The sequence below is a fragment of the Dyadobacter sp. HNCC25DJ185 genome, assembly GCF_056895195.1.
This window is the reverse complement of record NZ_JBXHAR010000010.1, coordinates 115,343-173,013: the sequence shown is the minus strand read 5'-3', so window position 1 is coordinate 173,013 and position 57,671 is coordinate 115,343. Positions and strand designations below refer to the sequence as shown.

The following is a 57,671-nucleotide window of genomic DNA, read 5'->3' as shown; positions in this document are numbered from 1 at the left end:
GTTATTGTTTCTTCTTTTACTGATCGCTTCATTTCAGGTGCGGGGCCAATCGATCAAAGGATCCGTGAAGGATGAGAAGGGTGCGGGCTTGCCGGGCGTGAGCGTGGTTGTTAAAGGAACGACTTCGGGGACTGTGACCGACATGAATGGGGCTTACACCCTCAATGCCTCCCCCAACAGCACGGTGGTCTTTTCGTTTATCGGATACCTCACCCAGGAAATAAAAGCGGGCGGCAGATCAGTTTTGGACGTGACATTGCTCGTGGACATTAAGGCGCTGGACGAGGTGGTGGTGGTCGGCTACGGTACGGCCAAAAAAGCCACACTGACCGGCTCGGTAACGGCTGTAAAAGGAACCGAGCTTGAGAAGGCACCTGCTGCCAACCTGTCCAACACCCTCGGAGGCCGCTTGCCGGGTGTCTCCGCTGTCCAGTCGAGCGGGGAGCCAGGGTACGACGGTTCGGCCATCCGGATCAGGGGAACCAATTCACTTGGCAACAGCAATGCGCTGATCGTGGTAGACGGGGTACCAAACCGGAGCGGGGGCCTGGACCGTATTAACCCGGCAGACATTGAAAGTATCTCTGTCCTGAAAGATGCGGCAGCCGCGATTTACGGCTCACGTGCCGGGAATGGTGTTATTCTGATCACCACAAAGCGCGGCAAATCCGGGAAGCCCAAACTTTCCTACGATTTCAATATGGGCGTCTCCCAACCCACATTTACACCCAAAATGTCGAGTTCCTCCGAATATGCGACCATCAGAAACGAGTTGCAGATCTACGACAATCTTCCGGTGGGCCAATGGGCAGGGGCATTTCAGGCGTTCAGTACAACAGGTTCTTACACGAGAACCGACAATGGAGATGCGCTGAGCGCCGTCTATACCCCTGCTGAGATTCAGAAATTCAGCGATGGCTCCGATCCGCTCCGGTACCCTGATACGGACTGGTACAAGTCGGTCATCCGGAAATGGTCGCCTCAGCAACGTCATAACTTACAGTTGTCGGGAGGTAGCGACAATTTCAAGTACCTCGCCTCACTGGGTTACATCAACCAGGACGGATATTACGTCAATTCGGCCACGGGGTACCAGCAATATGACATGCGGATCAACCTCGATGCCAAGGTCAACAAGTATGTGACCGCTACACTGGGCGTGACCTTGCGCGAGGAGTTCCGGCATTACCCGAGCGGGGGTGGCGCAGGTGACATCTTCCGGATGCTGATGCGTGGTAAACCGACGGAAATCGCAATATGGCCGGATGGGCGCCCCGGGCCGGACATTGAGAACGGCCAGAACCCGGCAGTTATCACGACAAACCAAACCGGCTACGACAATGATAAAAGGGACTATATACAAACGAATGGCGGCCTGGAGATCCTGATTCCGGGTGTAAGCGGACTGAAAGTGAACGTAACTGCCGCATTGGACAAAATGATGCGCAGGCAGAAAACCTTCCAGAAACCCTGGACCCTTTACTACTGGGATAAAGTGTCTTATGAAGCCGACGGCGTAACGCCGGTACTGACCGGGGCCGTGCGTTCCACCTATACGGACTCGCGGCTGACTGAAAGGTCCTCTCAGGAACTTTCCATTCAATTGACCGGACAAGTGTCGTATGAAAAGACATTCAACGGCCACAATTTCAATGCGATGGCGGGAGTCCAGCGGGAGAAAGTGGACGCCGACGGTTTTTACGCGTACCGGCGTTATTTTATATCCGACGTCGTGGACCAGCTGTTTGCCGGGGGATCAGAAGAGCAGAATATAGACAATTTTGACCTGTACAGAAGGGCAAGGCTCAGCTACTTTGGGCGGGCGGGATACAACTATAAAGAAAAATACCTGGCCGAATTCCTATGGCGTGTGGATGGATCGTACGTTTTCCCAAAGGAAGGACGTTTCGGCTTTTTTCCGGGGGTGTCTGCCGGATGGCGCATTTCCGAGGAAGGGTTCTGGAAAAACAAAATCCGTTTCCTCAATAATGTAAAAATCCGTGGGTCCTGGGGCCAGATGGGCGCAGAGCCTTATTATCTGGGGACAGAAACGCTCGCTGAATACCAATATCTGTCGACGATGAGCTTTGGCAATTATGTGATCAACGATCAGGTTGCCAAGACGTTGCTTGAATCAAGGGTTGCCAACAACGAGTTTACCTGGGAAGTGGCCAACAACAGCAATTTCGGGATCGAAGGCACGCTGTTCCATGACAAATTATCTTTCGAGTTCGATTATTTCGTGAACAACCGTTCCAAGATCCTGATCCCAAAATCGGGATCGACGCCTTCGACGGCCGGTATGGACGGAAAATTGCCGCCCCAAAACCTGGGCAAGCTACAAAACAAGGGATGGGAGTTTAAGGTGAGCTATGACGGCAACATCAGCGATTTTACCTATTCGGTGAGTGTAAACGGCGGTTACGCAAAAAACAAAATCAAGTATTGGGATGAAACCCCCGGCGCACCGTCTTATCAACAATCGACCGGAATGCCTTATGGGTCTTTTCTCGTATACCAATACGACGGCGTATTCAAGGACCAGGCTGAGATTGACGCCAATACACTGGATTACTCACCTATTACAGGATCGCTCAGGCCCGGGGATATGAAATTCACCGACATCAATAACGACGGCAAAATCAATGCGGACGACCGCATCAGAACCGAGAAAGTACAGAGGCCCTGGTTCACCGGCGGGGCTTCCATTAACCTGGGATACAAGTCGTTCGACCTATCTATCTTATTTCAGGGGGCCACGGGAGGTCTCCAGTTGGTTGGCCTTACCGAATCGGGCGACATTGGCAACTATCTGAAATATGACTATGATCACCGTTGGACCATCGACAATCCTTCAAGCGAGTACCCGCGCCTTACCAACCGGAATAACGCTTACTATACAAACACGGGACAGGCGGGGATGAATACCTATTTCATGAAAAGCAGCGACTACCTGCGCTTGAAAAACATCGAACTGGGCTACAATCTGCCTGCGGGGCTTCTTTCGAAAGTGGGTATTGGAAGTTTCAGACTGTATGTCAACGGCTTAAACCTGCTTACTTTCAGCAAAATCAAAGTCTGGGACCCTGAGGCAACCACCAGCAGCGGCCAGTACTACCCGCAATCCAAAATTATCAACGCAGGGCTCAAAGTCGCGTTCTGAAATAACCCCGGGAATGCAGCATTGTAAGAGTAGTAAAGATTCAAACACGAACAACATGACATTTAAATATAAATCCTGGTTTGCAATTGCAATAACCCTATCCATTTTTGCCTCAGCTTGTGATACTGATTTTCTGGATGTTACGCCGCCAAGCGAGATTGCAAGCGACCAGGTTTGGTCCGATGGCGCACTTTCCGAAGCTTTCGTAACCGGAATATATGCAGGCTTGCAGCAAGGTGGCTTTAGTGAACAGATGCTGGCCTCCCTGACGGATGAAGCCGTTTTTACGCATACGGGAAGAAATATCAATACAGTCAACGAAGGCAGTTTGAGCCCTTCCAATCTCGGCTGGGTGGACGACACCTACGGATGGTCGGCTATGTACACAAGAATCCGCGCCGCCAATCAGGCGATCCAGAATCTGCCAGCTTCTACTTTTACGGACGAAACGTTGAAAGACCGCCTCAGAGGAGAGTCCTATTTTCTGAGGGCTTATTATTTACACCAGTTGGTCCGCTATTATGGGGCCGTTCCGATTATCAAAAAAGTATATGACCTCAATGAGGATTATTCTATTTCCAGGAACACCTTCGAGGAATGTGTTGACCAGATCGTGAGTGACTGTGACAGTGCAGCCCTGTTCCTGGAAGGCAAAACCATCGACAAGGGCCGTGCTTCCATGCTCGCCGCATTAGCTCTCAAATCAAGGATTTTGCTGTACGCAGCCAGCGACCTCCACGATATCCCAACAGCAAAGACCAAATCGTCCCTTATTGCGAGCTATGCCAATCCCGAATACCTCGGCTACCTGACGGGCGACAGAAAAGCGCGTTGGCAGAAAGCTTACGATGCCGCAAGCGCGGTGGTTGAAGGCACAACCGGCTATAAACTGAACCTTTCAGCCCCTGTAAGCACAGATGAAGGGAAAACAAACTATATGTCCATTGCAATGGCCGGATACAGCGCCGACAAAAGTCTGGATGCCGCTGCGGCAGCGGAACTGATATTCGGAAAGTATTTTACAGCGAGCCTTAGTGAAGGTGGGCGCCAGGTTGGATTAAACAACGGGCCCAACGGGTATCATAACTGGGCAGGAAATACGCCGATTGGCTTACTGGCCGACGACTACGAGATGATGGACGGAACCTCTTTTTCGTGGACCAATCCCACACACAAGGCTAACCCTTATACAAATCGTGACCCGCGGTTTTATGCTACTGTTTTGTATGACGGCGCACCCTGGAAACCACGCCCGTCAGACGCAAATGATCCGGCCGATCAAATACAGACAGGATCGTACGACCTGCTGGACGGGAGCGGGAATCTTTTTAATAGAAAGGGATTGGATACGCGCCAAAGCTCTATTGAAGACTGGAATGGCAGCCGCACCGGATATTATATGCGCAAGTTCATCGATCCAAATCCGGATTTGTATGATAACACCGACCGTCAAAATATTCCCTGGCCATTTTTCCGCTACACGGAAGCGGTGTTCAACTTGATAGAAGCGGCGATTGAGCTTGGCAATGAAGGTGAGGCGCTCGAGTGGCTTAATAAAATACGATTTCGTGCAGGGATGCCCGCACTGAAAGCTTCCGGTACCGATTTAAGGGATGCCTACCGGCATGAGAAGAGAATTGAGATGGTTTACGAGGAGCAACGCTACCATGATGCGCGCCGGTGGATGATCGCATCTGCCACATTGGGGCGCTCCCTGCAGTACATCAGCGTAATCGGCAAATTTAAGGCGGGCAAGAGCATGAAGGAGCCTTACCATTACGACCCTACTGTGTATGACTATACTTATACGCCGGTGGAGGAAAAATCACATGAAAACAGGACCTGGCTGGACAAAATGTACTTTCGGCCAATCAGCCGCGACGAGATCAACCGAAATGCTTTACTGACTCAAAATCCCGGCTATGACAATTGACGGCGAACCAGACAATCCGTCGGTTCGAAAAAATACCAATCTGAACATTTCTGTCCGCCCGGGTGCGGTACATTGAGCCAGAGAGCCCGGTCAGGAAATATTTCTGACCGGGCTCTTATTCTATTGATCGGCCAGGTTCTGATCGGCCATATTTTGGGGGAAGTTGCGGGCACCTGGTATCCGCAAGAAGAGCTCAAAGGCCTGTCTGCATTTCCCTACGGCTTACTGATTTGGCCGTTCTTCACCCGCCTCTGATGAATGGATCGGAAAGGGTTTTCCACGAAACAGTGACAGGCATACTGACCAATACAATCCGTTCTGTCGCCCGAACAAATTCAGCGGCAAAAGGATACGTATATATACGATCGGTATTTATTAAGAACTGGAAATAAAAAGATGAACCGGACAAAAAATGGGGACAGATATTTCACCAATGGCAAGTCGTCACCACTTGTTGCCGAGGTGATGCTTCCGAAGCTGCATCCGTTATTTTTTTAGAACAGTCAACAACAATGTGTCCGCATTTATTCCCGTAAAAATTCCCAGTCCGTTAGAAATAGAAGAAGGGGGGGTACTCAGGTTTTGGGTTGTCGTCCCAGCAGACTTATAGAGCGCTGCATAGTCATCTCCAACCCGGTACAGGATCACATCATATCTTCCAAAGTAGGAAAGACTTTGCGGGGATATGTTGGCTACGGAACTGTTAACAGGTTCATTGGTGAACCCTCTTACCGGGATGGTATTACCATCGGGCAAGATGGTGATTTGCTCGGGGTTGCTCTCTGTATTCTGGACTGAGAGAAAAAAATATTCCTTGTCGGGGTTCGTCCAGGTTACTTCCACAGCGGTGTTATCATCACTGTTTCCCCCCGGGAAGCCCCCGGAGCCGAAACCGCCCGAAAGGTCCCTTTGCGTGCGATAGATCTCGGTTTCGCTTATTGCATATCCCTGCGGCTTCGGAGGAATTGTCGCCGACGCCGAAATGACCCTCCCCTTATACGAGAAGCTCATTTCATAGACGGTACCTGCCGGGCCAACGACCTGGTCGGATGGAGATTTATAAATACCCTCTTCCGCATTTGTCAATACAAAAGACTGGCCGTTGCTTCCGGTGATCTGAATCTGCAGATCATTTACCGGCATAGAGGTGCTGTCTGCTGCATTCTCGTAGGATATCTCGGTATATACATACATGGATATAGGGTGCCCCGGCGCGAGGTATGCCTCAATGATGGGTTTATCGCCTGATTTGGTCACCGTGTTGGTATCATCAAGACACCCCGTCAGGAGCACTCCGGCCAGTGCGATTGCGTAGTAACGTTTCATATCTAGTAGAAAATCCTGAATCATTTGAGATGCCAGCTGATGGTTAAATTCGGCGTAATGCCGAGGTAGGTTACATTGGTGGTCTGAAGAATATTTATATCCGATTCCTTTACGATCTGATATCGTTTGTACCAGATGTTGGTGCGGTTGTAAAGGTTAAATACCGACAGCCCTACATTCCATTTAGAATTGAAAGTATAAGTCACGGAGGCGTCCATGCGGTGATAGTCCGGAAAACGGTTTGCGTTTTTATCCGAAGGGTTCGTGAAGTCCCGTGTAGAACCATCCAGCAAGGTAAGCTGGTATCCTCCGATGATAGAGGTGTAAGGCCGTCCTGTGGAATATATCCAAGTTGCCGCGAAATCCCAGTGCTGGTAATGGTATGAACCGACCAATTTAAGCTGATGACGCACATCCTGATCGGAGAAGTAGGGCTTATCTGAAAAGGCCGCAATGTTACGCTGGGCTTCTGCCAAAGTATATCCTATCCAGCCCGTAAACGCTCCGAATTTCCGCTGCACAAGCAAATCCATTCCCCGGATAGTCTCTTTGCCGTTATAAAACGTCTGGTCTGCAGTGAGCCCCTGTCCCACTTTTGGAACAAACCGGAGCGTATACTCCGTAATTCCGGTATTGTCTTTATTGTAAAACTCTACATCAAAAAGATACTTGGGAGTTTCATAGCTTCCGCCCAGGATCAGGTGGTTGGATTTGGTAACCGGCAAAGTCCCCCCATCGGATAAAATCCAGAAGTTCCTGTTCCCCTGGGAAATGTCTTCGCGGTTGATCTGCTTCACAAATTGATAATAGGTGCCTGCGGCCCCTTTTAATTTCAACCTGCCGGTCAGGTTATAGTTGACCGACAGCCGAGGCTCCGTATACGTTTTGCCCGTCACATCAAAATACGTCAGCCGGACCCCCGGTTTGATTTGCAGTTTGCCGTCAAGCAAGCTTACCTGATCCTGTAAATAGACGGTTGAAGTGCTTCCCCGATCATCCCGGCTTAATACCGTCACCGTGTCGCTTTCACTATAAGAGTATTTTACGCGGTTCTGTGTGTGCTGTGCACCAAACTCAACTTGCTGGTGAGAGGAAGCTTTCCATTCAAAGTCTGTTTTGATGGTAGCGTCGTTAAGATCATTATGTTCAAACTGCCCGGTCTTCGTGGTGGTGGTGGTACCGGAACGTGTAATGTTGATGCTCCTGGAATTATCCCGGTCGCTATAATAATTGGAGTAACTAACCATGGTGTTGCTATAGAGCCTCGTCCCCCATCTTCGTGACCATTTGAGGCTGCTCCCCAGATTCCCCCAATTGGACACGTCCGAATTGCTTGTATTCAAATCAGTAGTCTGCGTTTGACCGCCACCGCCAAACCCGCCACCAGGAAAACCCGAACCCGAATTATTGTTGGTGGAATTGTCCATATTATCAGTTCCGTTATACAGGCTCAATGATACATTATCGTTCACCCCGGGCCTGAAAGTCAGCTTGGCATTCAGGTCATAGAAATACGAACTGGCTGTCTGGTTACTGCTTGTATTTCCAAAGCCGCCGCGTCCGCCCCCCGGAAAACCGCCTGTAGGGTTCGTCCCCGTATTACCGCCAGTATTTGTATTGGAATCACTGGAAAACCGGTTAAAGATCTTCTTATATAACGGCCCCTTCCAGGATCTGCGGGCAGCAGCCAGAAAACTGATTTTGTTTCCTAGCGGCGTTTCAATAAATGCATTGGCACTCAGTAAACTCAGGTCCGCGCCTGCATTGAATTGTTTCTGATTACCTTCCTTACCTGTAATCTCCGCCACCGCCGAGGTACGTCCTCCGAATTTAGCGTCAAATCCGCCTTTGTATAACTGTATATCTTTCAGGGCGTTATAATTGAATGCAGAGAAAAAGCCAAATAAGTGGTCCACATGATAAACGGTAAAGCCATCGTATAAGACCAAAGTCTGGTCGGGCGTGCCTCCACGTACATAAAGGCCTGATGAAGACTCATTCGAGGCGCTTACACCAGGCATCAACTGAAATGCCCGAAATGGATCACGTTCTCCGACATTAGGCAATTTCGCCAGGTTCTTCGGCGTCATTTTAATCATGCTGATCGTTTCATTGGCCTTCATGATTTCCGTTTTTTCACCTCTGACACGCACTTCGTCCAGTTGGGCCTCATCGGGCGTCATTGAAATGGCAATCCCCGTCAGGGCGCTTCCAGGCTTAAGGGTAAAGGTTGTATTACGATATCCCACATACGTCAGAATGATGCTGCTCGTATCGGACGGTACCGGCGTCAGAGTGAAAAAGCCGTCCACATTTGATTTCGTTGAAATCATGCGGTCGCCGCTTTTCACATATATGGTCGCGAAAGGCAGGCTCTCGCCCGTGTTTGAGTCGGTAACTTTCCCGCTAATGGTTAAGTTCAGCCGTGTTTTGACGTTTTTTGCTGCTTTTTCAAAAGCCGGGACTTCTGTCGTTTGGCAATCTGCGGAGTGCATGATGCAAAGGCAGAACCCAAGAATTAAAATGGTAGATTCTTTAAGCATTCGGATGGGTCTTTGGGCATATTTTCCCAATACGGACTGAATTCATCCGAAGTGGCAATTTTTCGGGATTTGCATACATTTAACCGGTATCTGTATAAATATCTGCATTTCGCTTTTTGAGATCTTTCCGAAGCCTGCAAAAGCCTTTTCAATTTAATCCGGTTAATGAACCGTCATTAAATCTTCGAATCTGAAATTGAATGGCTATTTAAAGAACCAAATCTCCCTTATTTAAGGAATTTACTCGCCTGTACCATATAGCTAACTTTGCGAAGTACAAGATCGGCGCCCTTGGCCCTAACACGCCAATGTTCTTTATAGTCGATCAGCTACAAACCCTCAAAAATATTAAATAGGAATATAGTTTATGAAAGACAGAATCAGGGTCCTCCACATTGAGGGGGATAAATTAATTCGGAATTTATTTAAAAAAATCTGCCCTGACAATTTCAGTATCGATTTCGCGACTACAGGGAAAGATGCATTAAATATGCTGGAGAAGAATTCTTATGGTTACAATCTGGTAATCACTGAAATACAGATGCAATATCGCAATGGCTACGAAATTATGCATGCGATCAGCAAAAACAGTCCTGTAAATATCCCCGTCATCATTACCTCTCATTTAAATTTCTCTCACATCGAGCATAAGTTTAATATTTCACGGGATAACTATTTTAAAAAGCCCTTTTCTATCGGTGAAGTCTTGAACAGGGCCACTTTATTGCTGACAGGAAAAGATCAGACTGTTTTCACCGCATCGCAAAATGTGTATCCGTTGTCTTTAATAACGCCCACGGCGGATCTTTCATCAGACAGCAGATTTTCTGCCTCATTATATCCCGATCCCCTATCCGAAGAATCTTTGCCGGAATTTCAATCGGAACAAATCCATGAGATCCTAAATAGCAGTTTGAAGGAAACCACTTTGGACGGCTATAATACTGTAAACGACATCCCGGAATTCGGTCTGGATATTTCTGAACAAGAAATTAGCCATTCCTTTCAGGAACCGGCGCTACATACAATTTCACAGGACACCCAAAATGAGAGTTCAGAGGCCGCCTGGGTCAAGGTAAGGAAAATCAACTCTTTACAAAGTATAGGCAACGCGTCCAATCATTGGTGGTAAGTTTTACAATTCAAACGATTCATTTCCCTCTGTTTTCATGTACAATATTCAATCTTTATCCAGTTTGATTCAGGCGAGCCATTCCGATCTGTCCAACACAGCCGCATCGCTCATAAACGGACTCAGGATCAAGCATAAACAGCAATGGTATATTTGCGGGAGCCTGGCATTTAATGAAGGCCGGTTTCCATACAAGTTACACAATTCCTCGACAGACGACCTGGAATATCAGGTACTTTTTAAGGCCGCATTGTTATTGTCAATCGGACAAGTGGAACAGCCTGTCTTCCTGACCGTGGGCTTCCCTAACAGTACCTACAAGCTTGTCAAACAAAAAGCCCTCGATTACCTGTCAGGAGAACATCATATCGAATATGACGCTTCTGTTTTTGGCGCGGATGCCACCGATTCAGTTTCGGTAAATATACATCAGGTCGAAGTAGTACCGGAAATAGTGGGATGCGTGATCGCACTCCGTAAAGGGCCTGAAAAGATCGATGGCAAATTTTTCGTCCTGAGCTGCGGATTCGGAACATTTGAATCGGTGCTCAGCACAGAAGAAGGTGTGGTAGAGCAAACCATGACCGGGGCTTATGGCATGCGATATGCGATCAACATTGCGTTGGAACTACTTAAAAAATCCCATCCCGTAGAATTCACCAGCCTCCAGCTATTTGACGATGCCTTTAGAAAAGGGTATGTCATTTTAAACAGGGCAAGGATCGATATCAAGGAAATCCGGAGGCAGGCTATTTCTATTTACTATCAGGAAATAATATCCCCATGTCTGCGCAATGTGATCACCGATCACAATCTGATGCGCACCAACAGGATATATCTGTGCGGAGGAGGCATCAATTATCCCGAGCTGGTCGACTGTTTTGAAAAGGAATTCAAAGATTTCGCTACGCTTACCGTGGCCCATGAACCTGAAAACCTGGCGGCAAAAGGATATGCACTAAATTCCTTGCGCAAAGCAGGCGGGAACCACAAACTGGCCTTGGGGATAGACATTGGCAATGCAAACACCCGTGTGGTAAACTTCCAGGAGTAATCGACAGACCATGGACATTGAAACACGTTTTATTTTTATTATCGAGTGTATCATCGCAGGATCCCTTTTGGGTACATTTTCATGTTACGTTCTGATTATTATTTTAAGACAACAATCTTATAATGACAAAAAGAGACGTGCCCGACTCGAGCAGGTGATCAGTGAAAGCATCATCAGTCACCTGGTAAACGATTCATTAATTGAGAGCGAAGAACCAACTCTATCATGGATTGATTTACCCGGAACTATCAAATTCAACGACAAGAAAAACAGGCAGATACTCATTGATACCATTATCAATTTGCGCTGGGATCTTGCAGGTCTGAACGCGAAAATACTCAGACAACTTTATATCTCGTCGGGCCTCTATCAGGACTCTCTCGCGAAACTTCGCGCTGCGTCCTGGCATGTGATTGTTCAAGGGTTACATGAAATCACCCTGATGGAATATCCAATTACGGACGTCGAGGTGTTGCGTTACAACCTCAGTAATGTGAGCGAGCTGCGTACGGCTGCGCGTTTTGCCTACATGAACCTTAGTAAAAACGAACCATTCAGATTTCTTGACGAAGTCCGCGACCCGTTAACATTGTGGGAGCTCATCGGTTTTTTCCGGATCCTGGACCAATCTGAAAAGTCTTTTAAATCCAACTTCGCTAATTGGATACGCTATTCCCGAAATAAAACCGTCGTAAGCTGTTGTATGAAACTGGCAGCGCACGAAAACCAGACTAATGCAATAGACAGTATTGCCGGCGTACTCGATAGCAACGACCACCAGCTCCGCGCGGAAGCAATTAATGCACTGGGATACTTAAAAGCCGAATCTGTGCAAGAAACACTTCTTAAAATGTACAACAGCCAGCCTATCAGTTGTCAGTGCGAGATATTATTCACGCTCGGCCTATTCGACAACCGGGAGGCATTCGACTTTATACTCGGCGAATTTGAGCACTCCAATCATTTTGAGATCGAAAATCAGTCTGCCAAAATATTGGTTAAACACATGAACAAGAACACACTGGGCGATTTTATGAACAGACTCGCGCCACGCAAGCAAAAGATATTGGATTATCATTTAGGATATAGTCTTCTCATTTAAAGACTTAGCCGATTTTAAAAGAACCCGTTTATGTTCCAGAGTATTATAGATTTCTATCAGGGATTCATTTTTGTATACAGTGCCACGACAGTGGTTGTATATCTCTTTCTCGCTATCTATTCTTACAAGGCAATTAGCAAATACCTGAAAAAAGAGACGGTTTATTATGCTAAGAATGCCCTGTCAAGCCCGCTTTCGCCGGGCATATCGGTAGTCGCGCCGGCATACAATGAAGGTTTGACGATTATTGATAATGTTTCATCCCTGATGCAGCTTAATTATCCGATTTATGAGGTGATCATCGTCAATGATGGGAGTACCGACAATACTTTGGAACTTCTGATTTCCAAGTTTGAGCTTATAGAAGTGAACCTGCCCTATCAGGAAAAAATAAAGACCAAGCCAGTCCGGCGCTTTTTAAAATCAGTGAACAGTGCATACAGCAAGCTCCTGGTCATTGACAAAGAAAACGGAAAAGGAAAAGCAGACGCGTCCAACGCGGGCATCAATGCCTCTCAATACAACTATTTCCTCTGCACCGATGTGGATTCGGTGCTGGACCAGGATACGTTACTGAAGCTTATCCGCCCGATTCTGGATGAAAAAAACGACCGCAAGCCCGACGATATACACGTTCTGCCGGATGTGGGGTACATTCATGCAGAAAGCAAACAACGGAGAGTAATCGCCGTTGGGGCGCCGCTGCGTATGATCAACTCGTCGGATGTGGATAATGGTGTGATCACCCAGTTCCGGCCACCGCGCAAATTGCTGCCGCGGTTCCAGGAGTTAGAATACATCCGGGCTTATCTCCTTTCCAAAATGGCGTGGAGCCGCGTTAACTGCGTCCCCAACGTGTCGGGAGGCCTCGGACTATTCGATAAACAAATTGCCGTAAAAGTAGGAGGCTACGACCCCGAGTCCTTTGCTGAGGACATAGACATCGTGACCCGGATGTCGGTATATATGATCCACAACAATCTGCGCTATGCCATTCGCTATATTCCCGTTTCACTCTGCTGGACAGAAGGACCGCAAACGCTTAAAATTTACAGCAGACAAAGGGTACGATGGGCGCGCGGACTGATCCAGATCATGCTGTTACACCGGCACGTTTTATTTAATCCCAAATACAAACGTCTGGGGCTGGTCGTTTTTCCGTACAACTTCATTTTCGAATTTCTCGCCCCGATATTTGAAGCAGTCGGGCTCCTATTTTATATCTACCTTATTGTTATTGAGGCTATTAACTGGGAAAATACTTTCATTTTACTCGCCTTTCTCTATTTCTTTTCGACGATGATCAGTTCAATTGCTGTGTTGTGGGACCAGTTGACAAACCGTCACTATAAAACCACAAGGGAGGTGATTGGTTTATGCCTCACTGCTTTTGCTGAACCTTTCTTTTATCACCCACTGATTGTTTACTTCAGCCTAAAGGGATATGTAGATTCCTTGCTGAGAAAAAAACTGATCTGGGGGAATATGGAACGGAAGGGCTTCTCCTCTACCAAAGCTAATTAAGTAATTCGTATGAAACTCGTATCAGGAATTGTAAATCTTCTCTTTTTACTCCTCATATCTGCCCACGCCAGTGGACAGACATGGAATTCAGTAAAAGCAGAAAAGCGCTATCAAAGTGCGCTCAAGGATGCGAAAGCCAATAAAAACCAGGCTGCTATTGAACAATTAAAAAATGTCATGGAACTGAATCCCGATCACGTGGATGCGCAGGTACTGCTGACTAAACTCTATAGCAACACAGGGCAATTCGATCTGGTTATCCGCGAAGGAACCAGGGCTTTACGCAAAGCCCCTGGCTACGAGGATGTATACTACTATCTGATAGGGGCTTACCTTAATAAGCAGAACCCCCGTTATGCCCTGGCCTACGCTGAAAATGCCCTGAAACATTTTCCGGGGCACAAAGAATTTTCCATTAAAAAGCTGGGCATTCTCGACCAGCTCAATGCGTACCCAAACGGGGATGACCTGGCCGCGCAGCTCTTAAAAAAGTTCAATGCCGACAAACAGGTCAGACTGGTTGTGTCAGGGCATTACCAGGCAAAAGCAGATTGGTACCTGAAGAAAAACAAAGTGCTGCTGGCAAAAGGAAGTTATGAGAAAGCATTGGAAATCAATCCCGACAATCAGGATGTGATCGATAAAATCGACAAGATGGTCGCCGAGAGCGGCGACTATGACGCCAAAATAATCCGCGTAAACGAAGACCTGGCCCTGAACCCCAAGTCTTATCCGGCACTACAATACAAGCTGGGGCTGCTTCAGGAAATGAAGCGCTATGCAGAAGCCCTCGACGTTTTGAAAACCATCCGCAAATATTACCCGAATGACAGAAAAGCGATACAATTGGACAATACCATCCGGATGGAGGCAGGCGCATTCTATCAAAATACCAGTTCGTACGACATTTATCAGTCTATCCTTTTCCAGAACCCCAACGATAAAGAAGCACTGGAGAAAGTGATCGGCTTAGCGGTGGCAAAAGGAGAAACGGCCCTAGCCCTTTCGTACGTCAATGCGGCATTGAAAAGAGCGCCGGGCAATATGGACTTGCTGATCCGCAAAATGGACCTTGAGTCACAAAGGCACAATTACACGAGTGCGTCCGCTATTGCCGAAACCCTGGTTCCTTCAAAAAACACGCCCACATTTCTTACACAGGCTACAGAAATCATCAACGCCGCCGGCAATTATTACCTGAGCGAGCAGCAGCCGGACAGTGCGCTGCTAAAGTTCAAATTCGTATTGAAAATTGATCGGAAGAATTTGGTTGCTGTCAAAGGAACCGTCAACGCTTACGCGATGCTGAACAATACAGACGCCCTATTGACAGAGCTGGATAACGGATTGGCCCTTTTTCCTGAAAACCGGGAACTGCTCGTCAAAAAAGCTTCCTTTCTGGCCCAGGCTGGCAAATTCAGGCAGGCGGAGAAAATCAGTTCGAAGCTGTACAACCAATATCCTGATGAGAGGCAAATCAGGGAAATGCACATAGAGAACAGCCTCGGCTCTGCCAACGTTTGTATTCAGGACGAAAACTACACCGATGCGAGATCTTATCTTACGCAGGTATTACAGCTGGATCAGGCCAATAAGGACGCCCTCCATTACATGATCAACATTCTTGATCTAACCAAACAATACAGGGAAGCATTGCGGTACATCGAGCAGGGACTTTCGGCCTATACCGACGACAAGGAATTTCTTCTGAAGAAAACTTCGGTTCTCTATAACGCAGAGGCATACCGTGCTTCCGCGCTGATAGCCGAACAGCTCAGGATGCTGTACCCATACAATTCACGGTATAAAACTACAATGACGGATGCCTGGCACGCCGCTGCAAGAAGGTATGAAAAACAAAACAGGATTGATAGCGCTCTGTACTGTTACGACAAAATTCTGGCAGAAAACGCGATGGATTCGACGGCGACCTTACACAAGCTTAACATTTTGATAGCCAATACCCAATATAGTAAGGCGCTCGACCTCGCCAATTCAGCCATCAACAGATTTGAGCAGTCCCAAGCGCTGTTATCCCGGAAAGTGAGCATACTGGAGAACCTCCTCTTATACGACGAAGCCTCGTCGTATGCAGATACGCTCCACAGACTGTATCCCGGTGAGCGCAACAGGCAGCAGGCACTTTTCCTCAAGAGCAAAACCTATCAGGACCAGATCGGGCTCTCGTTGCTACACACAAGTTACAGCGGTACTGAAGGTGGCGATAAACCGACACCTTATAATTTCGCATCCCTGTCTTACCAGCATTTCAATACCCGGGGATCGTATACCGCCAGGCTGTATTTTTCCGGCCGACAGGAAGGAACAGGGATTATGGGCGAAGGAGAAATCAACTACAAACATTCCACAACCCTCTATTCAACTGCATCATTGGGTTTATCCAACCATGTGATCTTCCCTAAGTACCGCGTCTCCTATTCTTTGTTCAAGACATTTGACAACAAAATAGAGGCGGAAGTCGGGACACGCGTGCTTGAAGTTGGCCCCGTGCGGTCATTTGCCCTGCTGGCGTCGGCAGCAAAAATGTTAGGTAATTTCTGGGTCAACGGTCGCATCTATGGCATCAGGGACCAGAGAGATTTCTACACGGCATTGAATATCAGCTCCAGGTATCAGATAAACGATCAGGATTACATCAGCGTCCTGGCCGGGCTGGGGACCTCTCCGGATGATCGCAGTCGTCTGGTATTATACCCAAAGTTGGCTGGGATACTGAGCCGAAGTATCGGTGCAGGATACCAAAAGACATTTAATTATAAGACCACTTTTGGAATCAATGCAACCCTGATCAACCAAAAAATTACAACTCTTTTCAGAAACCAGTATGACATTAATCTGAACGTACGGACAAAATTCTGACAGATTCCCTCCCAAAAAAATGCTAACAAATCTTATCGAAAATATTACCGATCATGAACAACACGATCCTGATCTTAGGTGGTGACGGTTATCTGGGATGGCCATTGACCATGAAAATAGCGATCCGGAATACAGATCAGCGGATTGTTGTTGTCGATAATGAATGGCGCAGGTCAATCGTTGAAAAAATGAGGATGAAACCACTGTTCCCTGTTTCCTCCTTTCAGCAAAGAATTGCTTCTTTTAATAACGCATACGGGCTTAACAATATACATTATCACGTCTTTGATATCAATTCGGCGAGCCTGGACAAGCTCATCGAAACGGAACGCCCGCACACCATTTATCATCTGGCGCAGCAGAGCTCCGCTCCTTACTCCATGAAGGGACTAAGAGAGTCACTGCACACATTGCGTAACAATGAAGAAGGTAATTTGCGCCTTTTGTGGTTAATGAAAACTTTTGTCCCGGATGCGCATCTTATCAAGCTGGGTTCGTTCGGAGCGTATGCAAAGGCGGGGATTGACATTGCCGAGGGTTATTTTTTTCCGGAATTCCGTGGTGTTAAAGCCAGCAGTAAAATGCCATATCCCCGGGAAGCGGACGATATCTATCATATTTCAAAAATCAATGATTCTAATTTTGTGGCTATGGCCACACGTATGTGGGGACTGCGCATTACAGAAATTATGCAGTCTACGGTTTTTGGCGTCTTTACAAGCGAAATGAACCACAACGAGCAGCTTCACACACGCTTCGATTATGACCATATATTTGGAACTGTTGTGAACCGTTTTCTGACACAAGCCGTGAAAGGTTACCCTTTGACCGTCTATGGGTCGGGCCACCAGAGAACGGGCCTCATGGCCCTGGAAGACACAATCGTCTCCATGGCTGACTTTGCCCGCAAAATTCCCGCACCCGGGGAACATCAGGTCATCAACCACGTCACAGAAACAAACTTTTCGATCAACGAGCTTGCCTTAACTATCCAGGAAATTCTGGCAAAACAGGATATCGCTGTTGAAATAGTACACACAGATGACCCCAGAACGGAAACGCACAGCGAGAAACCGGTCTACCAAATTGACACAAGGATAAACCGGGGAATTCACCGCCATAGCGATTTCACCAAAGTGATCCTGGATATGTTCGCGACCATCGAGCGTCACAAAAACAATATATCCGACAAGCTTTTTATACCGACTGTGTACTGGAACAAAAATCCCAATCAAAAAGACCTTCAAAGCACCAAGTCGTACAACTGTCTATACAACTGCGAGGATTTTTGGGAGTCTGTTCGCAGTGATCAGTTTCCACATGAGGAAATCAATCTCAATCCCGGCTCGGTCGGAACAGTCTGTGAAAAGAGTCGGCTGGCGATCCAGCGCGAGCCTGGCAGTGCATCTGCAAGTACTTTTCCGCTTGGCTACTACCGTAAAAGCAGAAACGCTTACCAAAAAATCAGGGAGAGGGCCAGCGAAATTTGGCCTTCTTCGGATTACTCTTTCACGGTGAGCGCCAGCACGTCCCAGTTGATGAATGTGCTGTCTCTCGCACTGATCAGGAAATTCTACACGGTCGCAAAACCACCCTTTAAAATTGTGACCACCCAACACGAACACCTGGGAGGCATTGGTCCATTCGAAACACTGCCCGAATTTGAAGTATATCATCTTCAGGACGCTGTGCTCGCAAACCCTGCGTTACTGGCAAGCGAACTTGCCCGGATACAACCTGTTTTGATTTTTCTTTCGCATGTCCAATTTGATACCGGAATAGTTGCCCCGATCGAGCAGTGGCTCAGTGTTGTGAAAGAGGAAGCTCCCGACTGTAAGATTGTACTGGACGTTGCCCAGTCCCTGGGGTTGCATCCGATCCCATTCGGACAGGCCGACATCATTACCGGAAGTACCCACAAATGGTTATTCGGACCGCAGGGAGGTGGAATAACCTGGATCAAATCCGACTTTGCGAAATGGATTGAGGGTATTTACTGGAATGGGACGGGCCTTCTAGAGCATGAAGGACTAGGACGGTTTACCATACCCGGCGGACAGGATTTTTCGCTTTACGACGCCATTGACGCCAGCTTTCAACTTTACCAGGGTCTGGGGAAAAAACTGGTACTCCATCGCTCCAAATATCTCAGGGATTTCTTTCAGGCGGAATTCGAAAAAATCCTCGTTCAATACTCCATTCCTCATCTTTTTCTAAATGACGACTCCTCGGCGGTAATTGCGGCCGGATTTGTAGATTTCGATCCATATCCGTTGTACAATTATTTAAATACCAATAGCATCTTTGTGAAACTCATCAAAAATGCACATCACCACCACTATCCACATATTCATATCCTGAGAATAGGAATGCCTTATTACGAAACGATCGAGCGGCTCACCTATGTCCTGGAAACAATATGCGACTACCTTCAAATAAAAAATAAAGAACTGCATTATCATTTGGTACACTCAGGAGATCATATGTAAAGGGCCTATAAACACCGCGAATGCCCATCCGCACATGAAACAAGGTTCCAGCAGCAAAGCCGGAAAAATCGCTTTAACGCTCCATTAATCCATGATCCAACATAGATGCAAGTTCCATGTATCTGTGTTTGGTGATCATCGGGCATTCCTTAAAATAGGGAACGGACGATGCTTTAACTTTATAACTCGCAATCTTAAAGATGTAGAAAAACTACCATCAGGAGAAGTCAGATTAAGTAGAAATTCGAATTACAAATTCAAAGAATTAAGGATGTATTTTATTCTACAACATGTAATCTAAAAGTAAAATAATTTCTTATCTCCCAATTAGGTCGTAACAAACCTAACCTTCGATCCAATTATCAGCCAATTGCAATATTTATCATCAAGGGGTTTGTATGGCGCTCAATAACAGCTGAACTCCGGAAATTAAATATAAAACTGCTTTACTTATGCCAATGTTTAAGTAGATATGATCTATTTTGTTTCTTAATAATGTTTTTGAAGCACATACAATGGTCTTATATGATTTGCAATCAAAAATAATGCAAACCAATACTTTTACAGCATCAAGCAAACCGACACAAGTCCTGCTGAAAAAGGCAAACGCCTAGTCAGGCCTTATGACCAGCTATGTCATTTAGTATAAACGGTTAAATGTTTGCGCCGGAATAATATTCCCAGGCGCCTAATTCCGTTTTCTGCTTACCGGTAAATCACACAACCCACTGACTAATAATTTATTAAAAAGCGCAACTCTCTACAAAGATGATTAAAGTACTTATTATTGAAAGTGATTTAAAAAAGCAATATGAATTAAGGACAATGATTGAAGTAACCAGCGGTGAATTTGAAATTTGTGGCGCAGTAGATTCCATTTTGCAGGCCAGGTTATGGTTGACAGAAAATGAGATACCCCATTTATTTATTTGCAGTGTCGAACTATCCGACGGGCTTTCTTTTGAAATCCTACAAGATTTGGCCATCATGCCGCCTACCATCTTCTACTCACTCACAAAGCAATATCTTCTACAGGCCCTTGAATATAATGGCATTGATTTCCTCTTGTGGCCAATAAGAATAGAGAGATTTAAAGTAAGCCTTAAAAAATTCCTGCATCTTGAAAGTTTCATCAAGAAAAATTTAGGATCACAACATATCCACCCGGGCAAGCCACCGATAAGCGAAGGCGCATATAAGAGTTCTCTTATCGTATTTTCCAAGGACAAAATGATACCTGTTGAAGCGCATCAGCTGGCATATATATATTATAATGACTACCAAGTGGTGGTCCACACGAAAAACGAACAGATTTTCGAATTGCGGGACACGCTCAATAATATCCACACGTCGCTCAATCCATCCATGTTTTTTCGGGCTAACAGGCAATTCATTATTAATAGAACTTCAGTAACAAGTATTCAATACTACTATGGAAGAAAACTATTAGTCGGCCTAAGTATTCCAACACCTGAGCCGATAATCGTAAGCAAAGCCAATGCCTCCGATTTTCTAAGATGGGTGGAAGGGACAGGTATGGGGAATAGCAATTCGTATAACATATAAGTCGTTTCAAAAGGCATTTTGTCTGTTTTATCGTAGGACTATTCTATTGTATAATTTTATTTTATTACTTCATATCAGATATTTTTAACAACCTGGTTAAAATCACTCTTTCTAAGCAGCAATTGGTCTTTTACCCTTAGCAATTTATGGAGGTATCTTATGCAGGAAAATGAATGGAATATTGAAGTCATTAACATACCCGACCCACTTTACATATCATATCAAAACTCCCAAAACGTATATTGTTATAGGTTATAAACTTATAAAATATATGCGGGTTCGGCTTTCACATTAACACGCAGCTATTCAAGTCTGGTTTTTCTAACTAAATATCACTCTATTAATTGTAATGAAGATGTTATTAGTTACTAATACCGACCCAGGCCCCCGTGTACCCAAGTGAAGAAAAATTCTTCCGTCAGGGCCAAGACATTAAAATCAAATATTATTACTCAACGTTATTCAAAATGCCCTCACCTCAATTTTCCAGCCCCGCCCGCATTATCCGGGTAGGGCTAATCAAACCCAATAATTTTTACAGGGAAAAACTCAAAAGTATCTTCACTTGCGATCCCCGGTTTTCCGTCGTTTTCTGCACCGATGAACTGAAGGGCGCATATGATAAGCTACTTTTGGAAACCTCCCCTGATGTGATATTATGGAGTATCGACTCTTTCTCAAATGTCAGCACAAAATATGTCAATCACTTAAAAGGGATTTTCCCGGTGAGTAAAATAGTCGTTCTGTCAAGAACAATCGACCCCCACTTTACACAAAGCGTAATGCAGTCCGGGGTAAATGGGCTGCTGCTGACTTTGAGCAATGCGGACTATATCAAAGAGTCTATCCTGGAAGTCCCTTATGGCGGTATTCCAATATCCCCAATGGCAGTTCGCCACCTTTTGTTCAAAAATATACCCTCGACAACGGGCGCATTTACAAATCTCACAAAACGGGAAATTCAGCTAGTTGAAACCCTGAAAAACGGGGTATCAAACAAGGCAGCTGCACAAATGCTTAATATAAAATTTTCAACCGTGAATGAACACCTCAAGAATATCTATAAAAAGCTCAATATCAATGCCAAAAGTGAACTCATTGCGATGACCAAAAACATCAGCATCTCGGCGGGATAAATCTCAATGCAGCGAAACAAACACAGAAAAAATCGTGCAGGCTCAATTCATGGCCAACAGGCCAGGATTCGAAGCAAAGTCCGAAGTTAGTTTTGCTGTCAGATTGATAAGAACTAGCTTGCCGACATGAAAAACTACACCATTCAGAGGTTATATATAGCATTTTTAAGGTCTGTGTTCGGATATCTGACCAGACCTCTCCTTCTGATCCTGATCATTTCTCCCTTCGGGTGCACCTCAAGTGCAAACGATTTCGTCATTTATACAAAGGGAAATATCCCTCCCCGCGTTGTGGTCACCGACCCCACACTTCTGCCCAGTGCCGACCACTTTTGCCGGCTTTTTGCGGCAATGACCGGGGTGACACTCTCCCCCAGCCTGAAAAATATCGTTGCCGATCAATCGGTTATAAAAATTTCCTTTACGCGTTCCAAGGAGGAAATACTGTACAGCGTATCTCAGTCAAAGAATGAAGTTGTCATCGAAGGCTCTACTCCCGGCGGGATTGATATCGCGATTAACCATTTTTTTTCGTCGTTCATCAATCCGGAAGTAGGTACAAACGCTGAGTCTAAGGTTACAGAAATTAAACTCGCCAGAGGTTTCCACCGGACAAAGCATTTTGCTTTTGAATACCGCGAACCGTATTTCCCCACAAATTTCGATCCCGACTTCAGATTGGCAAATCATACGCATACGCTCGAAGATACCTGGGGTTTATGGGGACACAATATTGGAAAAGCCATTCAACCCAGTGATTCAACCATGGCGTTTAGCGATGGGAAAATGAACAGCGAGCAATTTTGCTTCTCAAGTCCCCAGCTTTTTAACGCATTGGTAAAATTCGTCACCCATCAACGGTCTGAAAATCCGAAATCCAGGAAGTTCATGATCATGCCAAATGATAACGACATCGTATGCGAATGCCATCGCTGCCGATCTGCAGGAAATACAAAAAAAAATGCAAGCCCAGCCGTCTTTACATTGATAAACAAGCTGGCATCCGTATTTCCTGAATTGGAATTTTTTAGCACAGCTTATCTTACTACCCAGGCCCGCCCGCCATTTACACTTGCCTCCAATGCGGGAATAATGATAAGTACAATGTCTTTTCCGAAAGGAATTGTTCTGGAACAATCAAAAACAAAAGCCGAAATAGAAAAAATATTCACTGAATGGAAAAATGTTTGCAATAAAATATACTTATGGGATTACGCCGTAAATTTTGACAATTATTTTGATCCATATCCTACGGTTGCCATTATGCAGAAAAACCTTGCTTTTTACAAAAACCTTGGTGCAAAGGGGGTATTTATACAGGGAAGCGAAGATATGTATTCATCATTCTCCGACCTGAAGTGTTTTCTGTATGCCCAATTATTGACTGATATTGAAATAGATACAAAAGAAGCGACCGACCTCTTCTTAAAAAAAAGGTATCCGTTTTCCGCCGTGTCTTTATCAAACTACTATACCGCCATAGAACAACGCGCTCTTCAATCACCCAAATCTCTCGACATCTATGGGGGTATGAGGCAATCAATGAGGAAATACCTGAACGAGGAAGAGTTTGATATCTTCCTCGAAGGTTTGTGGGCTAATTTCAAAAATTCAGGGCCGGAAGAGTCCGAAAAAATGAAACCCTTGTTACTCTCATTAACATGCCTCAAACTGGAATTGATGCGCACAAACGGTATCAGCAAAAACGGTTTCGCAAATATGAACGACAACGTTGTCACATTGAATCCACAGGTGCAAATGCTCATACAGAGACTTGCCAATTTAAAGCGTGATACCGGGATAGAAATTTACAATGAATCGCAATTCACATTATCGAACTATATAAAAAGCTGGAAGGAAGAAATCATAGAAAGGCCTGTTCATAATTTTTTGCATGGAAAACCGGTCAAGTTAACATCCGGGCAGGCCGAAGAAGACTTTGACGTGAGAATGCTAAGCGACGGGGCGATCGGATTTTACGACTATTATAACAACTGGGCAATAATCAGAAATCAAGATTTTACATTAGAAGTAAATGCAGCAGACGTTCAAAATGCTAAAATGTTGGAAATCGGATTTCTGAATGACGAGCGCCATCGGATCACACTACCCGAGCGAGTTGTCGTGACGATTGGCGGCAGGAAATACGAGACTAAAATCGTAAAGGAAGGCGACCCGAAATTGTTTAAATATCACCTCAAGATCCCCATACAAATGATGTCCGATGATAAAGCCATCAAAATTGAAATCAAAAAGGCTGATCCTCAGGGAACAAACAGGTCCATTGCGTGCGATGAAATCGCCTTCAGATAAAAAACGCATGGCAAGTCAAATCCTCAAAAGATTTCTACTCGCAATGGCCCCAATAACCGCGCATCAATTATAACTTATTTACATCTGGCCACAAAAGTTACTACATGATGTGATCAATGATCAGAGTGGAAGAATATGTGTAGATCCGAAGAATATGCCTGCCATCTTTATCGAATTCAAAAATAATCGGCGACCGGCATCAATGATCATTTTCTGCGAAACAAGAAAAAACTTCCCAAAGTTTACGGGACTGAGAAGCGGGCTATTTTTTATATGTAAGCCGAGTAGTTAAAATTGAAAATGATTGAAATCCTCAATTGCCATTCGATATTATTTCCCTTTTATGGAAACGAATAGAAAAATTAATTGATTGCAAAGCAAATCTGAAGTTCAGGAGCAGGTCAACTGGTTTTTCAAATCTATTCATCCAGGTCAGTCACCAGAACGTCCGAATGGAATCCTCTCCGCAGGCAACCATATCCATCACAGTCAAAAACTTATAAATGATTCATTTACATTCGAACACTTATCGAACTTTTAGATAAGAAAATTTCGGCTGAGATCACCAAATATGTATCTTACAACGGTATGTACAATGTAATAAACCAAAACATGAGCAACACGCGTCGTAAATTTATCACCAGTTCAGTAACATTGGCGGCAGGAACCGCAGCTGCGATGGCTTCTTCGGCCCATGTGGGAAAAGCTAAATATCCGTTGGTCCACCACGTCTTTTTCTGGCTTAAAAACCCCAATTCTGTTGCAGACCGCGACAGGATCATTGAAGGGTTGAAAACGTTGAGAAAAATTGAAGCAATTAAAGAACTCCGCATCGGCGTCGTTGCCGACACAGAGAAGCGCGATGTGGTTGATCACAGCTGGGCGGTATCAGAATTGATGTTTTTTGAAAACCTTGCCGACCAGGCGAGCTACCAGACGCATCCGATCCATCAGCAATTCATCAAGGATTGCAGTATGCTATGGGACAAAGTGATTGTTTATGATGCGATCGATGTTTAGTTCATCCGGCGTATCCAGTTGGTCAGTGATGCCAGACGGGTATCACTAACCAACTGCAAGGCCCTCTGCATTGGCACTGGTAATCTGTTTTGATTGAATAGATCTATGACATCCGAGCCGGACAAAAGAGACCCGGCCCGGCTGATGCGCGATCGAATGAGTCCCTAGGATCTGAGTAAGCTATTTGCGTATATATAAAACCGTTCAAAAAAAAGCCTGTCCAATCCTGCGCTTCCTTTCGAATTTAAGGCCGATCGTCTATCTTGGTACAATGGAATCTGTTGTCCTCACCAAAACGCAAGCACGGAAGATCATCCTCGCCGCCGCCGGTCTCGCCCGAAAGGCACAGTTCGGAATGGGAATTGAAGCTGTTTATCAGGTGATTGACCATTTGGGTTTCGTACAGCTGGACACCAATTATGTTGTGGAGCGTGCCCATCACCACGTAATGGCCGCACGCATACCCGACTATCAAACTGAATGGCTGTCCGAACTTTGCGAAGATGGTCGCGTTTTCGAGTACTTCACTTCGGATGCAGGCTATCTTCCCATGCGCGACTTCCGCTTTTCACTGCCTGTTAAAAAAGCTTTTAGAATGCAGCGCGCGCCGCTCACTGCACCCGAAATCAATTTAATGAAGCAGATCATGGACCGTGCGGAACGGGAGGAGGCACTCATGGTTGGTGATTTTGAGAACGATCGGGTGGAAGCCAGTTCCGGCTGGTGGGATTGGAGACCTGCCAAGGTGGCGCTCGAAAGGCTTTATCTCGACGGGCAGCTGATGATCAGCCGCACAAAGGCCTTTCAGAAGGTTTATGGGCTGCCAGTCAACTTAGTGCCCCAGGAAACGGACCTCACCATGCCCACAGCCGAAGAATACGCGCGTTTCGTCATCCACAGGACCCTGGGCGCGCTGGGTATTGCTTATGCCAAGGAAATGGCCTGGCGCGCAAGGTTTGTGAAAGATAACCTGGTCAAAAAGGAACTTGAAAAAATGGCCCGGGCCGGCGAAGTAAAGCCGGTCGTCATCGAAGGCCTGAAAGGCCCGCTCTACATGCTGCCCGATCAGGAAGTTGACATTAAAATCTCCAATGAGGTCTTCATCCTTTCCCCCTTCGATATCCTCAATGTTTTCCGTCACCGCTTAAAAGACTTCTTCCATTTTGATTACCAGATCGAATGTTTCGTCCCGGCTCCAAAACGTCAGTACGGCTATTTTTCATTGCCAATACTGGCGGGAGAAACATTTATCGCAAGGATGGACGCCAAAGCAGATCGTAAACAAAAGGTGCTGATCGTTCATAACCTTCATTTTGAAGCTGTTGCACTGGAACAAGGTATTATTGAAAAGTTTATTCAAGCCTTGAAAGCATTTATCCGGTTCAACCAGTGCCGGGACATTGTGTTTAACAAATCCAATAACGAGGATTACCTGGAAGCCATTGTCCAAAGTTTTTCCTGAGGCGTTCGCATCGCGAAGTACGCTTTGATTGTTCAGGATGCTTCAAGGGAGGGGGAATTTTTCTGTCAAGAGTACTTTCCTGCGCCAGCCAACTGCCCCTGGTAAAATGAAGGGGTGGAATCTAAGTTTCACCCTCCATACTTTCAGCCTGACGCGAATTGATTTTATCGTTTGAAAATCTTTTCAAGTACTCTTTTCCCGTTTTCATTTGCGGGGTTTAGTTCGACCGATTTCTTATACATTTCTACTGCCTCGGCTTTCTGACCATTTTTCAACAGGACTTCGCCGTAACTGTCGTATACATTCCAACTGCCGGGAAATAGATCCACGTTTAACTTAAATACCTTCAGCGCTTTTTGCAGATCACCTTCCCGCAATAAGGCATACCCCCAGGAGTTGAAGTTAGTTTCCGAATGCCGGTAAGCTGCCTCATCCTTACTTCTCATATTAGAAGCGGCTATCGAATAGGCAATGCCTCGTTTCAGCACCTCATAGCCCGTCTTCTGATCAATCGTCTGAACATAAGCGTCCACAATCGCATTAACAACCAACGGAGGATTATCCTCAAAAATAAAATGACCGCATCCGTAAGCCATTATTCCTTTTCGATTAGGTGAGACATTCGCAAACACCTGATGGCACAGTTTCCAGTCGGCTCTGTCTTTTTCGTCGCTGAACGGGGGATTTTCGGAAACAAAATCAGTTACAGGGCTATTTGCGGGAAAAGGCGATTTTCTGACCAATTCAATGTTAGAGCTAAAATCGGTCCCCTGATAGTATGAACCAGGATTAGACTTCCTGACTTTCTCTATTCCCCTATCAATGGATTGCTGGGTGACTTTCAGTCTGTTTTCCTCATAAAAGCAGCTTGTAGTGGCATCAATCAACACAGCTCCCTTTACCTCATTCGGATGTCTGAACGCGTAAAGGGTTGCATACAATCCGCCCTGCGAATGAGCTACCAATATCATGTTGCCAATATACCCCAGCTTTTGCAAGGCCGTTTCTAATCCAAGTATACCATTGAGGATCCCATGCCTGGTCGTATCGATACTACTTTTTCCGAAACCGGCCCGGTCATATGCGATGAGCGTAGTTCCGGTAATGTCTGCAACTGGTTTTAAAATATTTATCCAAACCTTTGCATCGTCACCGCCACCTGCTTCAAAAAGGATCGGCGTGCCGTTTCCTTTCATGATCGTAAAATGAAGTTTGTAAGTACCAACAGGAACAAGTGTATCAATCAGTTGCGATTGGGCTTTGATCGAATTTAAGGCTGACAGGGCCAGGGCCAGATTTAAAAACAGTGCTTTCATTTTTTGTGCGCTAGATGTTCCAGTGAAAAGTTCTTAATTGTCTAAAATGACTGTACCAGTATTTTAATTATTTGATTTACAAATAATTATGTTAAGATCAACATACATCAATGTCCGTTTTTGATATATTGTTTGTTCGCTTTCAGGCAATGCTTTGATCTGGTTTTATGCCGAAAGGAAAGCCCATCGGTTGGATGAAGCCAGGTAGATACTTATCGCTCATTCAACGACCGTGCCCGGTTTGGTTGAATTGTTAATTCAATTGTTTGATTCTTGCAATCCAAAAATCAAACTACTGTCTACCTTTATTCAAACTTAACAAACCCATAAAATGATAGAAACAAGAGGATACGCTGCCCAAAGCCCCGCCGCAGAGTTAGCTCCATGGACTTTTGAGCGCCGGGAAGTGGGACCGCACGACGTTCAGTTTGATATTTTATTTTGCGGCGTATGCCACTCCGATTTGCATCAGGTCCGGAATGAATGGTTTCCGGGGATATTCCCGATGGTCCCGGGCCATGAAATCGTAGGCCGGGTGATCAAAGTCGGAGATCATGTCAAGAAATTTAAAGTGGGAGACCTGGCCGGAACTGGCTGCATGGTCGATTCCTGCCAGGAATGCGAGAATTGTAAAAGAGATCTTGAACAGTATTGTCTGGAAGGCAACACCCAAACTTACAATGGTTTTGAACGTGACGGTAAAACACCGACATACGGCGGCTACTCTAATACGATCGTGGTACGGGAAGAGTTTGTACTGCATGTATCAGAAAAATTAAACCTGGCCGCCGTAGCTCCCCTGCTATGCGCAGGTATCACGACATATTCGCCGCTCAGGCATTGGAAAGTCGGAAAAGGACATAAACTGGCTGTACTGGGTCTTGGTGGATTGGGCCATATGGGCGTGAAGTTCGGCGTTGCGTTCGGTGCAGAGGTGACTGTCTTGAGCACTTCTCCTAAAAAAGAGGAAGATGCCAAAAAGCTGGGTGCGCACCATTTTGTGGTCACCACCGACGAAGCACAAGTGAAAGCCGCCATGGGTACATTCGACTTTATACTGGATACCGTCTCCGCTGAACATGACTTCAACATGTACCTGTCCCTGCTGAGAACAGACGGGGCGCTGATCTGCGTCGGCGTACCGCCGAAGCCCGCAGAAATTGCTGCCTTCAGTCTGCTTGGAGGCCGGAAAAGCATTGCAGGATCTGGCATCGGAGGTATAGCCGAAACCCAGGAAATGCTTGATTTCTGCGCGGAGCACAATATCGTTTCCGACATTGAGCTGATTGACATCAAGGACATTCAAACTGCCTACGGCAGGATGGAAAAAGGTGATGTCCGTTACCGATTTGTGATTGATATGGCCACTTTGTAATGGTCATTTAAAACCTTTCAGAGTCCTGCCCCAACGGGCAGGACTCTGATATATAATGGTAATCATTACCGCACACCAAAGGACACACCGGGAATCTGACCCTCCTGAGGAATTAAGGGATAGTGTGAGCCGCTTTTGGCACAACGTAAGCAGGAGCTTGAAAACGCTATGGGTCCGCTGCTAAGAAACCTTGGGCGCAACAATCAGATGCGGACTTGTGATCCTGGCTTTTATCAAACCGATCATAGCGTTACTGTCCGCTCAGTAGGCCGGTCATTTCATAGCAAATGGCTCGTTGGCTGCGATGGGGCCCATAGCATGGTCCGCAAATTAGGCGGTTTTAAATTCGCTGGTACTGAACCCACATTTACCGTCTATCCGACTCGGGTAGATATGGCAGATCCTGAAAAGCTCAAACCAGGCCGCACCCCGACTCCAGCCGGCATGTATCTCCAATCACAACCTGACTTCATAATGATACGGGATCTTGGCGCCGGGGCCTTTCACAGTTCTGGAAAGCCGGTTACGCGTGAATACGTTCAGGAACCGTTGCGCCGGGTGTCGGACACCAATGTTACGGCTACGCAGACTGACCGGGCAAGGCAGGCCACTGCCTATGGTAATAAACAAACAGCAGCACTCCGATTCCGCCACGACATCCGATAAATAAAAAGATCTTTCAAAAAAATAGCCACTATTATAGACTTTATGTCAACAATACTTGACATAAAGAAATGTTTACATATCTTTGCGTAAAACAAAATCATTAAAAAAGATGGAACAGTATAGAAAAACCGTGAACCAACAAGCTGTGATCTTCGCCCTTATTTACGGGGCCGCCTATCTGCCTGCGACATGGCTGCTCAAACACCACCTTTTCAGCCCGTCTGTATCAATCGTTGTTGCCCTCGTGCCTATCATCGCATTTTCCATTTTCATTTTGAAGCTCATCAAAGCCTTTTCTGTGATGGACGAAGTGAAACAACGGGTTCAATTGGAAGCTGTTGTAATCGGATTCTCATTGACGGCCATGCTGATGATGCTGTTGTTTTTGCTAAGCCTTTGTAATATTTCGAACCCCGGCTGGTTTGGCTATGGGCATCTGGTGGTCTATTGCTGGCTATTTTATTTTATAGGCTGGTTCATTTCGGGAAAAAAGTACGGCGCATGAAAAACACGATAAAGGTTGAACGAGCCAAGAAAAACTGGACACAGGCCGATCTCGCAAAACACATCGGAGTATCACGACAGGGTTTAAATGCGATCGAAACAGGAAAATTTATCCCATCCACGGTGCTCGCCTTGCGGATGGCCAAGGCTTTTGATACGACTGTAGAAGTTTTATTTCAACTGGATGACACAGAAGCATGAGAGGGGGAAGCGCTATGTGAGTCTGCGGATTTCACAATATGATAATACAGGATGACCTGCAAGCGCTTTTACCTTTTGTAACTTTCGGTGTATTTAAAATATGGCAATGAAAAATTTCTTCCTGCTTGCGCTCATTTTGAGTCAGATCCTTAGTTGTAAATCCGAGCATACTTCACCCCAACCATCGCAGGATATGGATGCCCTGTACCAGCAGTTTCATGGCAAATACCGAATCATCAGTTCGGTAACCAGTGAAGCGCTCGATGTAAATCTGGACGGCGAGTCGTCCACCAACCTGTTGTCCGAAATAACAGAGCTGCAGACCGGGACATTAACGAGTCCATACGCCATAATTAACATTGGTAAACCTTCCAACGTAAATCCTGAGCCTTCATTTACCTTTACCCAAGCCTGGCCAGAGCAGTTTTTGCGGATGGGTAAGGGGAAAGTATGGGATGGAATCGAAATAATTCCCTTTGATTCCGCTTATACATTCGCTTATGATATGAAAGTTGTTTCCCGGTGGTTTACGTTTTCAGAAGATCTTAAACAATTGACTGTGTTATCAGACGATTCTGAGGAGCCTTTCTTCAGACAGTCTCTCCCTAAATCAGTCTCGGTACAGCCTGACGGGACCTTAGTAGTGGTTGCAACACGACGGATCTACACAAGTGCTGGCGTTAAGGAGGTAACCATCACAACGACCTACGAGCGCTTTACAATGACTACTTAAAAACACATAGCCATTTGACCCCATCTACGCGCACGTCGATTCATCAGACTTTTCCAGAAAGCGCAAAGACGTATCCTGAAAAGTTCATGAATGCGTTGAACCGGTAGTGCAACAAAAAGAGAGCCTATCCACATACGGACAGGCTCTCTTTTTTTTTGCCGGTCAGCGATCAATGAAGACCGTCGTTGCGTTTAGCTGCCCCGTTTTGATAACCGCCCGTTTTGCCGGTGTGATTTCTCATGTTTTTTGGAGCGGAGCCGCTACCTTTTTTCATGACGGTGTCCGGCTCGGTCAGGTTTTTTTTGCGTTCGGCAATCGCTTCTTTTGAATTCAGAAGCGATTTGGAGTCCTCACTTTCGGAATATTTCCCCACGTCGTTTGCATTCTCGTGTGTAGCGCCGCCCGGCCGCGCACTTGATTTAGTGTCATCGCCTTGCCCACTCGTAACTGAGCTGGACCCGCCGGAAGGTTGGGGACTGTTCTGGCTTTGGTTGTTCTGGTTGGCGGAGGCGGCACCGTGGCTTTGCTTGTCCTGATCACCGGACGCCGTACCGGAAGTTTGCTTCTGGTCGGCAGATTGGGCTGCCTGGCTTCCTTTATTCTGGCCGGCGGGCTGCGCACCCTGACCCTGCTTATTGTGACTGGCAGGCTGCCCGACCGAGCCTGTAGTACTTTGTGAAAAGGAAACCGTTGCCGCGCACAACATGGCAGCAAAGGCAAAAATGATGGACTTTTTCATGATATAAGGTTTTTTTAGTTTGATGAATACTTTCTCTGTTACAGGGCACAGACATTATAAAAGGTATGCCAGGACAGCCCTCCTATTTGGAAATGCAGTTATTAATGCTCCCCACCAAAACTCTGAACCACGCTCGCGTAAGGTATCTTTCGTTCCTGGTAGGGATTGGAAGACAGCGCAGCGGCACAACCAAGGTAAGTGTACGCGCCGTTCAGGATGTTGTTCCGGTGAGACAATGATGACATCCACTGATTGACTACGTGAAGTGCATACGCCCCGTAAGTGAATGGTTGACAGCTGCTATGGTCGTCCGGGTCCAGGAATTCATACTGGCCCGTCCTGCTGTTCCTGTGAACCAATAAGATGTCCTTACTCACTAATGTCTGGTACCGCCCGATATTTTCCGCAACTCTCCGAAACCTTTTAGTACATAAATCAACCCTCTTTTCAGCTGTTTTTTCGAAGGGGCTGTAAGGATTGTTATGCCCGTAAAAGTTCCTGATGATCATTGAATTGGCGTGGCCGAAAGAGGCCCTGTACAAACAGGCGTCGTATTGAAAAACGGGCAGTCCGTTTTCTCTGCGGACCCTGTTCGTTGCCTGGAAGATGGCAGCGTTTAACAGCAATGTGTCCGGCTCAGAAAGGGATATCAATTTTTGAGTGATTGGCAAAGAAAAGAATTGCTCGTCATCCATGTGATAATAAAGCTGCCCGTTGCTGCTCAGTACAGCCCCAAATTCCATACAAAGCAGGAGGATCAGGATGCGGCCCATGACTTCATGATCAACAGAAAGTACTAGATTTTCTTTTTTAAGGTAAAAATAAAAATATTCTGTCTGGCCGCTAGTAACCTGGACAATAAAATGGGGCTGAACCGCTTACGTTCCTTTAAAAAAAGGACCACTGTGAACCGGGTAGTAAGTCCCCGGCCCACAGTGGTCCACATCATCTTCAGATACCAACTACTTCACCAGCGGTATCGCCCAGAAAATACTCGCCTGGATTACACTGTTCTTGAAGTCCGGATTGATCGGCTGACCCGAAAAATCCCCTACTTTTGAAAGCCCAGCTACGTAGCGAGCCCCAACTCCAAGTCCGATAGGCGATTGATATCCAATGCCTACAGCTGCTGCCAGGTCAAGATTCTTAGCAAAATGATTGAAGGTCTGATCAGGAATGTTTGTAGAAGTCCTGAATCCCGCCTGAGGCCCGAATTCAAAATAGAATCCGCCTCCGCTTTTGAATTTAAACATAACAGGAATGGTAACGTAACTGATTTTGAAATCAGATTTAGTATTCCCGTTCTGCACCTTCGCCCCTTGTGTAGAAAAAAGCACCTCAGGCTGCAAAGAAAATACTTTACCAAAACCGTAGTTCAGGATACCACCCAAATGATAACCCACCAATGCATCCGATTCGATGTCCCCGCCGGTATAATTGCTGATGTTCAGGCCAGCTTTCGGGCCTATGCTGAAGGATTGGGCAAAAGCGGATTGAACTGAGAAGAACAATGCGATTGCGAATAATAATTTTTTCATGATTATAAAATTTAAAAACACCCGGCAAATTTGCCTGGCCAGTTACTACACTGAAAAATGTTGTGCCAAACCACTCGGTTACATTTAAACATCTCCTTTTGATACGTCCCAAACGGAACACATCCTGTTCAGAAATGGTCATTTGAACCTAACTGGTGCCCCACGATCATTACCAGCGCATAGGTAATCGAAGGAACCCAAAACCGCATGAATGAAATTGGTGGGAGTGATATTAAATGCAGTATTTTCTAAAACAAATTGGAGACCTGGGACTGATCGATATCCTCTCAGATTTTCTTTTCCCCCGACTCTTTTGAAATACCCGACCAATCAACCCTTCCACCCTTTCAACGCCCTGTTTAAACTCCGAAGCGTAATCCCCAAATACGCCGCCATATCTTCTTTAGACAAGGCGATATTTTGTTTGGATTGGAATAACAGGATCTTTTTTAAACCGTGTTCAACCGAATACAGCTGCTGTGCGGAAGATCGGCTGGAGGTATTTGCGACCCGCTCCGCCATTTCGGCGAGTAAGAGATGATTGAACTCCAGATTTTCAGCCAGGAGTAACTTGAAAAACGGGATACTTAGCGAGTAGGCCTGGACTTCCGTAACGGCTTCGATATGACACAAACATTCCTTGTTCCTGATTACCTCGATTTCCCCGGAAATCTCACCTTCTCCCAGGAATTCGACGATAAAGTCCTTGCCGTTCTCCTCGCTCAGGAAACATTTACTGATCCCCTGCTTGATGATGAAAATCTCCGTGACCGCGCTGCCTTGCGTCAGAAGACGGGTTCCCCTGGGAAACGTTTTCAGGAGGACGCCTTCTTTACCCTCCTGCCTTTTGAAAAGGTCCTCAATGAAAGCTAAAAAAGAAAGATTGGTCCGTAACATATTGCTGGCTTGGGACAAATGTCCTTTTTATGCGTAATTTCTCAGCCGAGTTTTGCGGGATAAAATTAAAGATAACCATGCACAAAAATATCAAGGTCATTGCTTTCGATGCGGATGATACGCTTTGGGTAAACGAACCCTACTTTCAGCAGATCGAGCAGCAATTCTGCATCCTCCTCGCCGACTACCTGCCTGCGCCGGAGGTTTCCAGGGAACTATACCGGACACAGGTCAAAAACCTGCCGATGTATGGGTATGGCATCAAATGTTTCGTGCTCAGCATGATCGAAACGGCAGGTACCATTACCAATCACACCGCCAGCATGAAACTCGCCAACGACATCATTGCGCTCGGTCATGAGCTTCTCGAGAAACCCATTGAAATACTGGAAGGTGTGGAAGACTTGCTCGGGAACCTGCACGGCAGATATATGCTGGTCGTTGCCACAAAAGGCGACCTGCTCGACCAGCAGCGAAAACTGAACAAATCGGGCTTGCAGGAGCATTTTCATCACATCGAGATCATGAGCAACAAGCGCTCAGGTGACTATCGGAAATTACTGAAAAACGTTAAATGCGAGCCAGCAAACTTCCTGATGCTGGGCAATTCTGTGAATTCCGACATCCTTCCCGTACTTGAACTGGACGCTTACGCTGCACACATCCCCTATCACACGACCTGGCTGCATGAGCTACACGAAAAGACACCCGAACACAACAATTTCATTCAGCTCTCCAGTATCAATGAAATTCTGAATTATCTGCATTAATTCTTTGAATTGACCATGGCTTAAAATCGCTATTAATATGACAACGGTATCGCTGGGAAGCAGAGAAGGAAAATGGATCATGGTATCCTCCATACTGGCTTCAGCGATGGCTTTCATCGATGGTACCGCGTTGAATGTGATCCTGCCGGCACTTCAGAAAGACCTGCAGGCAACCGGTAGCGGCCTGTTCTGGATATTGAATTCCTACCTGCTGATGCTGGCCGCACTGATTCTGATCGGCGGCACACTAGGCGATAATCTGGGCCGTAAAAAGGTCTTTATGATCGGCATTGCCCTGTTTATCTGTGGATCCGTGGCTTGCGGATTTGCCCCAAAGGTCGTGTGGCTGGTGATTTTCAGATTGTTTCAGGGCATTGGCGGCGCATTGATGATTCCCGGCAGTCTTTCGCTTATTTCATCTTCAATCAATGAAAAAGAGCGCGGACGGGCGATTGGTACCTGGTCTGCCGCTACGACCGTGGTTACTCTGGGCGGGCCCTTGCTGGGAGGCGCATTGGCTGATGCCGGGCTGTGGCGCTATATCTTTTTTATCAATGTACCTTTTGGGGCGGCAGCACTGCTGGTGTTGTGGTTCAAAGCAAAAGTTACCGAAGAACCGCCATCCGGCCAACCATTGGATTTTATCGGAGCGATTACCATTGCAGTTGCGCTGGCCGCACTTACATTAGGATTTCTGCGCATTCCGGATATTGGGGTTAACCACATTCAAACCTACATTTCGGTGGGCCTCGGCCTCCTTCTGCTGCTCGCCTTTGTTTACATCGAATACCGGAGCAAGCATCCCATGATGCCGCTTCAATTGTTCCGTAACCTGACATTCAGCGGTGCCAACCTGCTTACTTTTTTCCTTTATGCCGGACTTGGGGGCGGAATGCTTTTTCTTTCGCTGAACCTCGTACAGGTGCAGGGGTACAGCCAGCTGCAATCCGGACTGACATTTCTGCCTTTTACGATTTTGATGATCTCGTTGGCGCGGTTTGCTGGAAATTTAGCCGACCAATATGGTCCAAGACTTTTCCTCATCATCGGGCCGGCCACGGCGGGAGCGGGACTGCTCATTCTATCGTTCGTAAGGCAAACTTCTGGCCCGGGCGACTATTGGGGTACATTCTTTCCGGGAGTCCTGGTTTTCGGGTTGGGGATGTCATTCACCGTTGCGCCTCTTACCGCAGCAGTTATGGGCTCGGCCAGCGAGCATTTTTCGGGTACCGCCTCGGGGATCAACAATGCGATGACACGGGTGGCCAATGTGTTTGCCAATGCTATTTTTGGAGCACTGGCCGTGCTGTTCTTTTCGGGAGAATTGACCCATCAAATCCAAAATATGCCCATTGAGCCCACAACAAAAAATATCGTTTTGAAGGAGGCCCGAAATCTGGGAGATGCCCAGGTCCCAGCCCAAATGTCCGCCACCCAAAAGCCGAATATCGAAAAAGCGTACCATCAATCTTTCATCCATGCTTATGCTGTCATCATGCGCATTTCGGCTGCGCTCGCATTGACCGGCGCTTTGATGGCGGTTTTGTTGATAAAAAACCCCGAGCGCAAAAAAAGTTAGCCCCTCTTCGTTATCTCCTGGTTTTTAAAACCTAATAATCAGCAGGTTACAACCTTTTGAGGAAATTTCTTTTCTTAAGTCTGTTCCGCTTCCCAGGCGCCACAAAATCTACTCAAACTAACCGTTCCTGGCATGAAAATCACTTCACTGCTTCTTCCATTATCCCTTTTCCTGCTGTTTTCAGGCTGTAACAATGACCGCCGAAACCTCGTTAATCCCGTTATCGGGGATATCAGCTTCGTAAAAAAATTCGGTTTTAAGCCAGACGAAAAAACCGATGACGATCTCAGGGTCAAGACACATTTACAATATGTTGAGCAACTGCTCCGCCATAAGGACGTCTCATCGCTATCCAGGGAACTCAAATGCAAACGCCACAAACTGCTCGGCTTGCTCCACTCCTACTCCCTCGCGGGCAAATTCCCCAAGAACTACGATTATTTAGGCCAGCGAAAACCATGTTTCATCGATAAAGACAACACCATTTGTGCCGTCGGTTACCTGATCGAACAAACGGCAGGGCGAAAGGCAGCCGACGCCATCAATGCAAATCACAAATATGATACGGTGATGGAAATGGATGATGAAGCTGTGGACCAATGGATTGCCGCGAGCGGGCTTACCAAAGAGGAATGTGCGATGATCCAACCCACTTACGGACCACAGGCGACACAACTCCACAACAATATCAAGCCTGCATATGCGATCAGTTCCGCAGTGCTGACGGGAGCCAACCTGACCTTCAACACCATGAATGTCATCGACTTATCCACAGGAAGCACCAACAAAACAGCTCCTGTCCTGGGACTTTTGGCCGGTGCAGGCCAAATCACAATCGGCGCCATAGGTTTCAGTTCTAAAGAAGATTCAGGGTATTGGAATGATTACAGACCGGGCGCGCAGCGAACATTGTCAATGGTCAACATCGGCATGGGCACCACGACGATGCTGCTCAGCACCTGGAATCTGGCCAGACAAAGGAAAATGCGCAACCAGCGGACATCCTGGAATATTTTCAGCTTCCCCGCCGGCAATAACCGGACGGGGGTTGCGCTGAGTTTTAGCAGGAGGATTTAGTGAAGGTTTGCTTATGTTATCGTGAGTATATCTCGCTTTTTTATACACTCCTGATTGATTAATCAGGCTGTTTGGTTTGTGATATTGAGATGGAGGGGGCTCTTCTCTCGTCCGCGAAGTCGAGTTGGTATAAATCAAAACCTGACCGACCCGCCGATGCTTACTTTGGGAATGATTTTATCACTTGTATTGAAGATCCTTTTTAAAGTGTGTGTCATGACAACGGCATTAAAATCCACAAACATGTGTAATGGTTTATCGTTCTGGCCTTTGGCAAGCAGAAACTTGGTTCCAACGCTGAGAAAGTTGGTAAATCCATTAGATAGCGAATGGGAATATTTAATCATTGGTGCCCGATTCGTCAATGCAATGATATTGTTAAAGTCCGCGTAAAAACTAAGTAAATTCCGGAAGGGGATAACCTGGACCCCATATTTAATATGACCGATTGCAGAAGTGAACTTCGTAGTGTCAGTAGTTCCGTTATCGCTGTCCATCCCGTAAAGATTTTTTCCCAGGTAATTTAAATTTAAATACAGGCAAAACCATTTTGCTTCTGTAACCGAATCTCCGTTCATTTTCCGGAAGTGTTGTTCTAACTTAGGTGGCAGAAAATTCATACTCATCGAGACGCCATATGTACTTGTCTCCGGAAAAAAGACCTTACTATAAGTACTTTGCTTTGCAGATACCCCGGAAGTAAACAATTTTATGTCTCCATAAAACCCCTTCCCGGAATTAAAATTAGTGACCCCGGTTATTTCCACCTTGGGTAAAATAACGTCATTGCCGAGCAGATCGGTAAAAGCAGGAAGTCCGCTAATTTCGTTGATTTGTAAAGTATCAGAGTCCGGAGAAAGTTTTGCCGCTTCTGCGACGACAGCGGCGTCTTCTAAAGGAGTCTTTGAGTTTTTGAACACAGCAGCTAATGTGTCAGCTGATCCTGGAAATGCTTTCAATTTGTTTAAAGCCTTTTGTAACTTCATCTGGTACTCTTTCTCAAAGTAAAGCTGATTAAACTCCTGCATTTGTTGTCCAAAAGTGCTGGCTGCACAAAGAATCAGAATAGAGATAATACATATCTTTTTCATGGTGTATAAGGTTGGTAAGTGTGAAATTCAAAAGTATGTGAACCAAAATGACCTGCAATCGGAAAAATCAGGAGCAATATCGGGGAGGGCTTTCCGATTGCAGGTGGAAAGAAGGATAGTGGAATACAGAAGCATTAAAGCGAATCAGTCAGAATGAGGGCGAGGGCCCCCTACGCTAGTCTAAATTTCTTCAATGGTCCTTAGAAAGCGCATACTTGGAGAGAAAAAGTATTCTCCGCCTTTCATATGTACAAACTGGCCAAATGTAGCCGACCTGAAACTTGGCTTACCCCATTCAACAGGATACAGGGAACCCGCTTGCCCGATAATAGGGTCGGGACCATCCGGCATGCCTTGGTCAAAGCTGGGAAAAGTTGGATTATTGGCCCAGCTTTCCTGAATAAACTGAAACTGATCAACAATGCTTGCTTGATAGCTCATGAAAAGCAAACCTACGCCTCCTTCTGGTTTGTTGTCAATTCTCCCATCATCCGGATCGTCAGTTCTATGACCAAATGGAATACCCCGTCTGGCCATTCTGTGTCGTGCTGATTCGCCTACCGGAAGGTCCGATCTGGGGTTGGTCTTTCTTATATGTGAGTGAAAAGGACATTTTGCCGCGTCCCCTATTGTGTAGTCGAAGTTGTTAAATACAGCCTTATTGACCATTGAGTCTGTCGGGCTTACTTCAACGGGCGTTCCACCTTCAAATCGACCGACCAACATTGCGCCGGCACGTTCTTCGTCTTCTCCTTCCAAGCCGATCTGAAAGGCCAGTGCTTCCTCGGCTTGCTTAAACCCTTTGACGTTTTGTTCCAACTTGCGAAAGACGAAATAACTACCCTTTGCGTTTTCATCGTCGATCAACGGATCCTGAATAAGCACCAGCTGCGGTTCAGCGCGCGGGTCGAACCTGATATCTTCGTCAGACGCGATTTGGTTATCCGCTTTGTACTGCTCCCATTCTTCGTCGAAAAACAACGGCTGCGATATCCCGTCAACATAGCCGAAATGTTCAATACCAGCACCTATATTATTAAAAATTGCATGTCCTTTCTCAACACTGGCAATTTTTGTAAAAAACATGATTGACTTTTGAATTTCAACTACGAGCGCCCTTACCTTATCATCAGACGCGTGGGCCAATAGTAGCATAAAATGCGGCTGTTGAAGTCCTTCTTCCCAAAGCTCCGACGGAGGATCGTTTAGTGGTGCGTTGGCCATACCAAGTTTAAATGCAGAATCCGAGAATTTTTCTACCACTTTGCCTCCAAAAAGATATTTATATCCAGCAGCACTGATGTGGAGACAAGCAAAAACACCACTATCTATCTTTTCTTCTTTCCAACGAATGTTACTTTCAATCTGTTCTGATCCGGACCTAAGAATCGGATTTTCTCCAGATACTAGGCTATGGATCCATGCTTTGACTAAACTTTGCTTACCCTCATCTCCAATGATAAAAAGATTGGCAGTATGATGGCGCCCATGGGATTTGAGAATATTCCCTTGGATCTCATTAAGAAATGGGATCTCTTGATACTGACTTGTGTTCAACATAGTTTGAAAATTTAAAAGTTAGATATTTCACTGATTAGAATGTGATAATTATAAGCATCATTACTTTTTCCTTTTTTTACCAAAAATCACTATTAGTTATCCAATGATTAATCCTTATTAACAAGGATTTTGTATCCTTATATTTAAGGATATTGATATCTGCTCTGAACAACTCTCCGAACCCTCCTGATATGAATAGACTTTTACTATTTGTTATCCTTCATATTCCGCAATCGCAATTTCCAATTTCAAAGATCGATAGTCTGAAATACGAATTAAAAAATCTCCAAATTCAACCGGATTTATCAAATGCCAGTAAGCATCACCTGGTGCTAAAAGAGCTCATGAAAGCTTATTCTGATCGGAATATCGACTCGTCTTTTTATTACAATACCCAGTTAATCAAATTATGTAAAGCACCTGAGTTAATGCATGAGCTGGCATATGCCTATCAATATGCCGGGTACTTATATCAGGTCCGGGGCGATTATCATCAAAGTATCCGGTATTATTTTGACGCGCTCGCTACCGCCGAAAGGCTCGGACAATTCAAACAAGCCGCAGGCGCTCACAGGGGCCTGGCACATGCATACAGCAGCCTGAAAGAGTACGAAAAAGCGGCCGATTACTGTCGTCTTGGCTTGCTTGCTTTGAAAAAAGAGCCGGACGCCTATACCGAACTGGGCATATTAAATGTGCAGGGAGCTATTTTCAGGGAACAGAATCGATTAGCGAATGCTTTGAAGGCAAATAATGCCATGTATTTGCTTGCAAAACAAGAACGGGAATCGTGGTATGAATCCCAGGGACTACACGCGATCGGATGGGTCTATAAGGAAATGGGCGACATTCCCAAAGCGCTTGATCATTATGAAAAAGCGCTTATAATCGCCCGCAAAATTGGCAGCGTGGATCTGGAATGCAGTATACTTCTTAATATCTCAGAAATTTATATTCAGAAAAAAAATTGGCGCAATGCGCTTCAATATTGCAACCAGGCTAAACGAAGCGCCCAAAGAATAAATAACAGCAGCATCCTTGCCGAATCGGAAGAAAAATTATACCGGATTTATAAATCCACAAACCAATTTTCCAGTTCTCTTCGGGCTTATGAAAATTATGTTCTATTAAGGGACAGCCTTGCAAAGGAAAAATCGGACCAGCGTATTGAAACCCTGCGGGCCAAATACGACAATGCAAAAAAAACGGATCTGCTTAATTTGGAAAAAGCAAAGAGCAAGATCCAGGTAAGCGAAAACAAGAGGCTAGCCTTAACCCGAAACGGGTTATTCGCCGGCATATTTTCCGTCCTACTGATTGCGTCTTTTCTTTTCGCAAACAACAGACGGCTTCAGGCTAAGAATGCACAAATTAAAACGCAACACCATCTACTTGAAAATGCGCGGGAGCAATTGGCAGATCTGAATACAACCCTGGAAATAAAAGTCGCAGAACGTACGGAAGAATTATCGTCCGCCAACGCCGAATTGTTAAGAAAAAATGAGGAAATAAAAGAAGCCTTGTTCAAAGGCCAAAAAATCGAAAGGAAGCGGGTAGCCCTTGAACTGCACGATAACCTGAGCAGCCTGCTGAGTGCGGTTAACATGAGCATGCAATCCATCAACCCCAAAAACTTATCCGAATTGGAACAATCAGTTTATAACAATGTGAGGCAGATGGTCCAGAGCGCTTATTCCGAAGTCAGAAATATCTCCCACAACATCGCCCCGGCCGAACTTGAAAATGACGGATTGATATCGACCCTGACCAGCCTGATGAGCAAAATGAACCAAACCAGCGGCCTTCGGCTTTCCATGGCTGTCGACGACCTGAACGAGCGGCTGCCCAGGGAAATCGAGTTCAATTTATACAGCATTATTTTTGAGCTCATCAATAACACCATTCGCCATGCACAGGCAACTTGCATGAATATCAACATACTGAGGACACGATACGGCGTAGAGTTGACAGTTACAGATGACGGTATTGGACTGACAATCGACGAAGGCAGGCGCGGAACCGGTTTGCAGAATATCCACACGCGCCTCGAATCTCTCGGCGGCACATTCGCAACCCTCGTGCCCCAGGAAAAGGGTACCTGGATCCTCATTAAAATCCCCATTGAAATGGTGGATTTCAATGGGGATCGGGCTGTTTAAATCAAATGAAAATGATGATCAGGGTTTTGGAGGGCCTGATGGGTTCATTCCCGCATCATTAGTTGATGCTTCTAGCTCATCCCAGGTACGAATAGATGGATCAATGTATTTGAGGGTCTTCTCTACTCTCGCAAAGCCTTCTTCGACAAACTCCGCTGTAAAAGAAACGTGTTTGAACCTTACAGGTCGGGGCCCATCAATATCTTTCAAGTACAGAAATAGAGGTTCCAGAGGTATTTTATCAGGAAATTCCTCAGGATTGAAATTCTTGTCAACAAAGACAACTTTTAAGGCAGGCTCGCCGGTTACGGGCTCTACTACAAACTCGATTGTAACGCGACTCTGGATGTCAACATACTTTTTAGCCATTAGCTTGGGGGGGTTAGAGTGGAAAAATTGATTTAAATAAGATTGTATTTAATGGCATACTTTACCAAGCCAATGGTGGTTTGCACGCCAAGCTTTTGCATTAAATGTTTTCTGTGGGTTTCAACGGTTGTAGGGCTGATGAATAATTTTTCAGCGATCTGAGTCCCCGAAAATTCCTGCGCTATCAATTTTAAAACATCCAGTTCCCTTTGTGTGATCGCAATCTTGTTTGGCTTGTCAACTTCCGGGATAAATTCGATTCCTTTGTCATTGGCAAGTTGGAAAAGAACCTCATCGCTATAAAACTTATTCCCTTTACTGATCAGCTGAATTGCCTTTTCCAATTCGCTGCGCTCAGCACTTTTTAATACATATCCGTCGGCCCCTGCCCGGATCGCTTCTTTAATTGCTTCCGGCTGATCAGACACGGTAAGCAAACAGATCTTCACATCGGGAAACTGCTCCCGGAGCCGGAGCGTCAATTCAATCCCACCCATCACGGGCATTTGCACATCAGATACCACCAGGTCGATATCCTTTTCAAGTTCCAGCGCCGTCAATATTTGCTTTCCGTTCGTGTGTTTGGAAACTACCTCCACGCCCTCGATGCTTCCTAAAAGCAGCGCGAGGCTATCCAGTAAAATCCGATGGTCTTCGGCTATTAAAATACGCATATGAATTGTTCATGATATATTGGTTTTAATGTTGATGTGGGCTTGGATGTTCACTTGCAAAAAAATGATATGCAAAGATTGCGCAAGTTCCGAGCGCCCGGAATACCGGATTTCAATGATTTTGTATCCTGGAATTTAAGGATATTCAAAAAATTACCCGTCCTGTTCCAAAAAACAAAACTTAAAAAATGACGCTGTTCATCCCTCCTTCTCAATATCCCCAAATCCCAGGATGCCAAATCATCATGATTAAGGATTTACAGCCGAAAAATATACTTACAATTTTGAATGATTAATGAACCTGCTGGTTTCGACGGCTTTTATAATGATTAAATGATTCGCTCTTTCTATTCGCCGACAATAGGAATACCCGGACTTTCTTGACCCGACAATTCACATCTTAATCGCTAAACTGAAATACAAATGAAAGACGACGATTTTAAATTTATCCAGGACAATCTGGATATCACAGAAGGCATTGAAGAATTATTTGTTTTGAGCGGAGGAGGCGCAAGGGGGAAATGGCAATGGGAAGTACTGAAACTCCTGAATCAAAAAGGATATCATCCCAAAATGATCGGCGGAACAAGCGCGGGATGCTTGAATGCATTTGCATTTGCCGCAGGGCTGCATACGGAAACCGACAGCCTGTACGACCTGGTCGGTAAGAGCAATGCAGCCCCGATCACTTCTCCCGGTCTGGCAAAGCTTGTTGACGGAAAAATCGTTAAAAATGATGAAGCCATCAGCGAAATTCTTGGCAAACATATGAATTTTTGGACATTATTTAAGCTGTTGTCCAAACGGAAGCGGAATAAGCTCATATCGGATATTGTCAACGACTTCGCAAGTCACAAATCCCTGATGAGCAACAACCCCTTACTCGAAACGGTCAAAGGATTGCTACGAAAAAAAACCGGGTTCCATATACCGCTGTTTATGAACTTGGTGGATCTGACCACGGGAACCGCCGTAGAGGTATCCAACTCAGATTTTCCCGAGAATGATGTAGAAAATTTAGCAAAAGCAATTGTAGCGTCCACGACGATCCCGGTTGTTTGGGAGCCGATATCGGGTTTCGAAATCATCGGTGACGCCGTGGGCCGCACAGCCAGTTTACAGGATAATAATGAGCATTCCACTAAACCCAACCGATTCACAAATCTCGCCGACGGCGGACTCAGAAACGGAAGTCCCCTGGCGCAAATGTTTGGCAGGATTGGCAAGGGCGGGAATACAAAGAAACAACGTATCTGGGTGATCAATTGCAACCGCGAGAAAATTGACCTGGCTTCCGACCTGAGCAAAATCACACAGATCGCAGGAAGGACCGCATCCATCGCCCTCAATGAAATTTTGATCGGAGACCTTGAATTGACGAGGTACAGAAATGAGGTTGCCAAAAGCGGCGTCACATTCGACAGATCCATTTACGTACCCATCAATGTGATTGAGTATTCGGGCAACGAGGGTGTTTTCAGTTTTACGGAAAGAAGCTTTAATACGCAGAAACAAGAGGCAGCATCGGACGTCAACAGCTTCTTTGCCGCTTTCAAAAACAAGAAGGCAAATGGTGGTTTCGACAAAAAAGATGCCGTCTGAACCTGCCGTGATTTACAGAGCGCTCCTATAACAACACAAAGACATGAAGCAAGAATGTCCAAAATCAGTCATAACGCACAGGCTTGACGTTAATCAAACCAAACAATTGAGGATTGTAGCTGCCTGCATTTACTCGTCGGAACGGGTGATGGTCCGGGAGGGAGAAGCTTATGAAATAAGCTGTGACCGGGACCAGCATTGGAAAGACTCGATCATCCCTTCCCGTCCAACCGGCTTTTTCAACTTTCTCGCCATTCTGGCTGGTATGAGACTAAAAGGCACCAAATGCTTCTGTTTGTGCGGGGCATACAACGAAACCGAAAGGGATATTTTTGAAATCGGATTGTTCAAAAACATAGCGGTCCCCGCAGGTAAGCGGTCCCTGTCTTTCTTCGCAAACGACGCCATTAAACATTACAGCAACAATAAGGGATCCATTGTCATCAAAGTGAAACGGGTCAAATGAATGAGATCACTTGATCCGGCTGACTGCCAAGAACCATGACTTGCCGCCTTCTACAACATTCTACAAAAACCCCTCAATTTCCATGTAGTAGCCTCATTTCCCTTGATTATCCAAAACAAACACCGTACGTTTACAATGCTCAATTCAAAAGAGGTGCGACGCACCGACAATACTTTCTTGTCGGTATTTTTGCACCTTACATCTCTACGTATACCGATGAACGGTGTCGTGGCTACCGTAATTGTTTGAACACAATTGCCTCTTTTGGGTTGAGCACGGAAAGCGCGGCACCGTTTTTTGCTGGGCTAAATCATCAACCATATCACAGCTATGTCCAGCAATGAATCCAAAGAAACATTCTCTCAAAGGGTCGAAGAAATCATCAAGGAGCTGATCGGTACCGGCGTAGACCCGCTCACACTCGAACGCCAGCACGTCGATTTGCTGATTCATTACCTCAATCCTACTAAGGAGAGCGGAGCGGTTTCAGTAGCCCACGCTCAGGAAGTAATTTATAACGGCGAGATTATTACCAGGCTGCTGCGCGGAATTGGAGATTCAAAATCATTGCGATGAATGCATTCATCGACTACTTAAATGCAATTGTGCTTCTGCCGCCAGAAACTCAGTACGAAATCAACGGCATAACTTCGCACCGGCATCTGCCCAAGCATACTTCGCTGCTGTCCAACGGCGAGGTGTGTAAAGAGTTTCATTTTCTGGCAAAAGGAATTGCGAGGGTCTATTACTACAAAGACGGCAAGGACATCACTGCCTGGTTCGCGGCTGAAAACCGAATTGTAAGCGCAATCGATAGCCTGTTTACCGGGCAACCTTCGATGTACAATATTGAATTGCTCGAAGATTCAGAAGTTTTCAGCCTTCATTATGCCAAAATGGAGCCCATTTTTGAAAAACATCCGGTTACTGAAAGGCTGGGCAGAATCCTGATTACCCAAAATTACCTGCTGCTCGACGAGCGCATGAAGCTTTTCGCATTTTGCACCGCAGAAGAACGATACGAGCGCTTGCTGCAACAATTACCCGATGTTTTCCAAAGGGTCAAGCTCGGTCTGATCGCCTCCTATCTCGGCATTACCCAGGAGCATTTGAGCCGGATCAGGGCCGTTTTTCGGAAGACTTCTGATTGACAAAATATAGTATCCCGCACAAAAACGCATAAACCGACAATGAAATCACAAGCAGGTAGACGGCGGCTATCAATGCAAATCCCTTTGCTTCCGGGCTTCCATAGCGAAAAAATTGAATAATTATGACGGCCCAATAAAGGAAAAACAGCCCCGCCATCATACGGGAGACCAGCCGGATATTTTTGTCTCCCGATCTGGAGAAAATGACCGATAGCCTGATAATCAATACGACGAGAAAGATCAGGTAGAGGCTCACGTTGACGAAAATGCCCATCATTTTGAATCTGTTATATCAGCTTTTGACCGATGTGATTGTAGATTCAAATTTGGTTTGGAGAGGATCGGATTCCTTTGATAAATGTCAAAATCCGAAGCCGGACTTACTATTTTGAAATAACCCCTTCCCCATAATACCTTTTCCAATTGAAAAAACCAAGCACGCCAACCAAAACCAAAGTCCCAATTTCCGCCAATCCCCGCGATAGCCAGATCCCGTCCAGACCAAACCAGCGTGGCAGCAAAAAAGCAAAAAAAGCGATCAGGACGCCGCCTTTTGAAATGTTGATCAGGATGGAAATTACTGACTTTCCAATGCTTTGGAAATATGCGCCTAAAATAAAATTGGGCCCGGTGGCCAGGAAAAGCAGAAAGTAAATTTGTAATGCATGTGCCGCCTGTTGCCGGAATGCTGCGGGCTCGTCGCCTGAAAACAGGTTTACCAGAAAATCGGGAATTGCGAAGCCGATACCGGTAACCACAAAACCGAGCACCAGTGTAAAACCAAGCCCGAACCGCAATGTCTCCAAAACCCGGCCCGGCAATTTCGCTCCCATATTGAAGGAAATGATCGTCAGCGACGCGATCATGGCGGAGGTGAACAGCCGGATAAAAATAAAGCTCATGTAATTGATGATCCCAAAAGCCGCGACCGCCGACTGCCCGTACGGCACTACGCTGCGATTAATGATTAGCAAACCGGTCGAAAATGCGATTTCGGAGGCAAAGGACGGCAAACCCAGATTGAGCAATTCGCGCCATTCTTCCAGTTTGAAGGTCAGGCGAAATCCGTCGAGTGTTAAATGTCCCTGCCCTTTACGGATGTGGAAAAACAGGTAAAGTGCGCCGCCGAAAATAGCCAGCGTAGTAGCGATGGAAGCGCCGGTGACGCCGAAAGGGAAGACGATAATGAGCAAAACATCCAGCAGCAAATTGAGTACGACGGCGAGCACGGAGGCATTTCTGGCGGCTTTCGGTGCATTATCATTCGCGACGAAATTGCCCCAGAAAATGCGGATGCAAAAAAATGGAAGACCAAGAAACTGCCAGAAAATATAGTCGGATGTGCTCTGGACGATGGCTGCATTTTCGCTACCTGCCAGGAAGCGGGCGATCGGATTTACAATAAACGGTGTGAGAAGTACCGCTATAAAGCCAAAAGTCAATCCGATCGTCGTGGAAAACCGGAAAACCTGCCGGGCTTTATGATAGTTTCCGGCCCCGATATTTTTGCCGATCAAGATGCCGCCGCCAATCAGGATCGGAAGATTCAGTGCAGTAAAAACCATTAAAACCGAACCGTAAAGTCCGACGGCCGCAATTCCTTCTTTCCCGACCTGCCGGCTCAAAATCAAACCATTCACGACCTGATGAAGCAGGACAGACGCAATGCTGGTGAGTGTAGGAATGTAATACTTAAAAAACAGGGACTTAATCGGGGCGGTACTGAGCGGGTTCGGAGCGTTCATGGGCGCGAATTACCGCAAACATTCTCAAAAGTTTGACATGCTTTTATAGATATTTGTAAAAAATAACCTCAAAATCAGCTCTTCACGCACTACTATATGCAAATTCATCACCTGCCCAATGACATTTTCCCGGACCAGGCCGGACAATCCGACAAGATTATTTTTCACAACTATATTGCGCGGATGGGAACGTTTAAGGGTAAGAGTATCCTGCAAACCAATGCGATCAGCATGGTGATCAGCGGGGAAAAGACCATGCGTTTTGCGGATAAAAATGTCCATATCAAAGATGATGAGTTTCACTTTCTTTCAGCCGGCAATTGCCTTGCCTCCATGGATTTGTCGAAGCAGGAATTTTTCAGGAGCATCCTCATTTTCTTTGACAATCATGTACTGACTAATTTTTTTATCAAATACGCCTCTCTAGCCGACCGCGTGAGGCACGATGGTGCACATACGCCGTATCTGGCATTCAAAAAAGATCCGTTCGTGCTGAATTATATCAATTCGCTTAATCTGCTTTTTGAATCCGTCGGCAGCATTCCGGACGAGATGAAATTATTGAAATTCGAAGAGCTGATGCTGCATTTACTGTTAAATTATCCCAATGAAATTCTCTCATTTCAGACAGGCCGCAGCAAAGATTTTGACGATTTCAGGATCAGGAAAGCGGTGGAGAGCAACATTCAAAACAATGTTACGGTCGATGAGCTTGCGTTTCTTTGCAATACCAGTCTGTCGACATTTAACAGGCGCTTCCTGAAAATTTACGGTACCAGCCCTAGCAAATGGCTTTTACAGCAGCGCATGGAAATCGCAAAAACGCTGCTGCTAAACCATCAGGAGAAACCCAGCGAGGTATATTATAAGGTTGGCTACGAAAATCATTCGAGTTTTTCTCAGTCTTTCAAACAGACATTCGGGATTTCCCCCAGAGAATTTCAAAGCGAAAATCTGACAGTTCAGCCACAGCTTTTGAACGATTAGCCTTAATCGCGGCCCGAACTACCCGGTTAATTTTGTGATACATTTTAACCAGGAAAATCATGAAAAACACGTTGGAGCAAAACAAGGCTGTGGTAGTGCGGTTCAATAAAGAATTTATAGAGGCAGGCAATGCATTGATCTTCAAAGATCTGGTCGCCGATGATCTGGTCAACCATTCTGCTCCGGCAGGCGCAAACGGCCCTGAAAGCATGATTCATTTTCTCCACGGAATGCTGAGGGCCGGTTTTCCTGACATTACGGTAAACATACTCGACCAAATTGCAGAAGGCGATAAAGTTACAACCCGTAAAGAATTTCACGGGACACACACCGGCACTTTTATGGGCGTACCGGCCTCTGGCAAAAAGGTTGTCATCAAAGTGATTGATATTATCCGCCTTCGAGATGGAAAATATGTCGAGCATTGGGGTATGAGTAATCTGGTGGACGTAATGCAGGGGATTGCCGGCTAATCCAGCTGCGATTTCCTTCCGTAATCCGACTTTTGATAGTTTAACATTTCCAACCTGTTCTCCAACAACATTTTTCTCAGCTTACAGATTTCGTGGTACAATTCATCTTTTCTGCTGTCAGATGCACGACAATGCTCTTCTTCCAATTTCGAAATGACCTTTTCCAATCGTCCCACGAACCGATCATGCCTGCCGCTTATTCTGTAATCACGCAGGATATCTTAATCCATATAAGCGAATAGTGACTTACGGCAGGTGAAAGGATGGAGCAAGCACGTTTCCAGGCCGGATCAACAATCAACAGATTAAAAATGGTGATTAATGTAGATGAGACGGTGATTTCAAGATCAAATTTCGCGGAAGGTTTTCCTAGAAGATTTGATCTGGTCATTTACGAATAAAGGACTTTTGCCGCGCCCCTGATTTCGTTCTCGTCCGACGGGTCACTGATCTCGACCCACTTATCGGTTCCTTTTCTTGAGATGATCAGACCTTTATTGTCTGATTTTTTGACTTCCTGATAAATCGCGATGGCCGTGCTGGCGAATGCGGCGATCCCTACAATGATCTCTATCGTCAGAATTGACATGGTGTGTATGGGGGTTTATTGATTTAACAAACATACCAAATTTAAAACGTCCGTCCATACTACAAACACCCCCCAAATTTTAGGGGTATCGGGCTCACTTTCCCTTTTCCTCAAAATTCGCTACATTTAAATCTGACATTTCAGCGGGGATTTCGCCCCGAAATTGACTCAACCATCACATTCATGAAATTAAAACTCCTATTTACTTCCCTGATCTTCACTGCCGCGTGCTCCGAAATGCAGGCGCAATCCTTTAACAATTTTCCGGTCACTACCCAGAAACCGCCTCTTCATGGCAAACATTGGATGGGCATAACAGGAAAACCGCTGGCTGCCACTGCCGGGGCGATGATTTTCAGCAAAGGCGGGAATGCCATTGACGCTTCCTGCGCGATGCTCGCAGCTACTTGTACAATGTGGGACGTATTGAGTTGGGGTGGCGAAACGCAGGCGCTGATCTATAATCCAAAAACAAAAAAGGTAATCGCCATCAATGCAATGGGCGTTGCCCCCACAGGCGCAACCCCAGCGTTTTATAAAAGCAAAGGGATGAAATATCCTCCGGAGTACGGCCCGCTGGCCGCTACAACGCCGGGAACGGCCGGCGGGTTGATGACCATGCTGGCGGAATACGGAACGATGAGTTTGAAAGAAGTGCTGGCTCCGGCCATGCAGATGGCCGAAGGCTACCCGATTGAGGCACAAACTGCAAACTCCATCGAACGCGGCAAGGATGAGATCAAAAAATGGCCGTACTCAACCAAAGTTTTCCTGCCGCACTTAGGGCAGATAAGGGAGGCGCCCGACGCCGGTGAAATCTTTATTCAAAAGGATCTGCTGGCTACTTTGCAAAAACTGGTTGATACCGAACAACAAACATTGAAAAAGGGAAAAACCAGAAAAGAAGCTATTTACGCTGCCTATGACCGGTTTTACAAAGGGGATATTGCCAAAGAAATCGCCCGCGGCACGCAGGAACAGGGCGGATTGATCACCGAGCAGGATCTGGCAAACTGGAAAGTGAAGATCGAGGAGCCGCTGATGACGACCTATAAAGGCATTGATGTGTACAAAATGCAGCAATGGACGCAGGGCCCGGTAATGCTGCAGGCGCTGAACATGCTCGAAAACTTTGACCTGAAAGGAATGGGATATAACTCGTCCCGCTATGTACATACGTTGTACCAGGTCATGAACCTGGCATTCGCAGATCGTGACTTCTATTACGGCGACCCTGCATTTGGGCCCGAAGAACCCATGAAAGGATTGCTTTCGAAAGAATATGCCAAAGAGCGGGTGAAGCTGATCGATCCGGAGAAGAACGACCCGAAGGTCATGCCCGGCGACCCCTACCCTTTTGAAGGCAAAAAGAACCCTTATATCGACCAGATCAAAACCTGGGGGAATTTTCACGCCTTTTCCAATCGCAATGAAAATGGCCCCAGCGAGAAGTTCATGGAGGAATTTACCGCAGGTACCACCTCTGTTGAAGCAGCCGACGAAGAAGGTTGGGTGGTGAGTATTACGCCAAGCGGTGGCTGGGTACCTGCCTGTATTGCAGGAAACACTGGCGTTGGCCTGAGCCAGCGCATGCAGTCGTTTGTTCTGGATGCAAAGGAAAATCCGTTCAACGTGATGGAACCTGGCAAACGTCCCAGGGTTACTCTCACGCCCAGTCTGGCCCTGAAAGACGGAAAGCCATTTCTTTCTTTTGCCAAACAGGCGGGCGACGAACAGGACCAGCTGCTGCTGCAATTCTTCCTGAACATCGTGGAATTTGGAATGACCGTGCAGGAATCCACCGAGGCGCCAAGTTTCAAAACGCTACAGATGTACAGCAGCTTCGGAGAACATGAAAAAATCCCGGGTGGTTTGATTTTAAACCAGGCTATGCCAGACTGGACCCGAAAAGAGCTTGCCCAGAAAGGTTATAAGCTGAGTTACCAGCCCAGGACGAGCGGCCCGATCAATGCGATTTACTTTGATTGGCAGCACAACAGCTTCTGGGGCGGATCCAGTAACCATGGTGAAGATTATGGATTCGGCTGGTAATTCAGAGTTTGTCAAAAACCCTGTCGTTATTGATGGATTGTCTTAATCATTCCATAAGCAGGACGGAAATCAAACTGCTGATAAAAGGACTTTAAATTTTCCCCGGTAAAAAGACCGACCATCGCTTTATCGGGGGCATTTTCGTCCAGCCAGCGCGAGATTTCCCGCATAACGGCCGTTCCTACATTTTTGCCCTGCCAGTCAGGGTGTATCATCACGTCTTTGACATAATAAAAACTAAACCCGTCGCCAAATAGCAAGGCGCAACCAATGGCCTCACTATTCTCTCCGTTTTCAGCAACCACTGCATATTGCATCATGTCCAATTGCTTTTGAAGCACCTCATCTGTGAAAGGAGTTGACCATCCAACAACTTTGAACAAATTCCTGTACTCGGTCGGTGTTGGTCGGCGGCCTATTATCTTAACCGATTCAGGCATGGCTTCGGACTGATCCTCTTTTCCCGAAGTTGGTTCGGCAAAGGTGATGTAATATCCATTCAGGTCTTTGACCACGTACTCGTCAAATCCATACGACTGCCTGGCAAGCGGCATCATGATATGGGCACCCTTTTCCTGATGCGCGGCATAAAGTTGCTGGATATGACTGACCTTCATCCAGATAGATTCACCATGTGATCTGGCAGCGAGTTCCGGATTTCGGGAAAACTGCACAAATGCCCCATGCCAGGAGGCACCACCATGTACCGGCGGATCGCCCCAGGTCCATTGATTCGGAAACCCCAGTACTTCCTGCCAGTACTTTACGGTTTCGACCACGCTGCTGACGTACAGCACAGGTTCCGCGTGGGAAAAAACTGGTTCTATCATCTTCAACGTCCGTTTTTTTATTTAAACCAGCTTTACCCGGTTTTCAAAATTTGTCAGGTCTCGCTTCTAATAACCTGGCAATTTCGGTATGTCCGCGGCGTCTGGCCCAGGCGATTGGCATTGCCCAGGGCTTGTCGGCCGGTAAGTTGGGATTTGCTCCTTTTTCCAAAAGAAATTCCACCATTTCTTTCCGACCGGATTTCGCTGCCCATCCGAGGGGAGTTGAGCAGATCTGGTCATCCACCACATCGATCTCAGCCCCTTTTTCAATAAAAAGCTTCGCACTGACAAGGTCCCCACGCGCCGCAAACTTGTGTAAAGGCCTTATTTCCAGCCAGTTTGAAAAGTTCGGATCCATACCGTGCGCAAAAAGCAACTCAGCAATTTCCAGGCCTTTAATGGAATCCGCGGTACCCTGAACTCCCACTGCGCACGTTTTTGGTAAATCTGGCTTATAGCGAAGCATAAGCCGCACGATGAGTTCATGACCCTGTCCGGCCGCATTCTCCAGTGCCACTACATCATCCGCCAAGGCGGGATTTGCATGAAAAACAGCCGCAATCGTTTGTAGGTCGCCATAATAAGCCATGATCTCAACAGATCGGGCCGCGCCGTAACTGCACAGCAAATCAACCATTGCCTGATCACTTGCACGCAGAGCGGCGCTCAGCGTATCCGCCGAGCTTTCGACGGGAACATTGGGATGGGCGCCATGAGCGAGCAATAATTTCACAACTTCCGTTTGCCCATATACCACCGCCGAAAACAAAGCATGTCCCATCGGCGCAATCCCCTCTTCCGGGAGGTTGGGATCGGCCCCGTTTTCGAGAAGCAGTTTGACGATATGGATATGACCAGCCATCGCCGCATTCTTGATCGGTGCGCCTGCGCCGGGATAATAACCTCCGTACTCAGAAAGGCGGTTTGCCAGAGACGGATCTTCAATTAGCAGTTCCCTCACCCTTGCCTCGTCGCCTTTCAGGCAGGCCATGCACATGTTAATATAAGCGCCCTTGGATTTCAGGTGCAGGTAAATTTCGTTGGGCGTCGAAGTAATTGCTGCCGGAACATCACGCCAGCCGCGGTAATGGTAATCGCCATTTGTCAGCTGGATGGGCCGCGCACCATCCGGACGTTTTTCATCGATATCGGCGCCATTCAAAAGCATCAGGTCGATCATTTCGATATTCCGGGTCATCACTGCCCAATGCATGGGCTTATTTCCCCGGTCGTCCACTGCATGAACATGGCCAGGCTGTGAAACCAACAAATTCCGCACTTCAGTTATATTTCTTTCGCGGATAAGGCGCCCTATCTCTTCTCCGGCCGGAGAGCCCCCTTCTTTCTTCAATACCTTTTCCAAAAGCGACTGCATGTCCGCATATCCGCGGTCCCTGGCAATTTGCAGCAACGTATCGCCTGTCCCCGACTCTACCGGACTGGCACCCTTTTCAAGCAAATATGCGGCTGCCTCTACCTGGTTTTCCTGTACGGCAAAAGAGATCGCGTTCCGGTAGTCGAAAGAGCTGCGGACCAGGGAACTGTCTTTTTCCAAAAGTATCCTGATCGTTGCGAGGTCTCCCTTCCTGGCTGCGATAAACATTTCCCAAACATCGGTCCCAACGCCGGTGGACCAAAGCAAGGTTTCATTTTTCGCCAATCGTTCAGGCTGCTTCATCGTGGTTACAAGTTAGTGTCCGTAGTTAATCGCATTTCAGTCAATATCTTTCTAAAACCTACCTTTTCGTAAGCCGCAATTGCCGGGCTGTTCTCATCATACACATGCAGCCTTACTTCATCCAGACCTCTATTTTTAGCCCATTCCACCAATGACTTGATGATGAGTCTGTTGATCCCCTTGCCACGTTGTTCGGGAACCACGTACATAAAACCCAGGAATGCATACTTCCCGAACTGGTTATAGGGTTTACCTTCCATGATCCTGGCATGTCCGCTGCCTACCAGCTCTCCGTCCAGGACTGCCACCACTACCTCTGCTTCGTCGCTCAAGATCAATTGGGCCAGGTCGTAATATTGAAACTGACCAGGCAATAAGGTTACGTCAAAAGGCCGTTCTGTATGTATAATTCCCTGTTCGAATTTCAGGAGCGTCGAAAGCTCGCCAATAACAGCCGGCCGGATCAAAACATCACTCATCGTTAAAAGCGCTTAGTTGATAACCAAAAATAACGTTATCTATTTTCATTTCTATAACGAATTGGAACACACCGTAAATTCACGATCCGGGCCTGGCTGTTCTGCAAGAGATCGTATATCCTGGCGATCTCTTCTTTGTGCCTGGGGCACTATTCCGTCTGCCAGTTGCGATTCATTACAAAACTGCATTGCCACTGGTACATTTTTAGTAGTGCTTGAGAAGTTACATGAAGTGTTTTTTCTGAAAATCTAACTTTTGAAACTATGAAAAAGGAACATGAAAAACATTCGGTGATTTCACTTAGTGATGAAAGTTTTAAACATTACTTGGTACAACGATATAGCGATAATCCCGAAATAAACCTGGATTCGACTGATAGCTGGGTAGCCCTGTATAACCACGCCAAAAAGGATATGGAGAAAAGCGGGGGACGCCTCACCGGTTTTGAGGTTGTGGATGACGTGCTGGTCCGTCATGAGCGCATCAATTCACAGTGGCCGGTCAATTGGATGTGGGTAATGCAATTCAGCAACGGCTAAACCAACAACATTCAATGGCCTTGCCTGCGCTACTGAAAGAGCCTCCGGACGAGTCCCCCGCCGGCTCTTTTCTTCGCGTCGCCGGATGTGCATGTAATGTGTGCCGAATGTAAATCGGCTCTGTGTGCCATGCCACTTTCCATATATTCTCGGATATCCATCCTGCACTTTTATTGTATGACGGGCCCGCTTCCGGTATACGCTACATTGCGATCGACGATAACCGCAGCTTTACCCTATGCTTTTGAATGAAGTCAGAAAGCGGAACTGAGCCAAAAATACAGACCGCCTCCTATTCGCCTCCGGAAACCATGGAAGATTTGCTGCCTTGGTCCCAAACGCAGATACGCTCCCGGCAACACAACGAAAAGCGAAGGCTATTTACAAACTTTATAGCTGGTCCACTCTGAGGTTTGCCAAAGTTCGTTCTGCGCGGACGGAACCTCGCTTACACAAATGGTTTTAAGACTGTCACAGCCAATGGTCCGGCATATCTCCAGATTTTTACAGGCGCTGAGATCCATAGAGGTGATCGATTTCTGGTAAAAGCAATGGAGAAACACGACATTGGGGTTTTTACTCAAATCCAGCGTTTTGAGGTTTGAGCTGGAAATATCCAGTGATTCCAATGCGGTGTTGACCGAAAGGTCGATCGCAGGGATTTCTGCACTGCTGCATGAAAAGGATTTTAGCTTTTTTAGATTGGTGAGATCCACGGTTGCCAATTTCAACTCTGACAGCCCAAGAACTTCCAGATTCACATTCTTGCTCACATCCACAGCAGCAAGATCCAGTGAAGAAATGTTCAACGATTCCAGCCGGGTGTTGGCCTGGACGTTGATCGATTCAATGCTTTTGTTCTCGCTGTTCCTATTACCCGAACAATCCAGTTTTTTAAGTGAGGCCAAATTGCTGACATCCAAAGAAGTAAGCCAGTTATAGCTGCAATCCAGTTCCTGTAAGGTTTTGTTTTTACTCAGATCGAGCTTTGCTATCCCGTAATTATAGCCGCAGTTCAGGATCTTAAGTTGGGTGTTATGAGAAGGATCCAAGCTCCTAAGTTTATTCCCGGCACATTGCAGCTCAACGAGTTGTGCATTTTGGCTGATATCCAGCGAAGTCAGGAGATTGGAACTGCAGTCGAGGTAAGTGAGGTCAACGCATTTACTTACGCTCAGAAACCGCAGC

At 46.2% G+C, this 57,671-nt stretch carries 48 protein-coding genes (2 of these 48 running past the window's edge); 30 read left to right on the top strand and 18 right to left on the bottom strand.

Annotated elements, in window-relative coordinates:
- A protein-coding gene (locus AC1XUF_RS26075; RefSeq protein ID WP_483344801.1) for a SusC/RagA family TonB-linked outer membrane protein crosses the window boundary here: on the top strand, nt 1-3,163 show its 3' portion. 44 nt of this gene lie to the left of the window's left edge; the window shows 3,163 of its 3,207 coding nt (coding positions 45-3,207); its start codon lies beyond the left edge, outside the window; the stop codon is at nt 3,161-3,163.
- Between the two features lie 55 nt (nt 3,164-3,218).
- Nucleotides 3,219-5,096 (top strand): RagB/SusD family nutrient uptake outer membrane protein, encoded by a 1,878-nt coding sequence (locus tag AC1XUF_RS26070; protein ID WP_483344800.1) that lies wholly within the window; start codon nt 3,219-3,221, stop codon nt 5,094-5,096.
- Nucleotides 5,097-5,582: 486 nt separating this feature from the next.
- Here AC1XUF_RS26070 and AC1XUF_RS26065 read toward each other — a convergent pair whose 3' ends face one another.
- Together AC1XUF_RS26065 and AC1XUF_RS26060 are read right to left on the bottom strand one after the other, a co-directional pair.
- Complete coding sequence (locus AC1XUF_RS26065) at nt 5,583-6,422, bottom strand: DUF4249 domain-containing protein (protein ID WP_483344799.1); 840 nt, start codon at nt 6,420-6,422, stop codon at nt 5,583-5,585.
- A 20-nt stretch (nt 6,423-6,442) separates the two neighbouring features.
- Nucleotides 6,443-8,965 carry a TonB-dependent receptor gene (locus AC1XUF_RS26060; RefSeq protein WP_483344798.1) on the bottom strand — a complete coding sequence of 841 codons (2,523 nt, stop codon included), beginning with the start codon at nt 8,963-8,965 and terminating at the stop codon, nt 6,443-6,445.
- 367 nt (nt 8,966-9,332) lie between these two features.
- On the opposite strand from AC1XUF_RS26060, the gene AC1XUF_RS26055 reads away from it, so the two are divergent.
- The 11 genes from AC1XUF_RS26055 to AC1XUF_RS26005 all read left to right on the top strand — a co-directional run bounded on the left by AC1XUF_RS26055 (nt 9,333) and on the right by AC1XUF_RS26005 (nt 26,643).
- Nucleotides 9,333-10,097, top strand: a complete 765-nt coding sequence (locus AC1XUF_RS26055; protein WP_483344797.1) for a response regulator — start codon at nt 9,333-9,335, stop codon at nt 10,095-10,097.
- The gene (locus AC1XUF_RS26050; protein ID WP_483344904.1) at nt 10,084-11,151 is read left to right on the top strand and encodes a ParM/StbA family protein; all 1,068 of its coding nucleotides are present in this window, start codon (nt 10,084-10,086) and stop codon (nt 11,149-11,151) included. The genes AC1XUF_RS26055 and AC1XUF_RS26050 overlap by 14 nt, the downstream gene beginning before the upstream one ends.
- Before the next feature lie 10 nt (nt 11,152-11,161).
- Nucleotides 11,162-12,253 carry a HEAT repeat domain-containing protein gene (locus AC1XUF_RS26045; protein ID WP_483344796.1) on the top strand — a complete coding sequence of 364 codons (1,092 nt, stop codon included), beginning with the start codon at nt 11,162-11,164 and terminating at the stop codon, nt 12,251-12,253.
- 30 nt (nt 12,254-12,283) lie between these two features.
- The gene (locus tag AC1XUF_RS26040) at nt 12,284-13,777 is read left to right on the top strand and encodes a glycosyltransferase family 2 protein (protein WP_483344795.1); all 1,494 of its coding nucleotides are present in this window, start codon (nt 12,284-12,286) and stop codon (nt 13,775-13,777) included.
- A gap of 9 nt (nt 13,778-13,786) precedes the next feature.
- A complete protein-coding gene (locus AC1XUF_RS26035) occupies nt 13,787-16,657 on the top strand; it encodes a tetratricopeptide repeat protein (protein ID WP_483344794.1) in 2,871 nt (956 codons plus the stop codon).
- A 53-nt stretch (nt 16,658-16,710) separates the two neighbouring features.
- Nucleotides 16,711-19,146, top strand: coding sequence for an NAD-dependent epimerase/dehydratase family protein (locus AC1XUF_RS26030; protein ID WP_483344793.1), 2,436 nt, complete (start codon nt 16,711-16,713; stop codon nt 19,144-19,146).
- 768 nt (nt 19,147-19,914) lie between these two features.
- On the top strand, nt 19,915-20,712 hold the full coding sequence (locus AC1XUF_RS26025; protein ID WP_483344792.1) for a LytR/AlgR family response regulator transcription factor: 798 nt from the start codon (nt 19,915-19,917) through the stop codon (nt 20,710-20,712).
- A gap of 467 nt (nt 20,713-21,179) precedes the next feature.
- Nucleotides 21,180-21,848, top strand: coding sequence for a LuxR C-terminal-related transcriptional regulator (locus AC1XUF_RS26020; RefSeq protein WP_483344791.1), 669 nt, complete (start codon nt 21,180-21,182; stop codon nt 21,846-21,848).
- Nucleotides 21,849-21,974: 126 nt separating this feature from the next.
- Nucleotides 21,975-24,161, top strand: coding sequence for a DUF4838 domain-containing protein (locus AC1XUF_RS26015; protein ID WP_483344790.1), 2,187 nt, complete (start codon nt 21,975-21,977; stop codon nt 24,159-24,161).
- Nucleotides 24,162-24,773: 612 nt separating this feature from the next.
- A complete protein-coding gene (locus AC1XUF_RS26010; protein WP_483344789.1) occupies nt 24,774-25,181 on the top strand; it encodes a Dabb family protein in 408 nt (135 codons plus the stop codon).
- 271 nt (nt 25,182-25,452) lie between these two features.
- Nucleotides 25,453-26,643: a winged helix-turn-helix domain-containing protein gene (locus AC1XUF_RS26005; protein ID WP_483344788.1), complete on the top strand. Its 1,191-nt coding sequence runs from the start codon at nt 25,453-25,455 to the stop codon at nt 26,641-26,643.
- A gap of 164 nt (nt 26,644-26,807) precedes the next feature.
- On the opposite strand, the gene AC1XUF_RS26000 is transcribed toward AC1XUF_RS26005, so the two are convergent.
- Complete coding sequence (locus tag AC1XUF_RS26000) at nt 26,808-27,959, bottom strand: alpha/beta fold hydrolase (RefSeq protein WP_483344787.1); 1,152 nt, start codon at nt 27,957-27,959, stop codon at nt 26,808-26,810.
- Between the two features lie 331 nt (nt 27,960-28,290).
- Between AC1XUF_RS26000 and AC1XUF_RS25995 the strand changes: the two genes are divergently transcribed.
- The 5 genes from AC1XUF_RS25995 (at nt 28,291) to AC1XUF_RS25975 (ending at nt 31,438) form a co-directional block, all read left to right on the top strand.
- A complete protein-coding gene (locus AC1XUF_RS25995; protein ID WP_483344786.1) occupies nt 28,291-29,334 on the top strand; it encodes an NAD(P)-dependent alcohol dehydrogenase in 1,044 nt (347 codons plus the stop codon).
- A 135-nt stretch (nt 29,335-29,469) separates the two neighbouring features.
- Nucleotides 29,470-30,000: an FAD-dependent monooxygenase gene (locus tag AC1XUF_RS25990; protein ID WP_483344785.1), complete on the top strand. Its 531-nt coding sequence runs from the start codon at nt 29,470-29,472 to the stop codon at nt 29,998-30,000.
- A gap of 109 nt (nt 30,001-30,109) precedes the next feature.
- Complete coding sequence (locus AC1XUF_RS25985) at nt 30,110-30,505, top strand: hypothetical protein (protein ID WP_483344784.1); 396 nt, start codon at nt 30,110-30,112, stop codon at nt 30,503-30,505.
- Nucleotides 30,502-30,705, top strand: a complete 204-nt coding sequence (locus AC1XUF_RS25980) for a helix-turn-helix transcriptional regulator (protein WP_483344783.1) — start codon at nt 30,502-30,504, stop codon at nt 30,703-30,705. The genes AC1XUF_RS25985 and AC1XUF_RS25980 overlap by 4 nt, the downstream gene beginning before the upstream one ends.
- Before the next feature lie 106 nt (nt 30,706-30,811).
- Nucleotides 30,812-31,438, top strand: coding sequence for a hypothetical protein (locus tag AC1XUF_RS25975; protein WP_483344782.1), 627 nt, complete (start codon nt 30,812-30,814; stop codon nt 31,436-31,438).
- A gap of 169 nt (nt 31,439-31,607) precedes the next feature.
- Here AC1XUF_RS25975 and AC1XUF_RS25970 read toward each other — a convergent pair whose 3' ends face one another.
- The 4 genes from AC1XUF_RS25970 to AC1XUF_RS25955 all read right to left on the bottom strand — a co-directional run bounded on the left by AC1XUF_RS25970 (nt 31,608) and on the right by AC1XUF_RS25955 (nt 34,612).
- Nucleotides 31,608-32,177 (bottom strand): hypothetical protein, encoded by a 570-nt coding sequence (locus AC1XUF_RS25970; RefSeq protein ID WP_483344781.1) that lies wholly within the window; start codon nt 32,175-32,177, stop codon nt 31,608-31,610.
- A gap of 101 nt (nt 32,178-32,278) precedes the next feature.
- Nucleotides 32,279-32,950 carry a CAP domain-containing protein gene (locus tag AC1XUF_RS25965; protein WP_483344780.1) on the bottom strand — a complete coding sequence of 224 codons (672 nt, stop codon included), beginning with the start codon at nt 32,948-32,950 and terminating at the stop codon, nt 32,279-32,281.
- 189 nt (nt 32,951-33,139) lie between these two features.
- The gene (locus AC1XUF_RS25960) at nt 33,140-33,715 is read right to left on the bottom strand and encodes a porin family protein (protein WP_483344779.1); all 576 of its coding nucleotides are present in this window, start codon (nt 33,713-33,715) and stop codon (nt 33,140-33,142) included.
- A 330-nt stretch (nt 33,716-34,045) separates the two neighbouring features.
- Nucleotides 34,046-34,612, bottom strand: a complete 567-nt coding sequence (locus tag AC1XUF_RS25955) for a Crp/Fnr family transcriptional regulator (RefSeq protein WP_483344778.1) — start codon at nt 34,610-34,612, stop codon at nt 34,046-34,048.
- A 77-nt stretch (nt 34,613-34,689) separates the two neighbouring features.
- On the opposite strand from AC1XUF_RS25955, the gene AC1XUF_RS25950 reads away from it, so the two are divergent.
- The 3 genes from AC1XUF_RS25950 to AC1XUF_RS25940 all read left to right on the top strand — a co-directional run bounded on the left by AC1XUF_RS25950 (nt 34,690) and on the right by AC1XUF_RS25940 (nt 38,038).
- Nucleotides 34,690-35,382, top strand: a complete 693-nt coding sequence (locus AC1XUF_RS25950; protein ID WP_483344777.1) for an HAD family hydrolase — start codon at nt 34,690-34,692, stop codon at nt 35,380-35,382.
- A 37-nt stretch (nt 35,383-35,419) separates the two neighbouring features.
- On the top strand, nt 35,420-36,961 hold the full coding sequence (locus AC1XUF_RS25945; RefSeq protein ID WP_483344776.1) for an MFS transporter: 1,542 nt from the start codon (nt 35,420-35,422) through the stop codon (nt 36,959-36,961).
- 132 nt (nt 36,962-37,093) lie between these two features.
- Nucleotides 37,094-38,038, top strand: coding sequence for a hypothetical protein (locus AC1XUF_RS25940; protein WP_483344775.1), 945 nt, complete (start codon nt 37,094-37,096; stop codon nt 38,036-38,038).
- Nucleotides 38,039-38,172: 134 nt separating this feature from the next.
- Here the strand turns inward: AC1XUF_RS25940 and AC1XUF_RS25935 are convergent, their stop codons facing one another.
- A complete protein-coding gene (locus AC1XUF_RS25935; protein WP_483344774.1) occupies nt 38,173-39,129 on the bottom strand; it encodes a hypothetical protein in 957 nt (318 codons plus the stop codon).
- A 180-nt stretch (nt 39,130-39,309) separates the two neighbouring features.
- Complete coding sequence (locus tag AC1XUF_RS25930) at nt 39,310-40,689, bottom strand: Dyp-type peroxidase (RefSeq protein ID WP_483344773.1); 1,380 nt, start codon at nt 40,687-40,689, stop codon at nt 39,310-39,312.
- A 191-nt stretch (nt 40,690-40,880) separates the two neighbouring features.
- On the opposite strand from AC1XUF_RS25930, the gene AC1XUF_RS25925 reads away from it, so the two are divergent.
- Nucleotides 40,881-42,848 carry a tetratricopeptide repeat-containing sensor histidine kinase gene (locus tag AC1XUF_RS25925; RefSeq protein ID WP_483344772.1) on the top strand — a complete coding sequence of 656 codons (1,968 nt, stop codon included), beginning with the start codon at nt 40,881-40,883 and terminating at the stop codon, nt 42,846-42,848.
- 18 nt (nt 42,849-42,866) lie between these two features.
- Here the strand turns inward: AC1XUF_RS25925 and AC1XUF_RS25920 are convergent, their stop codons facing one another.
- Both AC1XUF_RS25920 and AC1XUF_RS25915 read right to left on the bottom strand, forming a co-directional pair.
- Entirely contained in the window at nt 42,867-43,217 is a 351-nt protein-coding gene (locus tag AC1XUF_RS25920) for a hypothetical protein (protein WP_483344771.1), read from the bottom strand.
- Nucleotides 43,218-43,249: 32 nt separating this feature from the next.
- Nucleotides 43,250-43,891: a response regulator gene (locus tag AC1XUF_RS25915; RefSeq protein ID WP_483344770.1), complete on the bottom strand. Its 642-nt coding sequence runs from the start codon at nt 43,889-43,891 to the stop codon at nt 43,250-43,252.
- 423 nt (nt 43,892-44,314) lie between these two features.
- Here AC1XUF_RS25915 and AC1XUF_RS25910 point away from each other — a divergent pair, with 423 nt between their 5' ends.
- The 4 genes from AC1XUF_RS25910 (at nt 44,315) to AC1XUF_RS25895 (ending at nt 47,110) form a co-directional block, all read left to right on the top strand.
- Nucleotides 44,315-45,493, top strand: coding sequence for a patatin-like phospholipase family protein (locus AC1XUF_RS25910; RefSeq protein WP_483344769.1), 1,179 nt, complete (start codon nt 44,315-44,317; stop codon nt 45,491-45,493).
- 43 nt (nt 45,494-45,536) lie between these two features.
- Complete coding sequence (locus AC1XUF_RS25905) at nt 45,537-45,959, top strand: hypothetical protein (protein ID WP_483344768.1); 423 nt, start codon at nt 45,537-45,539, stop codon at nt 45,957-45,959.
- Nucleotides 45,960-46,289: 330 nt separating this feature from the next.
- Nucleotides 46,290-46,535 (top strand): hypothetical protein, encoded by a 246-nt coding sequence (locus AC1XUF_RS25900; protein WP_483344767.1) that lies wholly within the window; start codon nt 46,290-46,292, stop codon nt 46,533-46,535.
- Nucleotides 46,532-47,110, top strand: coding sequence for a Crp/Fnr family transcriptional regulator (locus AC1XUF_RS25895; RefSeq protein WP_483344766.1), 579 nt, complete (start codon nt 46,532-46,534; stop codon nt 47,108-47,110). The genes AC1XUF_RS25900 and AC1XUF_RS25895 overlap by 4 nt, the downstream gene beginning before the upstream one ends.
- Here the strand turns inward: AC1XUF_RS25895 and AC1XUF_RS25890 are convergent.
- Together AC1XUF_RS25890 and AC1XUF_RS25885 are read right to left on the bottom strand one after the other, a co-directional pair.
- A complete protein-coding gene (locus AC1XUF_RS25890; protein WP_483344765.1) occupies nt 47,079-47,387 on the bottom strand; it encodes a hypothetical protein in 309 nt (102 codons plus the stop codon). The genes AC1XUF_RS25895 and AC1XUF_RS25890 overlap by 32 nt on opposite strands.
- Before the next feature lie 106 nt (nt 47,388-47,493).
- Nucleotides 47,494-48,855, bottom strand: coding sequence for an MATE family efflux transporter (locus AC1XUF_RS25885; protein ID WP_483344764.1), 1,362 nt, complete (start codon nt 48,853-48,855; stop codon nt 47,494-47,496).
- A 96-nt stretch (nt 48,856-48,951) separates the two neighbouring features.
- Between AC1XUF_RS25885 and AC1XUF_RS25880 the strand changes: the two genes are divergently transcribed.
- Both AC1XUF_RS25880 and AC1XUF_RS25875 read left to right on the top strand, forming a co-directional pair.
- A complete protein-coding gene (locus tag AC1XUF_RS25880; RefSeq protein WP_483344763.1) occupies nt 48,952-49,842 on the top strand; it encodes a helix-turn-helix transcriptional regulator in 891 nt (296 codons plus the stop codon).
- A gap of 59 nt (nt 49,843-49,901) precedes the next feature.
- Nucleotides 49,902-50,315 (top strand): ester cyclase, encoded by a 414-nt coding sequence (locus tag AC1XUF_RS25875; RefSeq protein WP_483344762.1) that lies wholly within the window; start codon nt 49,902-49,904, stop codon nt 50,313-50,315.
- 391 nt (nt 50,316-50,706) lie between these two features.
- Here the strand turns inward: AC1XUF_RS25875 and AC1XUF_RS25870 are convergent, their stop codons facing one another.
- A complete protein-coding gene (locus AC1XUF_RS25870) occupies nt 50,707-50,904 on the bottom strand; it encodes a hypothetical protein (protein ID WP_483344761.1) in 198 nt (65 codons plus the stop codon).
- 183 nt (nt 50,905-51,087) lie between these two features.
- On the opposite strand from AC1XUF_RS25870, the gene AC1XUF_RS25865 reads away from it, so the two are divergent.
- Nucleotides 51,088-52,956 carry a gamma-glutamyltransferase family protein gene (locus AC1XUF_RS25865; protein ID WP_483344760.1) on the top strand — a complete coding sequence of 623 codons (1,869 nt, stop codon included), beginning with the start codon at nt 51,088-51,090 and terminating at the stop codon, nt 52,954-52,956.
- A gap of 26 nt (nt 52,957-52,982) precedes the next feature.
- Here AC1XUF_RS25865 and AC1XUF_RS25860 read toward each other — a convergent pair whose 3' ends face one another.
- From AC1XUF_RS25860 to AC1XUF_RS25850, 3 genes are read right to left on the bottom strand one after another with little or no spacing between them, the layout of a single operon-like run.
- Nucleotides 52,983-53,786, bottom strand: a complete 804-nt coding sequence (locus AC1XUF_RS25860; protein ID WP_483344759.1) for a GNAT family N-acetyltransferase — start codon at nt 53,784-53,786, stop codon at nt 52,983-52,985.
- Between the two features lie 43 nt (nt 53,787-53,829).
- A complete protein-coding gene (locus AC1XUF_RS25855; RefSeq protein WP_483344758.1) occupies nt 53,830-55,464 on the bottom strand; it encodes an ankyrin repeat domain-containing protein in 1,635 nt (544 codons plus the stop codon).
- 5 nt (nt 55,465-55,469) lie between these two features.
- A complete protein-coding gene (locus AC1XUF_RS25850; protein WP_483344757.1) occupies nt 55,470-55,943 on the bottom strand; it encodes a GNAT family N-acetyltransferase in 474 nt (157 codons plus the stop codon).
- 264 nt (nt 55,944-56,207) lie between these two features.
- Between AC1XUF_RS25850 and AC1XUF_RS25845 the strand changes: the two genes are divergently transcribed.
- Nucleotides 56,208-56,483: a hypothetical protein gene (locus AC1XUF_RS25845; RefSeq protein WP_483344756.1), complete on the top strand. Its 276-nt coding sequence runs from the start codon at nt 56,208-56,210 to the stop codon at nt 56,481-56,483.
- A 377-nt stretch (nt 56,484-56,860) separates the two neighbouring features.
- Here AC1XUF_RS25845 and AC1XUF_RS25840 read toward each other — a convergent pair whose 3' ends face one another.
- A protein-coding gene (locus AC1XUF_RS25840) for a leucine-rich repeat domain-containing protein (protein WP_483344755.1) crosses the window boundary here: on the bottom strand, nt 56,861-57,671 show its 3' portion. The gene runs 434 nt beyond the window's last position; the window shows 811 of its 1,245 coding nt (coding positions 435-1,245); its start codon lies off the right edge, out of view — the gene reads right to left on this strand; the stop codon is at nt 56,861-56,863.

Coding starts and splice junctions, on each gene's coding strand:
- AC1XUF_RS26065 (WP_483344799.1), bottom strand. CDS start 6,422: ATGAAACGTTACTACGCAATCGCACTGGCCGGAGTGCTCCTGACGGGG.
- AC1XUF_RS25925 (WP_483344772.1), top strand. CDS start 40,881: ATGAATAGACTTTTACTATTTGTTATCCTTCATATTCCGCAATCGCAA.
- AC1XUF_RS25860 (WP_483344759.1), bottom strand. CDS start 53,786: ATGATAGAACCAGTTTTTTCCCACGCGGAACCTGTGCTGTACGTCAGC.
- AC1XUF_RS26020 (WP_483344791.1), top strand. CDS start 21,180: ATGCCCTCACCTCAATTTTCCAGCCCCGCCCGCATTATCCGGGTAGGG.
- AC1XUF_RS25935 (WP_483344774.1), bottom strand. CDS start 39,129: ATGAAAAAGATATGTATTATCTCTATTCTGATTCTTTGTGCAGCCAGC.
- AC1XUF_RS25960 (WP_483344779.1), bottom strand. CDS start 33,715: ATGAAAAAATTATTATTCGCAATCGCATTGTTCTTCTCAGTTCAATCC.
- AC1XUF_RS26030 (WP_483344793.1), top strand. CDS start 16,711: ATGAACAACACGATCCTGATCTTAGGTGGTGACGGTTATCTGGGATGG.
- AC1XUF_RS25900 (WP_483344767.1), top strand. CDS start 46,290: ATGTCCAGCAATGAATCCAAAGAAACATTCTCTCAAAGGGTCGAAGAA.
- AC1XUF_RS26015 (WP_483344790.1), top strand. CDS start 21,975: ATGAAAAACTACACCATTCAGAGGTTATATATAGCATTTTTAAGGTCT.
- AC1XUF_RS25975 (WP_483344782.1), top strand. CDS start 30,812: ATGAAAAATTTCTTCCTGCTTGCGCTCATTTTGAGTCAGATCCTTAGT.
- AC1XUF_RS26040 (WP_483344795.1), top strand. CDS start 12,284: ATGTTCCAGAGTATTATAGATTTCTATCAGGGATTCATTTTTGTATAC.
- AC1XUF_RS25980 (WP_483344783.1), top strand. CDS start 30,502: ATGAAAAACACGATAAAGGTTGAACGAGCCAAGAAAAACTGGACACAG.
- AC1XUF_RS26035 (WP_483344794.1), top strand. CDS start 13,787: ATGAAACTCGTATCAGGAATTGTAAATCTTCTCTTTTTACTCCTCATA.
- AC1XUF_RS26045 (WP_483344796.1), top strand. CDS start 11,162: ATGGACATTGAAACACGTTTTATTTTTATTATCGAGTGTATCATCGCA.
- AC1XUF_RS25920 (WP_483344771.1), bottom strand. CDS start 43,217: ATGGCTAAAAAGTATGTTGACATCCAGAGTCGCGTTACAATCGAGTTT.
- AC1XUF_RS25940 (WP_483344775.1), top strand. CDS start 37,094: ATGAAAATCACTTCACTGCTTCTTCCATTATCCCTTTTCCTGCTGTTT.
- AC1XUF_RS25875 (WP_483344762.1), top strand. CDS start 49,902: ATGAAAAACACGTTGGAGCAAAACAAGGCTGTGGTAGTGCGGTTCAAT.
- AC1XUF_RS25885 (WP_483344764.1), bottom strand. CDS start 48,855: ATGAACGCTCCGAACCCGCTCAGTACCGCCCCGATTAAGTCCCTGTTT.
- AC1XUF_RS25930 (WP_483344773.1), bottom strand. CDS start 40,689: ATGTTGAACACAAGTCAGTATCAAGAGATCCCATTTCTTAATGAGATC.
- AC1XUF_RS26010 (WP_483344789.1), top strand. CDS start 24,774: ATGAGCAACACGCGTCGTAAATTTATCACCAGTTCAGTAACATTGGCG.
- AC1XUF_RS26055 (WP_483344797.1), top strand. CDS start 9,333: ATGAAAGACAGAATCAGGGTCCTCCACATTGAGGGGGATAAATTAATT.
- AC1XUF_RS25890 (WP_483344765.1), bottom strand. CDS start 47,387: ATGATGGGCATTTTCGTCAACGTGAGCCTCTACCTGATCTTTCTCGTC.
- AC1XUF_RS25950 (WP_483344777.1), top strand. CDS start 34,690: ATGCACAAAAATATCAAGGTCATTGCTTTCGATGCGGATGATACGCTT.
- AC1XUF_RS26060 (WP_483344798.1), bottom strand. CDS start 8,965: ATGCTTAAAGAATCTACCATTTTAATTCTTGGGTTCTGCCTTTGCATC.
- AC1XUF_RS25895 (WP_483344766.1), top strand. CDS start 46,532: ATGAATGCATTCATCGACTACTTAAATGCAATTGTGCTTCTGCCGCCA.
- AC1XUF_RS26025 (WP_483344792.1), top strand. CDS start 19,915: ATGATTAAAGTACTTATTATTGAAAGTGATTTAAAAAAGCAATATGAA.
- AC1XUF_RS25915 (WP_483344770.1), bottom strand. CDS start 43,891: ATGCGTATTTTAATAGCCGAAGACCATCGGATTTTACTGGATAGCCTC.
- AC1XUF_RS26070 (WP_483344800.1), top strand. CDS start 3,219: ATGACATTTAAATATAAATCCTGGTTTGCAATTGCAATAACCCTATCC.
- AC1XUF_RS25970 (WP_483344781.1), bottom strand. CDS start 32,177: ATGAAAAAGTCCATCATTTTTGCCTTTGCTGCCATGTTGTGCGCGGCA.
- AC1XUF_RS25995 (WP_483344786.1), top strand. CDS start 28,291: ATGATAGAAACAAGAGGATACGCTGCCCAAAGCCCCGCCGCAGAGTTA.
- AC1XUF_RS25880 (WP_483344763.1), top strand. CDS start 48,952: ATGCAAATTCATCACCTGCCCAATGACATTTTCCCGGACCAGGCCGGA.
- AC1XUF_RS25910 (WP_483344769.1), top strand. CDS start 44,315: ATGAAAGACGACGATTTTAAATTTATCCAGGACAATCTGGATATCACA.
- AC1XUF_RS25855 (WP_483344758.1), bottom strand. CDS start 55,464: ATGAAGCAGCCTGAACGATTGGCGAAAAATGAAACCTTGCTTTGGTCC.
- AC1XUF_RS25955 (WP_483344778.1), bottom strand. CDS start 34,612: ATGTTACGGACCAATCTTTCTTTTTTAGCTTTCATTGAGGACCTTTTC.
- AC1XUF_RS26005 (WP_483344788.1), top strand. CDS start 25,453: ATGGAATCTGTTGTCCTCACCAAAACGCAAGCACGGAAGATCATCCTC.
- AC1XUF_RS25965 (WP_483344780.1), bottom strand. CDS start 32,950: ATGGGCCGCATCCTGATCCTCCTGCTTTGTATGGAATTTGGGGCTGTA.
- AC1XUF_RS25845 (WP_483344756.1), top strand. CDS start 56,208: ATGAAAAAGGAACATGAAAAACATTCGGTGATTTCACTTAGTGATGAA.
- AC1XUF_RS25945 (WP_483344776.1), top strand. CDS start 35,420: ATGACAACGGTATCGCTGGGAAGCAGAGAAGGAAAATGGATCATGGTA.
- AC1XUF_RS25985 (WP_483344784.1), top strand. CDS start 30,110: ATGGAACAGTATAGAAAAACCGTGAACCAACAAGCTGTGATCTTCGCC.
- AC1XUF_RS25870 (WP_483344761.1), bottom strand. CDS start 50,904: ATGTCAATTCTGACGATAGAGATCATTGTAGGGATCGCCGCATTCGCC.
- AC1XUF_RS25905 (WP_483344768.1), top strand. CDS start 45,537: ATGAAGCAAGAATGTCCAAAATCAGTCATAACGCACAGGCTTGACGTT.
- AC1XUF_RS25850 (WP_483344757.1), bottom strand. CDS start 55,943: ATGAGTGATGTTTTGATCCGGCCGGCTGTTATTGGCGAGCTTTCGACG.
- AC1XUF_RS26000 (WP_483344787.1), bottom strand. CDS start 27,959: ATGAAAGCACTGTTTTTAAATCTGGCCCTGGCCCTGTCAGCCTTAAAT.
- AC1XUF_RS25865 (WP_483344760.1), top strand. CDS start 51,088: ATGAAATTAAAACTCCTATTTACTTCCCTGATCTTCACTGCCGCGTGC.